A 57,245-nucleotide genomic window follows, 5' to 3' on the forward strand; every position below is an offset into this window, starting at 1 on the left:
AAGTAGTCAACGACCTCCTCAACGGAAAAATCGAGGCCGGCGGCGGTAATCCCCCCACCACCAAAACCTAAATCCACCAGTAGTAGTGAACGACCCATGTTCGTCTACCGTGAGCCGCGTTATGGCAGTGACGTGTTCTCGTCGGGCACAGTCATAGTTCCCGGCGTTGCCAGCGACAGGGTTCTACACCCAGCAGCGGGACCGATCAAAATCACCCGCACGGGGAACGACCCTGCTGGTGGTTTCGATTTTGATGAAAGCGAGGAGACATAGCCCCTCGCCAACTCCCCGTAGCTGGCGAACAGTAGCTCCTGGCGCTGGCGCTCGTTGGTGAGTTTGCGTGCCACATCGAAAGCCTTATCGACTTCCCGGTCCAAGTTGTTGTGAGCCTTGAGCAGAATTGGGTCCATCGATAACGGGTTGTAGTGCTCCGCGAGTGACCGCTGGGGGTGCCGCTCGCGTGCCCGCAGCACCAACTGTCCAGCGTCGATGATTCGCTGCTGCGCCTTCTCATCTAGTTCACACAGAGCTGGTCCGCAGTTGTAGCTCCCGATGTACTCCGAAAAACGGAAAAAATAAATAGTGGGGATACATCAACCTTCCACTTTCCATTCTTCCGGCTCAGAGTATTGAGGGGTCTGGGACCGGGTCCGTAAACCCTTTATGTTTTTCGCGCACAGCGGTTTTTAGCGACGCACCCTATAGGTTTTCCGCAGAACTTATATGTGTTTCTGTGCACCCCATATGTTGTCTGTTTTAGCGGTATTTCGTTGTTAATTCCGCACGCGCGCATCAAATGGTTATTTATCGACGACACTCCGTCGAGTTCAAGTTCAACGTGTAACGCGAGGCGTTAATGACGTTTCGCGTTATTGGGGGTAGGTTGAAGAGCGCTGTCTCTAACTCGGGTTTTCGTTCGGCCTCGGTCCATTCCGCTACCTCGTGTGAAGAATCTGCAAGCGGTATCGAACCGTTGAACTATTAGGTTCCCCCACAGTTCCCGTGCCTGCACGCATCGAGAAGGACCAGGTGGTGAACTCGAATGACTCGCCTGGTCCAACGTGTGTGCGCTCGGCGCGTGGTTTAACCCTTATAAGACTTGCCGGTCACAGCCTCAGCGTTTCGCTCGTGCAGCCCGCAGGCCGTTCAAGATCACGATGACTTCGGCGACTTCGTGTACCAACACGACGGCGGCCAAGCCCAGTACACCGCTGATCGCCAGTGGCATCAACACGATGATGATGGCCAGAGACAGCACGATGTTTTGGTTGATGATCCTGCTGCCTCGGCGGGCGTGCTGCAGCGCCTGCGGGATCAGCCGGAGGTCGTGGCCAGTGAAGGCGACGTCAGCGGACTCGATCGCGGCGTCAGAGCCGGTTGCTCCCATCGCAATGCCCACCGTTGCGCCCGCCAGTGCCGGCGCGTCGTTGATGCCGTCGCCGATCATCGCCGTCGGCGTCTTGGAGGAGAGTTCGGCGACGATGCTTGCCTTGTCCTCCGGTCGCAGCTCGGCGCGCACGTCGTCGATTCCGGCGATTTCAGCCAGCGCCCGGGCGGTGCGAGTGTTATCGCCGGTGAGCATGCTCACTTCCACGTCGTTGTCGTGCAGGGACTGCACGGCATCGGGCACCTCGGGCCGCAACTCGTCGCGCACCCCGATCGCCCCGGCGAGAGCGTCATCGACGGTGACTAGGACGCAGGTCTGGCCTTCGGACTCCATGCGCTCAACGTCCGCCTTCAGTGGCCCGGCGTCGATCCATCGGGGGCTGCCGACCAGCACCCGTCGGCCTTCGACGGTGCCGCCGATGCCATGACCGGCTTCCTCGCTGATATCCAAGGCGGTGGGCGCTTCGGGCTCCGCTGCCACGATCGCCGCGGCGAGGGGGTGCGTCGATTGCTGCTCAACCGCCGCCGCGAAGGAAAGCACCTGCGCCCGATCGAATCCGTCTGCCGGGACCACTCCGGTAACCTCGGGCTGGTTGCGGGTAAGGGTTCCGGTCTTGTCTACCGCTAGGTGACGGATGCCGCCGAGTCGCTCGAACGCCGCGCCGGACTTGATGACTACTCCGAACTGGCTGGCCGCGCCGATCGCGGCCACGACCGTCAGCGGCACGGAGATTGCCAGCGCGCACGGCGACGCTGCGACCAGGACCACCAGCGCACGGGTGATCCAAGTCTCGGGGTCGCCCAACAGCGAGCCGATCACGCCGACCAGCACCGCCAGGATCATCACCCCGGGCACTAGGGGTTGGGCAATTCGGTCGGCGATCCGGGCGCGGTCACCCTTCTCCGCCTGCGCCTGCTCGACGAGGTCGACGAGTGTGGTCAGCGAGTTGTCCGTTCCAGCTGCGGTCGTCTCGACCTCCAGCACACCGGCGGAGTTGATCGCTCCCGCGGGTACCTCGTCGCCGGGCGCAACCTCCTCCGGAATGGATTCTCCGGTGATCGCTGAGGTGTCAAGGCTGGAGCGTCCGGACCGAATGATGCCGTCCGTGGCGATCCGCTCCCCGGGGCGTACGACCATTAGCTCGCCAACCTCAAGGTCCTTCGCAGCGACCTCGGCCGTCGTACCGTCGCGCAGCACGGTCGCGGTTTGCGGTACCAGCTTCAACAGTGCCCGCAGTCCGCCTTGGGCCCGGTCCATCGCCTTGTCTTCAAGCGCCTCGGCGATCGAGTACAGGAACGCCAGCGCCGCGGCCTCTCCGACGAAACCAAGGATCACCGCGCCGACCGCGCTGATCGTCATAAGCAAGCCAATGCCGAGCTTGCGCTTCGTGACAAGGTTCCGGATCGCTCCAGGTGCGAACGTGTAAGCGCCCAACAGCAGGCCAAGCCAATACAGTACCGTTGCGGGCGTCTCCAAGTCGGACCAGTCCAGCGCCAGTCCTGTAATGAGGGCTACGCCGGAGAAGATCGGTAGCAGTAGCTCGGGGTCCTTCCACCATGGCCGATCGAGCTCTTCGATCTCCGTGGCGGGTTCGTGTTCGCATCCACATGCTGAACTCATGCGTCCGTTCCTTTCTCGCCGCAGCCGGGCACCGAGCACTCGGTGTCGATGCAGGGGGCATTCTCGTCGACGGCCAGCGTCGCGTTGACCAGCGCTTCGAGCGCCGCCGCGAGGTGCGGATCGGCAATTTCGTAGCGGGTCTTACGGCCCTCCGGCTCAGCGACGACGATGCCACAATCGCGTAGGCAGGACAGGTGGTTCGAGACGTTCGAGCGGGTCAGATCCAAGCTTTGCGAAATCTCGGCCGGGTAGCCCGGACCGTCGAGTAGGGTCATCAGGATTCGGGAACGCGTCGGATCAGCCATGGCCCGGCCGAGCCGGTTCATGACGTCGAGGCGCGAAGCAATAGTCAGCATGTGCTGAACAATACAACGTGTGTTGAACTATTCAAAATGCACTGAACTGACGGTTCCGCGAAGGTCCTGCGACCTGCAGGAATTAGTCGATGGGATAGCAGATGACTGATCCTTTGTGGTTCGGCTGCCACCCAACGCGGGAGCGACGTGATCGGCGGGGTCAGTTCAGCATTCGAATCAACGACCAGTGGCGGATCTGTTTTCGGTGGTCCGCCGCGGGGCCAGAGGAGGTTGAGATCGTTGACTACCACTGACAAGCTCCCTCCGGTTCACCCCGGTGAGATCCTCATGGAGGACTTTCTCAAGGAAATGGGGATCACCCAGCACAAGCTCGCCGTCTCCATTGGCGTTCCGCCCCGCCGGATCAACGAGATTGTCCACGGAAAGCGGGCTGTAACCGCGGACACTGCTCTTCGCTTGGCTAAGTTCTTCGGAATGAGCCCCCAGTTCTGGCTCGGGTTACAGGCTCAATATGACTTGGACGTGGCGGAAGACAAGATCCTCTCGGAAATCGAGCGGATTCAACCGGTCCAAGCTGTCTCAGCGTAGCGGTTACCCGAACCAGGTCCGTCAGCGTGAGGATATGCACGCGGATGGTTCGAACTAGGAAATTTGGGGCTGCCGTCGCGTGGACTTGAGTTCCGAGCGCCGCTTTTTCGCTTCGAGACGGCGTCGCACCGAGCTCTGCGTCGGCTTGGTCCTGCGCCGCGGGGGAGGAAGCGGAGCGAGCGCCTCACGCAAGAGGGCGGCCATGCGCTCTCGCGCCTCGGTGCGGTTACGGACCTGCGAGCGCTGCGTCGACGCGCTCACGGTGAGCACTGTGCCGTCCAGGCGGTGTTCGAGGTTGTGAAGGACGCGGCGACGCTGGGCGTCGGAAAGCGATGAGCACGTAGCGATATCGACGGAAAGCTGCACTTTGCTGTCCGTAGTATTGACGCCTTGGCCACCTGGTCCCGACGACTTCGCGAACCGCTCCGTCAGGTCGGCGGCGACGATGACCAGACCCCCGGGGATCCCTGGGCCAGGCGCGATGGTCAGGTCGTTCATACCGCCCAGCTTAGTTAGAGTTGCTTCCGGATCAGACCCGCCGTGCGAGATCAGGGTAGTGTACGACCACTCCGTCACCGTCGACCTCCAACTCGACGTCGACTCCCCGTGTTCCGCTTTCGTATCGGACAGTTTCAGAATCGATGGAGCTGTAGTACTGGTCTGATGCGATCACCTGGAGGGACGGTATATCAATCCAAGCCATGATCAGCTGCGTTTTCGGAACCTGAGTCTCAAGCAGCGTCAAGCGACGAATAGGCATTGTGTTGGTGAGAGGGCACAGACCGAGATCGCAATCGAGTGCGGCTTTCAGATCGGCTGACTGGACGATACCGGGGGAGGGCAGATCTCCAGGCTGGGCGCCCTCTTCATTGGTTTCCGCCGACCACACGCCTTGCTCGGACCTAAACAGCTCGAGGCTTCGCCCCCATCCGTCGCCTTCAACGTTCACCGACACACGTTCAGTCACCCAGTTCTCCGTGGCGCGCCGCTCCCACGTGGCCTCGTATCCATCGCCGTATTGCACTCCGGAAGCGGTCAAACCGGCTCTTAAAAAATGAACTGCGGCCTAGTTCCGGATGAGGGGAATCTCGACATGCTCCCACTTATACGTGCGCTTCATGGTGAGGATTTTCCCACGCTTGATGGTGCGAAAAGGCAGGTAGCTTTCGATTTGGACCACGTACCGAGGACGAGGCATACCGGCAGAATGGTGTATTCAGTAAGTCCGCGACGCAGAAGAATCCCATGAATGAGAGCACGGCCCACACGGCCGTTGCCATCTGCAAATGGGTGAATCGTTTCGAATTGAGCGTGAGCAATCGCGGCCTGGATGAGAGCACCGCGCGAAGCGCCATCGAGGTAAAGACATAAGTCGTCTACGAGGTCATGGACTAGACGTGGGGGCGCTGGGATGAACTCGGCCCCAAAGAGTGTGTGGTTACTTCCACCAATCCAGTTTTGAATAGTGCGGAGACCAGTGGGGATAGAGCCCTTCTCCCCCATCAACTCTCTTTGGAGCTTTTCAAGAAGGCCGATGGAGATGTTGGTTCGGTGGCAAAGCTCTTCTCAATGGAACACAGAACGGTGAGGTTACGCGCAACCTCTTCCGCGCTTTCCTTAAAGCCGCGGACTTCCTCCTTTTGGGCGAGTTCCGCGAGGACAACCTTGTCGACGTTGGGCGCAATACCTTCAATGCGTGAGGAAGAAATCGCCTCAGAACGCATGAGTAAGCGGGCCACAGATTCCAACTGGCCAGAAGCAGCATGACGGTTGAGATCCAAGATCTCTCGCTCGATACGTGCTGCCCGGCTGGTGAGCTCTGGGGAAAACTCCATGCCTTACTTACAAGATGGTCAGGGACATAGACCTAAAAAGGGCCTCCGGCCTTATCGCGCCGGGGAATGCCGGAGCCTGATTCGGGGATCCAGCTCTCGGTAACGTAGTGAGGCTTGTAGAGGCTATCCATTCGTCAGACAGCAAATGAGTGGTTGGATAACTCTTATCCAACCACTCATTGCGGTTTATGCGCTAGATAAAGCTTAAACATACGGGGTTTCAGGGCCATAATTTGGCCTCAATGAGAATGTCAATGACACCTCAATGGGAAGATCAATGAGAACTCTTGTCATTGAAGAGGAATGAAGTTAGCATTGAGCCGTCATTGTTAATATTGAGGGCGGGTATTCATCGTGAACAATTGGTCCGAGAATCAGCTGAGAGAGCTATTGGCTGAGCTTGAGTTGCGCGGCGGTGATTCAACAACAGTCGAGGTCAAAACCGCTCAAGGGGGCATTCCGGACTCTCTACCGCAGACATTGTGCGCGTTCGCAAACATGCCGAGTGGCGGCCTTATCATTCTCGGTGTCAATGAGAAGGAAGGATTCATTGTCACTGGCATTGAGAATCCTTCGGAGATGGAGGCTGCTCTGGCCTCGCAGGCGCGTCATGCCATCACCCCTCCAGTCACAGTGCATACCGACAGTGTGGCAATAGATGGCACGCATGTCGTGATTGCGGAGGTTACGGGTCTTCCGATTATTGATAAGCCTGCTATCTACAGGGGAGAAGCGTATCTTCGAATGGCTGATGGGGACTACCGTATGAGTGCCTCGGAGCTGCGCATGATGGACGTGGCAAAGCTGCATGCCGAAGAGGCAGTGTCCTATGACACGACGATTGTGGAAGGTACGAGCCTTGCAGACCTAGATAGCGACGTGGTGCAAGATTTCTTGGTTCAGGCGCGGAAAAAGAATCGGCGACTATCGGGACTTACTCAAGATGAGGACGTCTTACGGGCGCTAGCGGTGACGACCGCGACTGGAGAGCTGACGCTTGCTGGCCTGTATGCGCTGGGTTTCTATCCCCAAGGGCATTTTCCCTCCTTAGCAGTAACGGTGGCGCAAAGGCTACCAAATGGTTCGAAGCACGGGCGAGTGTTGGGGTTGGAGACCTTTGAGGGGCCCGTTCCGGTGCTGTTGAACTCGGTAATGGGATGGGTAAGGCAACGTTTAGCCGCCGTACGGCGATATCGAGAGGACGGATCAATGGTGGAAGTTCCTGAACTTCCCCTTCCGGCCATTCGAGAGGCCGTGGCTAATGCATTGGTGCACCGTGATCTTGGGCCAAATACGTTGGGTGCGGGTAAATCGATTGATGTCCGCCTATTACCGGACAAGATGGTTATCTCCAGTCCAGGAGGCCTACGGGATCTGACGGTTGAACAGCTCAAGTCGAGAGATCTGGCGCGCCAGGAGATTAACCAGCGGCTCTATAGACTGTGCCGATATCTCAAAGCAGACGATGGCTCTTTTGTTATTGAGGGCGAAGGCGGCGGCGTGCAGCTCATGCTGGATGCCGCGCGAGAGCAAGGACTACCGGAGCCTGACCTGATAGATTCTGGCGTGCAATTTACGGTGAAAATGTGGCGGCCGGACACTCGTGGAGAGGCCCGTATCTGGGAGCCACTACGCAAGGAGGAATCAGGCACCGGCCCGGAACGACGAGTGGATGCACCAGTGACCTTGGAACGCCTGGGTGTTAACGCCCCGCGCGTAGCGGAGGCGCTGCGTACGGCGGCACAACCGCTGTCTATCGGCGAAATAGAAACAGCCACAAACCTTACTCGAGCGCAGGTCCGATATGCGCTGAAGTCACTGGTGAAGGCACGATTCGTGCGTATGGATGGCACGCGCGGTTCACAAGCGACAACCTATGAATGGCTAGCTAACCGCGGGGCTGCAGACGCTTAACCAGCTGATCGTGGTGAACGGGGGCGAGGCAGCCGGCGTCGACGACGCGCCGGGCTAGGTCCTTGTCCCCCATCTTGGCGGCGAAGGCCATGCCCATGGTGATGCCATGGTCGGGGCGGCTGATGAGGGTGATCTCATCGCCGGGATTGATGCGGCCCGGCTCGATGATGCGCAGGTAAGAGCCGCAATCGCCGCGCTCTGTGAAGGACTTGAGCCAGCCGGGCTCGTCCATCCAGCCGGAGAAGGTAGCGCAAGGCTGGCGCGGGATAGAGACCTCGAGCACGCACTCCCCCACCTGAATGCGCTGGTTGATGAGCATATTCGGCCAGGAAATACCCTCGGTGGTGAGGTTCTCCCCAAAGTAGCCGTCACGCAGAACGCGGTTGAGCGTGCCCTCCCAGTAGTCAAGCTCCTCGCGGGCATAGGCGTAGACGGCTTTCTCGGCGCCGCCGTGGTGGGCGTGGTCACCGATGGAATCCCCCACCACGCCGGAGCCGTCACCGTAGGCGGGCCCGGGGACCTCCAAGTCCAGGAAGGGGCGCGGCTGCTTATCGATGCCCGTGTACTCGTGTCGCCCGTGCGGCTCGGGGCGGCGGACAGCGACGTTCGTGGAGATAACCTTCATGCTCACTCATTGTGGCACACCTCACGCGCTTACACGTCGCGATCGCGGAAGAGAGCTTCAGCGGTCACGAGGTCGTAGAAGAAGAGGCGGGGGGCGAGAGGGAGGACGTCGGCAAGCATGGGCATGTCCTCCTTGAGAAGGGGGCTTTCCATGATGATGTCGTTCGCCGCGGCGCGAGACGCCAGGGCGAAGGCATAGGAGATGTAAGGCATCCACGCAGCGGCATTGAGCTCATCAGCCGTGTTTCCGCTGGCAAAGGCGCCCAGCGCGATGAGGGTATGGCTGACGGACATGTCAACGCCCGCGTTTTGCACCAGGGATGCGAGTGCCGTGGCGTCCTTGCGCAGGTGCTCGATGGTGCCCAGCGCATCGAGGGCGCCGTTGTTGGCAAAGCACTCGCGCAGCGCGGCGACGCGGCCGGCCTCCCCCATCAGATCATCGACGGGCGGTGTGGGACTGTGAATGGTCGCGGCATTGAGCAGCATCGGGCGGGTCAGGCCATCTGCGCCGGACTCGCGCACGGCGGTGAGCTCTGGGTTCTCGCTGGCTGAAGGATCGAGGAGAAGATCCAGGTAGCTATCGGCGCTGGACTCGGCGGTGGGCTCCAGCGGCGAGTGGAACAAGCGCGTGCGCGCGAGCGAGCGGGCTTGTTGGTTCACGCTGACGCCGGTCCGCGCCAGGGCGTGGACTGCGGCCTCCGGTTGGGCGCGCAGGCGATCGATGGTGCTGTCGAACATCGCCTGCAGTTTGGGGTTGGGGCTGCGCTGGGAGAGCACGTGGAGCGCGCGGAAGGTGTCCCAGAGCTGCTCCGGGGTCCAGTCCTTTGATGCGAGTGCCGCCGGTGAGCCTTCTGGCGTGATCACGATGGAGGCGCTGGAGGGGCGTGCAGGGGCGGCGAGGTTGGAGGAGGCGCGGAGCTCGCGGACATCGACAAGCAGCGAGCCCTGCTCAGCAAGGTCGGCGGGCAGCTCAAACCCCTCTTCGGTGGGCGTGAGTTGGGTAGGCGCCACCGTGGGCTCGGCCAATGGCCAGACCCAGCCCACCAAATCTGCCTGCGGTTCTGCGTTCTGTTCAATGATGATTTCATCGCCATTGAGCAGACCACGGCTGACGAACGGGGACTTGCGGACGGTGGCCAGCGCCGCATAGATCAGGCTGGTGGATGCGGATGCTTCGTACTCGACAATGCGCCGCTCCAAGCTGCGGGCCTGGTGAGCCTCGCGCTCCCCCGCCGGGAGGGAGTCCAGGTAATCCTCGTAGGACAGCGTGGACCACATCAGGAAAAGCTCGGCCGTTGGCTGTTTGCGCACGGCGTTGGCCAGCGCGGCGTTGGGGACGGCGAGGCTGGTGACCGCCTGCGTGGTCTTCGAGGTGCGCGCCAGCTCCTTGATTTTCTGGCGGCCGTCGATGGTGACGAACTTCGCCAGCGGCAACGGGCGCGGCGAGTGGACGGTGAACATATCGTCCTGATCGAGCTGGCCAGCGAAAATTACTGGCTTATCGGAGTGCTCAGTGGGCTCTAGGCCGATGCGCTTGACGCGGCTGAACAAAGCCTCGGGCCAAACATCGAAATCCAGCTCATAGCCGGCTTCACTGGCCACGACCTCGCGGCGCGAGACCTCGGTGTCCTCGAAGGTGCGCAGGCCTTTTTCCAGTGCGATGGGCTTCTTTGGCGGGGAGGCCAGCGTGTAGCTGAAGGCTGAGTGCGCACCGAGGGCGTCGATGATGCGGAAATCCATGCCGCGCGGGCCGTCGTTGATGGCGCGCATGTGGAGGCCCTCGGCGAGGGAGATGAAGCGGACGTCGACAAGCTGCTCGTCGTGCCACAGCGACACCTTGTAGCGGCCCACCCACGGGTCTTCGTAGAGGTCACCCGGGAAAGGCTCGGCGATGCCTGCGTCGAAGGTCTGCTCCGAAATCTCCTCCTGCTCGCCGCCGAGAGGCGCGTAAGTGAGATCGATGCGCCACTCCCCTTCCGCAATGAGGTGCACGCGCGGCGACTTGGTGAACACGGGCTCGTTGTCGAGGCCCCGGGCGTTGGGCAGGGTGGCGACGTCGAAGTCCCACTCGAAATCGCCGTGCTTGGCGACGTCCACCGGTTCCCTCTGCGGTACCCTCACCTGATCCGGTAGCGGTCCCACTTCCCAGCCGGCCCAGATGCCGAGTGGCTCAGCGTTCTCGAGCGTGCCCTGCGGCGCGATGAGGGTGGTGCGGTCATAGACGATGAACGGCGCCTCATCGGTGATGCCGGTGAAGGTGACGGTCTCGATGAGGTCCTCATCGCCATCGCGCAGGGTTACCTCGATGCGGGTAAAAGGCCCAGGGATGCCGACTTCCAGCGGTTCTTCGGTGGCGAATTCGCGCACCGAATGGGGGCGATCGATGAAATGGGACTTGACCACCCACCGAGGATCAGACAGATCTGCCTCAGGATAGGTAGCCGGCAGCTCCAGCATGAGAATGTTGCTCCCCCGGCGCAGTGAAATCCGGGGACCCTGTTCGGTGAGGTCAGTGGTGACCAACGGCGTTGTGGGAAGTGAATAAATCTCCGCGCTCATTTGCTTCATCATAGGACACGGCGGGGTGGTGTTGCCATGTCGCTGGTAGGCGGCCTGACTGTCCTATCCGTAGGACAGGTGTCCTATTGATAGGACAGTTGGCTATAGTAGGGCCATGGACCCAGTACAACTCCTCAAGAAAAGCCCGCTGAGCCTGAGCGAAATCTCGCGGCGCTCGGGAGTGTCGCGAAATACGCTCAATCTGTGGTTGCGTGGGACAGCTCAACCGAGCTTGACCGGGTTGGCCAAGGTAATGCGCGTGCTCGGATACGAGGTTTCCGTACAGGTAGACCGCATGAGTGATGCCGCGGCCGCGACAGCCGCCAGAGTGCTTCTTGGGGATCTCGCAAGTGAGGAGCCAGACGTTAAAGTCTGGATTGACCGCTTCGTGCAGTGGGGTGACGCTGCGGCCGTCGGTGGCAGCTACCAGGCTCTCATGGAACGGGCCGCGTGGGCCTCCAACCCATATGGCCGCCACGGGGCTCTCCACTTCTTACCGTCAAATCCCATAACGCTTGCCTCAGCGGTTGATGCGAGCGGGCAACCGTGGGCGATGTCGGGTGCTTTTGCAGCTCAACGCAGCTCGGCGCATAGTGCCAGTGGAGGAGAAAAACCTCGATCAACATTGATTTGGTGCACAAATCCAGCAGACATCGTGCCCTCGTTGCCCACTCGGATTCGTGCGAGTGCTGAGCCCGTATCCGGAGGAATCACCCTCGTGCCTGTCGCTGGTGAAGAGCTCACCGGCGCAACTAATGAAGCCGGAATACACTACGTATCACCGCATCAGCTTGCCATTGATGTGTGCGCAGAAAACTACATCGGAGGGGCATAGGTGATGAGAAGAGCAACGAGCCGAGTGAGCTGGGAGCACCATGAGCGGCCGCACGTTTCGGAGTTGGGGACCGACCGTGCGTTATTTCGATTAGCCAAGCAACTTCCTGACTTGGTGTGGAACGCTGCCGCGCTGGAAGGAAACACGTTTACCCTCCCAGAAGTCCGTACGTTGCTCGATGGCGTCACTGTGGGTGGGAAAGCACTTGCTGAACAGCAACAGATCTTGGACTTGTCGGAGGCTTTCAACTTGCTCCATGAGCTGGTTAGCCAACAAGAATTCGCGGTGGACAAAGGCATCAGTGATGCACTCCATGCCGTGCTTGCAAGGAACGAGGCCCTGGACGCTGGTCTTTTCCGTGGTGAAGGGCACGTGGAGGGAGATGGCGGTGGAGTGCGGCTCATGGATGGCGGGTTCATCCCTTTCGACCCTGCTGATGAATTGGGTGAAGCCCATGCCGATTTGCTGGTGTCCCTCCAAGGGCTTGAAAACCCAGTCGAGCAAGCGTTGGCCTATTTCTGCTCTGCCACGCGTAGCCAGTTTTACTTCGATGGAAACAAGCGAACCGCACGGCTTGTGGCGTCAGGCCTCTTGATGAGCAATGGCTACGCAGCACTTAATACCCCTAATGCGAGAAGGCTGGAATTCAACCTTGCCCTCGATGAACTGTTCCGATCCGATGACGCTACGACCTTGATGGACTTCCTGTATGACTGCCTAGAGGAGTCCTCCCAGTAAGCGCAGTCGGCCCTCCGCTTCCGAAGCGGAGGGCCGACGTGGGGGGCTGAATGCTCAGCGCATCCTTTAGTGCATAGTGCTGTAGTGCTTAGCGGAACATCTTCTGCAGAGCGGAGAAGTCAGCCTTGACCACGCCGACAGACTGCAGGAATGCGGCGATGGCGCCGAGCAGGGCAGCCACAACGCCTGCGCCCAAGAAGCCGGCGCCGACGGGGTGGCGTGGCTAAAAGGAACAGAGTTGACGACACCAGCGGACTTGTTGTGGTCAATTGCCTGCTCGGAGAATTCTTCAGGGAGTGGCCGTATGGGGACTTGCCCAGAACACTGTTGACGTCGGCAAGCACTGCGTGGACACCATAAAACGACAAACGGTGAACCCCAGGAGGTGGGATTCACCGTGGTGAGTGAATGGGCAGATTATGCCATCTGCAGCGTGGTCACGCAGGTACCGCCTTCGTCAGAGGTATCCAGGGGAACCTCGCCGGTCTTGCCGTCCTGCTCGATGGTGATGGTGCCCTTCTTGTCGGCCGGCAGCCAGTAGCCAATGAAGCCGTTGTCGAACGTCGTGGTGTCTTCGTTGACTAGCTCATTTCCTTCGTCATCCGTGATGGTGACGTGGATGTCTTCCTGGCTGAGCTCACCGGTGCAGGTGGTCAGGGAGTGGTTGAAGCAGTCGTGCGTACGGGAGAGGTACGGCGCAATAGAGAGGTAGAACTTGTCCTCCGGCAGCGGCAGGGAGGCCTGACCCTGTTCAGTAGCGAGGATGAGCTCGTTCGGGCGCACGGATGCGAGGAGATCGCTATTGCGCTCGTCCTTGGACTGGCGGTCCAGCTTGTCCACGATTTCCTGGCCATCCAACCCTTCGAGATCGAACTCGGCGAGGATCTCCTCGGCAGGCACCTGTTGGATGTCGGTGCTGGAAGCGGCGCTTTTCGAGGCTTCACTCGGTACGGGGCTGTCAGTAGAGCAAGAGGACAGGGTGATGGCTGCGGCGCAGGCGGCAGCAAGAGAAATGAGGCGTTTCATAAGTCTTCCGAATAGGTCCGATTGTGTTGACCCAAGCCTATACCCCACCGGGGTATCAATCAAAGGAATGAGAGAAGGATCATCTTTTTGCGGCACGCGGGATAGACTGTTCCTTATGACTGATACTGCAGGCACAACGCTGCTGCCCTGACCATCGTGGACTCGGTGGGCAACGCGCTTGCCGACGGCGACACGGTCACCATCACCAAAACCCTCAAGGTCAAGGGCGCGCAGCAGCCGCTAAAGGCCGGCACGAAGGTGTGCGGCATCCGTCCCACCGCGGCCTCATCGCCAGCATGTCGGACTCAGCAGTTACGCTGAATTACATGATTACCGGCGCACTCAAAAATAATGTCGACCGCATCTGGGACACTTTCTGGTCCGGCGGCATTTCCAACCCTGTTTCCGTCATCGAGCAGTTCACCTACCTGCTCTTTATCAAGGACCTCGACGAGCGTCAGGTCCAGATTGACAAGCGCCGAGCGCTAGGAGATCCCACCGCGACGGAAGACATCTTTGACGCCAGCCAACAGGATCTGCGGTGGCGCAACCTCATTGAGGACCGTGACATCGCCCGCCGCAAGGCCACCATCATCAACAAAGTCTTCCCCTTCATCAAAGAGATGGGCGGCACGGGCTTCCAAGAACACATGGCCAACGCCTCCTTTGAGATCGAATCTGAGGCCACGCTCTCGCGTGTTATGGAGCTCATTGACCAGCTGCACTTCTCCAACAAGGACATGAAGGGCGACTTGTATGAGTACATGCTGGACAAGCTGTCCACCTCGGGTACGAACGGCCAGTTCCGCACGACCAGCCACATTATCGAGCTCCTCGTCGCGCTCATGGAACCCACACCACAGCAGCGCATCATCGACCCAGCGTGTGGCACTGCCGGGTTCCTGGTGGCTGCCAATGATTGGATTGCCCACCATCATCGCGCAGACCTGTTTAACAAGGACACGCGCACAACGTTTACCAATGAGGGCCTGACAGGCTTCGACTTTGACAAAACCATGGTGCGCATCGCGGCGATGAACATGTTCATGCACGGCTTTGAAGAACCCAACATTTCTTACCGCGATTCGCTGCAACAACTGCCCACAACGTTCGATGAGGCCTTTGACCTTGTCCTGGCCAACCCGCCTTTTGCGGGCAGCCTGGATAAGGATGCCGTCGATCCCAAGCTCAAGTCGGTGACGACGGCCAAGAAGACGGAGATTCTTTTTGTCCACCGCTTCCTGCAGCTACTCAAGCCGGGCGGTCGCGCTGCGGTGATTGTCCCTGAAGGTGTCCTCTTCGGCTCTACCAAGGCGCACAAAGCCCTTCGCAAAACCTTGGTTGAGGATCAGCGCCTTGATGCGGTCATCAAACTGCCCTCCGGCGCATTCAAGCCCTACTCGGGCGTGTCCACCGCCGTCCTGTGCTTTACCCGCACGGACTCTGGCGGTACCGACGAGGTGTGGTTCTATGACGTCACCGCGGATGGCTACTCCCTGGATGACAAGCGCACCCCGCTTCTCGAGCGCCCCTTGCTCGGCCCCTCCCCTGCCTCCCACATCCAGGACTTAAGTGATCCCGCGCTTGCCGACGACCCCACGCCCGTCACTCTCACCGACGAGCAGCTGAAGCTCAACAACCTTCCGGACGTGGTTGCCCGCTGGCATTCCCGTACCACCGACGAGCGTGAGCGCGCTCGCACGGACTACTCCTTCACCGTGCCCAAGGAGGAGATCGCCCAAACCGATTACGACCTCTCCATGAACCGCTACAAGGAGATCGTCCTCGAGGTAGAAGAAACCCGCGACCCCATGGACATCATCGCCGAAATCGAAGAACTCGACCGCGACATCACACAAGGCCTTGCCAACCTTAAGGCCATGCTCAGCGGGAGGAAATAACATGGCTAGCACTGCAAAGCATGATTGGCCGATGGTGCGGTTGGGGGATGTGTGTGAGGTCGTTTCAGGCGGCACGCCGAAGACGAGTGTTGAGGAGTATTGGGGCGGTGAGATCCCATGGGTGACTCCTGCCGATCTGAGCAAGCTCAAGGGACTCGAAATATCTTCTGGGGAACGAGCTATTACTCAAAGAGGTGTTGACAAAAGCTCTGCCGTGCTTCTTCCTGCAGGCAGTGTAGTGCTTTCGAGCCGTGCACCAATTGGTTATGTCGCAATCGCACAAGTACCCATGACTACGAATCAGGGTTGCAAGAGCTTCATTCCTTCCTCCGAAATAGATGCACGCTACCTAGCCCACTATTTGCTATCGCAGAAAGATGCCCTTCAGTCGCTGGGTACAGGTGCGACATTCAAGGAACTCTCAAAAACAAGGGCCGCGGACATCCGAATCCCCTTCCCTCCCCTCGACGAGCAGCGCCGCATCGCGGCGGTTTTGGACGAGGTTGGCCGGCTATCCTCAATACAGATAAAGAAAGTCGAAGGCCTTGAAGCTCTAAAGCGGGTTGTCGTTGAAGAGTTTCTAAAGGCAAGGGGGGATCAAGAAGTTGAGCTTGGTACCATCTCCGAAATTCAATCTGGAATTACAAAGGGTAGAAAGGTCTCGAAAAAGAGTACAACCTCGATAGTGCCGTATCTTTCGGTTTCCAATGTTAAGGATGGATTCCTTCAACTGCATCCGATTAAGGAAATCAACGCGACAAATGACGAAATATCGCGATATCAGTTGCAACGGGGCGACATCGTTCTAACAGAAGGCGGGGATCCCGACAAGCTGGGGAGAGGAACAGTGTGGAATAACGAGATCCCGGTTTGCATCCATCAAAACCACATTTTTCGCGTCCGCATTCTGCAAGACTCGACTGTAATGACGCCTGAAGTGCTGGCTGCGATACTTAGTAGTTCGAGGCCTAAGAAGCATTTCTTGAGGTCAGCGAAACAAACAACTGGAATTGCTTCAATAAATAAGTCGCAGCTTTCTCGAACACCGATCCCAAATTTGACGCGAGATGACGTAAGAGCCTTATCGCTTCAAATTGAGTTATTGAAGTTAGAACAAGAAAGAGCTGAAACTCAGCGTTCCTCTTTTGAGGAGCTTCGACAGTCCCTATCCACTCGCGCATTTCAAGGAGAGCTCTAGTGGCTATCGAAAGATGGGAAGCCTACATGATTTCGGTGTTGGAGGCTCTTAACGCAAATGGTGCTGAGCTCCGGCGTAGGGAGCTCATCGAGATAACTGCGTCTTATGCGGGCATTACTGACGAAGAGAGGCTTGAGACCATTGCGTCGGGGCAGTCGCGCTTTGAAAACCGTGTTGGGTGGGCGTTGACATTCCTTAAGAAGGCGAATGCCATTACTTCACCGGCGCGGGCGCGTTTTCAAATTACAGATTTTGGCCGTGACCTGTTGGCGCGCTACCCCGAAGGAATGACGGAGAAGCAGCTGTTGGGAGAGATTGCGGGCACGGAAGCGGCACTTACGTGGCGGGGCAGGAATCCTGGGCATAAGGCTGGGGACGAGGTGGGCGTCGATAAGCAAGATGTCCTTCCAGAGGCCGAGAGCGAGCTCGATCCGGTAGAGCAGGTGGAAACCGGTGTGTCTCGTAACAACGAATTCGTGGCTGGTGAGCTGTTGACTCGGTTGCACGACAATGAGCCGGCGTTCTTTGAACAGGCAGTGCTGGACTTGCTCATGGCTATGGGATATGGCGGAACGCAGGGCAAGGCCACGCGTACGCAGTTATCCAATGATGGTGGAATCGACGGGATTATTGACCAGGATGCGCTGGGCTTGTCGCGGATTTACGTGCAGGCTAAGCGGTATGCGTTGGATAAGAGCATCGGCCGACCGGCTATTCAGGGATTCGTGGGTGCGCTGCAGGGTGCGCAGGCGGATCGAGGGGTGTTCCTGACTACAGCGACGTTTTCGGATAAGGCGCAGGAGTATGCGGATGCGGTGTCGTCACGCGTCGTCTTAATCGACGGGGACAGGTTGGCGGAACTGATGATCCGCTACGGCGTGGGCGTGCAGGTCAAGCGGACTGTGGCACTGGTTGAGGTGGACGAGGATTACTTCGAGTAGATAGAGGCGGATTCTTGCGTTTGCGGGAGCGAGTACAGCCTTTCGCTGCGTTTAAAAAAGGACAGGCGCCCAGCTCAACGAAATGGAGCTGGGCGCCTGTCATTAGTCGGGTCAGGGAAACTATTTCCGCCCTTTTGTCTTAAAAGAGTTAATGGCGATGACCTAAGAAGCCAATCTCTAGAAAGGGAGCTTGAACCCTAGTTGCGGCAGGAAGGCCACAACACCAATACCTGCGGCGGCAAGAATTGCCAAGACGATGGCGATGATTCCGCCAGTTGAGGAACCGCTGTCATTGGTCTTGTTGGGCTTCGGTGCTGGAGTGGTTGTGGTCGGCTTTGCGGGCGCGGTGGATGTAGGCGCAGAGGTGGACTTGGTCGTGGTCGGCTTGGGCTTGGTAGTAGTTGGCTTTGCCGTGGTCGGCTTCGCGGGTGCGGTAGGAGTAGCTGCCGGGGTGGTCTTAGCCGGACGGGTTGTGGTTGGTTTCGTCGAAGAAGGAGGCACAACGGAAGTGGTCGGTGCCGTGGTTGTGCTAGTGGACGGAACTGGTTCAGAGGTCGGCGGCGTAGTAGAGGCCTCAGCTTCGGATTGTTCCTTCGCGAGGTAGGCGTTTTCGCAAGCACCAGCAAGGGTGACAGTGGAGCTGAAGGGCAAGGTAAAGCCCATGACTTCGAGGCCTGCTACGGCTTCGAATTCATCCTCGAGAGGTTGCAGACGAAGCTCCCCCGGCTTCATGAGATTGGTCAGCTTTTGAGAAGTAGTGGGGAAACCAGCCTGTAGACCTGTGGAGTACGAGGGCACCTGTGCCCGAAGATCCATGGCAGAATCCTCGACTTCACCGTTCTGTGAGTTCACTACGGGGAGATCGCCGTAGGGATACTCAGCGAGTTCGCTGGGAGTCCAATTGCGCGCCACTTCCCAATTGAAGGGATATCCGTTGGCCGCCCACTCCTTGTATTCGGCCTCAGTGTCAGAATTGGTGAATACGAGGTAGGAAGCGTCCAAGCGGTCGTAGCCCTGAGCCACAAGCTCAGCCTCAGTGGGGAGCGCAAAGCGGCTGAGAGACCAGAAACTTAGCATGTTGTGGGTCTGAGGGGCGGAGTCTAGGCGGGCAAAGCTGTCCGCATACTGTGGGAAGTCCTGGCGCATGCGGTTCTGCAGTTTGGTTTGTTCCTCGAGTTTCGCAGCGAAGTACTTCTTAGAGATTTCCTTTTCCGCGGAGTCGAGGGAGACCACACAAATCTCTTTGCCGTTGCGAGTGTCCAGCTGAGCATCGAGAGCAGTAGCGGAAGGGACAGAAACCAAGGAGAGCGAAACAGCTATGGAGACTCCAAGACCGAGCCGAGAGTATGTCATGAGAGAGTTCAACTTTCAGAGAAGAGAAATAGTGACCTTGTAGTTATAGCCCAAGATTGTGTCTGAAGTCTTGGTTATTAGTAATCAAAATTATTTTTATGGATCTGCTTGTTTGTTGGCTTGCTGCCTTGAAGAAACGATGCATGCCGCAGCATGAAATTGAGTAGGCATTCATCGGGCACGAGGAGCTGCGTTCGCTCTTTCGAATTTTTCGAATTGCCCTATGATGGCCTTATGGATGAGGCACGGAATCACCGCCCCCACACGACGCTTCCGCCGCAGGACCTGAAAGCCATGCTTGACGTGAGCAGGTTCTTAGAGCAGCAGTCGGGACCTACTGCGCTAGTGGGGCCCGACGGGCAGGCGGTAGATCTGCCCGAGGAGGCATTGAGCGTGTTGTTAGACGCAGTTCACGCGATGCAGCAAGGAAAGGCCGTGACTGTTGCGCCCGTAGACCAGTTGCTCACAACGCAGCAAGCGGCAGATTTCCTGGGCATTAGTAGGCCGACTCTGGTGAAGAAGCTTGAGGATGGATCGATAGCATTTGAGCGCACTACCGGTGGAAGACATAGGAGAGTGCGGCTCCTTGATCTATTGCGGTACCGAGATGGGTTGCGGTGTGAACGCCGCAAAGCACTGCGAGAGCTGGCGTCCGAGGCCCAGCGTGTTGGTGCCTATGACGTAGATACTCTAGATAAAACTGACGGCTCTGTTGACATTACGCAGATCTTTAAGAACGTCCGCAAGGAAGCGGCGCAGAAGGCTCGGCGTGGATAGTCTGTCAGCGCATCTGGATGGGGTCATGCAACGAGCCATCCACATAAGCCATCACAAGCGGTCGTCACGGTCCAGTAGCGAAATAACGTCGGTTTCCAGGACGCAGATTGTCTGTGTGCCTTGGCTGCGGGGCTGTGGCGGCTGGCTGTGAATAAGGCTCTGGAGCGTGGCTCAAAATTCCGGCAGCCACTAACTGCTTCACGGGGCTATCTGGGGATGAGATGGGGACAATTCGAACGATGGCTTGATCGCGGTCAGTGATGACCACGTTGTGACCCGTAGCGGCCACTGCACGCACTATGTGGTCAGAACGCTGGGTGAGTTCGCGCAAAGAAATACTGGTCATCGTTTTAGCTGCCTTGTCTGAACATCCGGTGGACGGGTGTTTTGTCCTTCTCTATTGGTGTCCTTGTTTTGATTGGTGGACCTTGGAACAGCCAACTGTAGAACTGCAGGACAACGGTGATTTTAGTGGCGTATTTAGGCAAGGACAAGGGGCGAATGCAGTGATTAACCAGGGAGGACGGCGATAGGTCAGGGAAGAGAGAGGCTGAAGAGATTGACCCGGGAACGGAGTAATTCTGGTAGCTAGGTATCGGGTGGTGACTTAGAATTACTGGAATCAAGCTGTATTCGATATGACACCACGTCCCTGGTGATGTGAAAACTTGTCCCTGGAGAACTCTATGGTGACCACTACTCCCCCGACTGCCGGACGCAACGGTGTGCCAGGTGGGCCTGCACGCAGCAACTTCGGCTTTGTACGTTACGTCTGGCCCACGGCGTATGAGGAGTGCCTGAAGGTAGAGCGGTTCGTGGATGCGGACCCGGTGATTTCCTGCTTCTATGCGCGCAAGGTGCTGGAGCGAGTGGTCAGCCACATCTGGGTGCTCCGAAATTTGGGTGACACTCAGTACCGTAGCTTGGCGGAGATGACCCGAGACCGCGCCTTCACTAAGTGTGTGGACAATAAGACCATGCTGCGCAAGATGACTCTCGTGCGCAAGAGCGGCAACGACGCCGCGCACGCAGACGACATGGAAGGCAAGCAAGCGCCGACCTCCCCGCAGAGGGCGCGGAAGGCGGCGGCGCACCTCTATGACCTCATGGCCTGGGCGGTGCGGTACCACTCGGCCAACCCTCAGGCCGCACCGGGTCCGCAGGCGGCTTTTGATACTAACCTGCTGGGCCAAGCCACAGCTGACTCTTCAGGCATTCACGTTGCTGGGCGCTCCCAAGCGCAGACCGCCGCGTACCTCAAGAAGCTAGCGCAGCAGGATGAGGAGCTAAAGAAGAACCGGCTGCTGCTCGATGAGGCCAAGGAAGCCGCGCGTGAAGCGGAGGAGAAGCGCCTTCGTGAGGCCGCCCAGTTCGAGCTCAAGCGGCGGAGCACGGAGATTAAGGCGAAGGCGGAGATCGCTGATGCCCAGGAGCAAGCCGAAGCAGAGCGCGAAGCTGCACGGCAGGTGAAAGACGAACTTGCTGCCAAGATTGAGGCCCTCCAGGAGCAGTTGGCTGAGCAGCAAGCAGCCGCGGCAGAGCGCGCTGGGGTGGCAGCACCGTCGGCTGCGCCTTTGGCAATCAGCGAGGCCGAGACGCGCCGACAGCTCATTGATCCGATGCTCGAAGCAGCAGGGTTTAGTGATGATTCAATCACTCGAGAGCTCGAGCTGCGCGGCATGCCCAATCCCTCCGGCGTTGGCTACGCAGATTATGTCTTGTGGGATGATGACCGCACACCGCTGGCCGTCATCGAAGCGAAGAAATCGATGGAGTCTATGAGCGTGGGCGCTCAACAGGTGAAGCTGTACGCGGACTGCATCGAGCGCGAATACGGCACACGGCCGGTCATGTTGTGTACCAACGGCTATCACATTGACCTGATCGATGATGCCGCTAACCTTCCTGGCTCCGGTGTGGGCTATCCCGCCCGAGAGGTCGAAGGTTTCCCCACCGCGCAGCAATTGCGACGCATGATCGGGCGGCGCACCATGCGTGCCCTATTGAGTGAGACGGCGGTCGATACGGAGATTGCTGGCGGCGGCGCCCGCACGTATCAGCTCGAGGCCATCCGTGCGGTGACGGAGACGTTGGAGAGGCGGAGGCGTCGCCAAGCATTGCTGGTCATGGCGACGGGAACTGGTAAGACGCGTGTGGCCGTGGCCACCGCCAAGCTGTTGCGCCAGGCCGGCTGGGTGGGCAAGGTGCTGTTCCTGGCGGACCGCACTGCCTTGGTCAATCAGGCGCACAAGGCCTTTGTGAGCATGTACGCGGAGTCCACGCCCGTGAACCTCATCAAAAATCCTGAGCAGGTAGGTGATGTGTACGTCACTACCTACAACACCATGATGAACCTGATTGGGGATGACGGAGACAAGCCGGCCAAGTTTGGGCCGTTCGACTTTGACCTCATCATCGTGGATGAGGCCCATCGCTCCGTGTACAACCGCTTCAAGCGCATCTTGGAGTACTTCGATGCCTACGTGGTGGGGCTGACGGCGACGCCGAAGAGCGAAATCGACCATGACACATATGCGCTCTTTGAGATGGAGGATAAAACCCCGTCCTTCGAGTACGGCCTCGATGAAGCTGTGGCAGACGGAAACCTCGTTCCCTTCAAGACGGCTCGGCAGGACTCACTCTTCCTGCGCCGGGGTATGTCCTATGACGAGCTTTCCCCCGAGGAGCAGCTGGCGTGGGACACGTCCGATTGGGGTACCGACGAGGACGGTGGGCGCCTAGATCCGCCCGGACAGATTTCTTCAGCGGAGATCAACCGCTACCTGTTCAACAAGGACACCATACGCAAGGTGTTGAAAACCGTAGTGGAGAACGGGATTCGCGTGGGCGGCGACCAATTGGGAAAGACCATCATCTTCGCCCGGACCCAACGCCACGCGGAACTTATCAAGGAAGTCTTTGACGCGACGTTCCCGGAGTATTCGCGCACTGGTGCCTCCGTGATCACCACGCACACAAAGTATGCGCAGTCGGCCTTAGACGAGTTTGCAAATCCGGACGGGGACGTCAACATCGCGATTTCCGTGGACATGCTGGACACTGGCGTCGACGTACCCGAGGTGGTTAACCTCGTCTTCTTCAAACCCATCTACTCCCCCACCAAGTTCTGGCAGATGGTGGGCCGAGGGACGCGATTGCGCCCGGACCTCTTCGGGCCGGGGATGGACAAGACGCACTTCCTCATCTTCGACTTCTGCGGCAACGTGGATGAGTTCTACAAGGGTGAAGCCCGTGATTCGGCCACGGGACGCCCGCGATCGCTGTCGGAAAAGCTTTTTGATGCCCGCGTGGGATTGCTCGCGCAGCTGGACAAGCACTCCGATGCCCCAGAACTGCGCGCCGAGCTTGCCGACTCCCTCCACGCCTCAACGGCGTCTGTGCCGCTAGGCCACATCATGGTCCGGCCCGGCGACAAAGAAACCCTGATGCGCTACCGCGAGCGCTCCGCCTGGGACGACGTGAATGAGGAAAAGGCTGAGCAGCTGCGCCGCCATCTCGCACACCTGCCGCTGAACACAATGAAGGAACCAGAGACAGCTAAGCGCTTTGATCTGGTGATTCTGAAGCTCCAAGTGGGGTTGCTCGACCACAGCCCCGAGTTTGCGGCATTGCGCCAACGCGTGGAGGGTATGGCGAATGATCTCATGGCCGTGAGCTCCACCATCCCCATGGTGGCCGAGCGGCGGTCCTTCCTCGAGCGCGCGCTGGATCCGGAGTGGTGGAAGAACGTTACGGTCGAGGACCTCGAGACCATCCGCATCGGCATGCGTTCGCTCATCCAGTTCGTGCCCAAGGGAAAGCGCAACGCCGTGACCCTCGACATCCAAGATGAGATGGGTGAACTCACGATCGATGATGAGATGCCTGGGCGGCTGCCCGGAACAGGCTCTTACCCCTCTCAGGCCGAACAACAGCTGCGTGATGTGCTGCAGGAACACGACAACGATCTCGCGATGATCAAGTTGCGTAGTGCACGTGCGCTTAACGCAGAGGATGTTGCCGCGTTGGAAGCCATGGTGGCTCAGGCTGGCGGGGGAAGCGTGGGCTTCGAGGAAAGCATTGACAAGCTGCGGGAACGCATGGGTGGAGACAGTATTCCTGCCTTCATTCGCCGCTTGGTAGGTCTTGATGAAGCTGCAGTCCAGGAGCAATTTGCGGACCTTCTCAGCAACACTTCGTTCAGCGCCGCCCAAATCCGCTTCATCAAGATGCTGGTGGACGTGCTGGTTCACAACGGTGGCGTGGCCTACGAGGAAATTTTCCAGCCGCCCTTTGATGAAGAGGGCTCTGTCGTCGATATCTTCTACAACAAGACCGATGTCATCGTGGATTTGCGCAAGCGCCTTGAACGGATTGAAGCAACGGCACAGGCTAACTAAGTGCCGCCGCTCTGCGGGAAAGGACGCGGTCTAGCTGGGTCTAACTGGGGTGATGTCCGTACGGTGACTACACTGTCTAACCATGACTAACCCGAGCGATAACACCACCCACCGCTACACGCCGGAGCTCGCCGCGCAGATTGAAAAGGCCTGGCAGCAGTACTGGAAGGACAACGGCACGTTCAACGCGCCGAACCCAGTCGGTCCGCTCGCGGAGGAGGGTAAGGAACTTCCCGCGGAGAAGCTGAACATCCAGGACATGTTCCCCTACCCTTCGGGCGCAGGCCTTCACGTGGGCCACCCGCTGGGCTATATCGCTACGGATACCTATGCGCGTTATCAACGCATGCTGGGCAAGAACGTCCTGCACACGTTGGGTTATGACGCCTTCGGCCTGCCGGCGGAGCAGTACGCCATCCAGACGGGTACGCACCCGCGCACCACGACGGAGGCGAATATCAAGAACATGCGCCGCCAGCTGGGCATTCTGGGCTTAGGCCACGATCCGCGCCGCTCCGTGGAGTCCACCGACCCCTCCTTCTTCAAGTGGACGCAGTGGATCTTCCTGCAGATTTATAACTCCTGGTTTGATGAAGAGCAGCAGAAGGCGCGCCCGATCTCTGAGCTCATCAAGGAGCTTGAGGTGGGCAAGCGCACCACCAAGGACGGCCGCTACTACGCGGATCTCACCAAGGAAGAGCAGCGCCACGCGCTCGACGAATTCCGTCTTGTTTACCTGTCCAACTCCACCGTGAACTGGTGCCCGGGCCTGGGCACGGTGCTGGCTAATGAGGAGGTCACCGCGGAGGGCAAGTCCGAGCGCGGAAACTTCCCGGTCTTCCGCAAAAACCTGCGTCAGTGGATGATGCGCATTACCGCCTACTCCGACCGCCTGCTCGATGACCTGGAGCTTCTGGATTGGCCGGAGAAGGTCAAGTCCATGCAGCGCAACTGGATTGGCCGCTCCCGCGGCGCGGAGGTCACCTTCCACGCTGAGGGCTACAACATCGACGTCTTCACCACCCGCCCGGATACTCTCTTCGGCGCGGAGTACGTGGTGCTGGCCCCGGAGCACGAGCTTGTCGACGCCCTCCTCTCCCCCATCCCCTACGAGGATGACGTCGATGAGCGCTGGACCTTCGGCCACGATGACCCGAAGGAGGCCGTGGAGGCCTACCGTGCTTCCATCGCCGCGAAGTCCGACCTGGAGCGCCAGGAGAACAAGGAAAAGACCGGTGTCTTCCTGGGTACCTATGCCACCAACCCGGTCAACGGCAAGCAGGTGCCGATCTTCATCGCAGACTACGTCCTGACCGGCTACGGCACCGGCGCCATCATGGCGGTCCCGGCGCACGATACGCGTGACTATGAGTTCGCCACGGTCTTTGGGCTGCCGATTACTGAAGTGGTTGCTGGCGGCGACATCACCAAGGAGGCGTACACGGAGTCCGGCAAGGCCGTAAACTCCGCCAACGATTCCCTGGACATCAACGGTATGTCCAAGGATGAGGCCATCGCCGCCATCATTCCGTGGCTGGAGGAACAAGGAGTAGGCCGCGAGAAGATCCAGTACAAGCTGCGTGACTGGCTGTTTGCCCGCCAGCGCTACTGGGGCGAGCCCTTCCCCATCGTCTACGACGAGGCCGGCCAGGCCTACCCGCTGCCGGAGTCGATGTTGCCCATCGAGCTGCCTGAGGTGGAAGATTACAAGCCGGTGGCCTTCGATCCGGATGATGCCGATTCCTCCCCGCAGCCGCCGCTGGCCAAGGCCCGCGAGTGGGTTGAGGTGGAGCTGGACCTGGGTCTTGGGGATGGCCCCAAGACGTACTACCGCGACACCAACGTCATGCCGCAGTGGGCAGGTTCGTCCTGGTACCAGCTGCGCTACATCGATCCGACGAACGATGAAGTCTTCTGCGATCTGGAGAATGAGCGCTACTGGACGGGCCCGCGTACAGAAGAGCACGGCGCCAACGATCCGGGCGGCGTTGACCTCTACGTCGGTGGCGTTGAGCACGCTGTGCTGCACCTGCTCTACTCGCGCTTCTGGCACAAGGTGCTCTTTGACCTGGGCTTTGTAAGCTCCAAGGAGCCCTACCGCCGCCTGTACAACCAGGGCTACATCCAGGCCTACGCGTACACGGATTCCCGCGGTGTCTACGTCCCGGCCGCCGAGGTAGTAGAACGCGATGGCGCGTTCTACTACGGGGATGAGAAGGTCAACCAGGAGTACGGCAAGATGGGCAAGTCCCTGAAGAATGCCGTGGCCCCGGATGACATCTGCAACGACTATGGTGCCGATACCCTGCGCGTGTACGAGATGTCCATGGGCCCGCTGGATACCTCCCGCCCGTGGGCGACCAAGGACGTGGTGGGCGCGCAGCGCTTCCTGCAGCGCCTGTGGCGCTTGGCTATCGATGAGAACTCCGGCGAGCTGTCCACGACGGACGCCGCGCTTTCCGACGATGACCTGAAGCAGCTCAACCGCACCATCGCCGGCGTGCGTGACGACTATGAGAACCTGCGCCTCAACACCGTCGTGGCCAAGCTCATCGAGTACGTCAACTACCTGACCAAGACCTACCCGAAGGGAGCGCCGCGCGCGGCCGTTGAGCCGGTAGCGCAGCTGGTCTCCCCTGTTGCCCCGCACATTGCGGAGGAGCTGTGGAAGCGCTTCGGTCACGAGGAGACCATTACTTACGAGTCCTTCCCGGAGTTCGATGAGAAGTACCTCGTCGACGATGAGATTGAGGTTCCGGTACAGATCAACGGCAAGGTCAAGGCCCGCGTCATGGTGCCCGCCGATGCCGACCAAGCCACCGTCGTGGGCGTGGCAAAGAGCGATGAGCGCATCGCCGAGCTGACCGCCGGCAAGAACGTGGTCAAGGAGATTTACGTCCCGGGCCGCATGGTCAACCTGGTGGTGAAGTAAAACCAACGTGGCTCCGTTAGATGGCGGCCGCAACTGCCCTAGTTGACGAAACCAGCGCCCTTCCAGCGAAGGATCGTGGGGAAAATTGTCAGTTAGGGCAGTTTTGCGCCTAGGCGTGTACCTTCGTCACTCCCCTCGCAGCGCGCAACGTCTGCGTGCCTCCATTGACATGCAGGAGGCAACTGACAAAAGGCGTCTTACAAAAGGCATCAGTCAAATGGCGTTTTCGCGACCAAAAACGCCATTTACTCAGTGCAGATGGCGTTTTTAGACCCAAAGATGCCTTTTACCAGATGCCTTTTGCAGGACGCCTTCCTGACCTAGGCGGATTTAGTGCGCAACAATCCCACCTCACCGCCGAACAACACCAGGGAGCAGTGTTATGAGTGTCGTCTACATGGTCGCGGCTTGGAGCTAATCCAGCTCTTGGTTCAGCTCCTCGCGCACCTTGGTGATGATCGCGCCGAGGAAGCCCTCGCAGCCATCGGTAATCATGGGAAACGTGGAATCATCCTCAAGGACGCCCAGCGTGAACAGCAGGTCGCGGGTGATGGCGTGCGTGTAGTCGTATTCCGGGTTGAACTCCCACTCGCCGCGGAATAAATGGACTAGTTCGAAGGACAGTTGAGGAATGCCCTCCGGTTCGGCGTAGGCATAGGGGATGTTGTTCAGGACGACCTGCGTTGCCCAGAGCGGATCGCTCATGGCCTTGCGGCCATATTTGGTGAGCTTGATATCCGTCGTCGTGGTCTTGATCCAATCCAAGTCCGTCAAGAAACCCCGCAAGTTCAGCAACGGCTGGTGGTAGTCCTCGCGCTTGACCTCATCAAAATCATTGGGGCTATTCAGTCCCTCCTTGAGGCGCGCGACGGCCGCCTGCTTGAGGTAGCCGGCCCCGGTGAGACGCGGAAATTCCTCGATGACCTCGAGGTATTCGCGTATGCGCTGGCCTACGTGGGCGGCGGTGGCGTCGTCAAGCGCCGGCAGCTCATAGTCGGGGCGCAGCTCCGGGTAGGCCTCGTGGATGTCCGCGCGCCATTGCTCCAGCAGCTCCGGGGAGGGCACGGGGATGTCTTCGAAGGGGGTGGAGCGGAAGGGATCGAGCGGGAGATCCCCAGGCAGCGCGGGCTTGGTGCCGCCCTCGAGGTTGGCGGCCTCCGTGCCCATGGTGGCCAGGCGCTGCGCCACTGCTGGCGGGAAGAACGTGGTGAGGCGTTGGTGGATTTGGTCCAGTGTGTAGTTGGGGAAGAGCGCGAAGATGCGCTCCATACTATCCGTGGGCACGGCCATGTAGGCCATGGTGGCCTGGACGTCGAGGACCACCTTGAACATCGCCTCGGCACTTCCGAGCTCACTCATGAGATCGGGACCCTCACCGGCGATAAGCGCGGGAAGGCCCATGACGACGCGCGAGCTATCGGCCACGCTGATGCTGATATTCCATGCGCCGTCCGAGGGGTGGTAGTGCGCTACCTCCCGGAAAGTCTCGAAAAAGTCCTGGTCAATGATGCTGAGGACGTCGATTGGCGTATCGTCCCCACCGACGAGGATTCCCGGATGAGAGGGCTCGAGGCCGAGTGCGGCGTGGACGATGATCATCATCTCGCCCACGGTGAGTTCCGCGGGGGCGGCGACGAAGCGGGACGTGGTGAAGAAGGGATTCTCCACGTCGATGCGGACGTTCCTAGCGAGGTTCATAGTGACCGACAGTATTAGAAAACCGTGCTAGCCGCGCGCCAACGCTTCGCCCACGCGCTTGCCCGAGTGGATGCATCCGCCGAGGAAGGTGCCTTCCAGCGCATTCTTGCCGTGCATGCCGCCACCGCCGAAACCGGAGGCCTCACCGCAGGCGTAAAGGCCGGGGAGTACCGTGCCGTCGGGGTTGAGGCACTGGCCATCGAGGTTGGTCTCCAGGCCACCCAGCGTCTTTCGGGTCAGGAATTTCAAACGCACCGCGATGAGCGGGCCCTTGGATTCATCGAGGATGCGGTGCGGGGGAGCCACGCGGATGAGCTTGTCACCCAAGAAGCCGCGGGCCACGCGCAGGTAGTTGACTTGGGTGTCCTTGCTGAAGGGATTATCAAGCTGAGAATCGCGGTCTTCCAGGACTTTTCGAAGTTGGGCCACATCAATGGTGGGGGAGCCCTCCGGAGAGATGTCGTTCATTCCGGCGACGAGATCCTCCAGGTTGTCTTTTACGACCCAGTCGATACCGTTGTCCATGAAGGCCTTGACGGCCACGTGCGTGCCGGGGCCCAGCTTGCCGGCGAGCTTCTTGAATTCCTTATCCGTCAGATCCGGGTTCTGCTCCGAGCCGGAGAAGATGAATTCCTTGTCCACGATGGCCTTGTTGAGCACGAACCAGGAATAGCCGTGGCCGGTCTGGCCAATGTGGGCGAGTGCGGCCAGGTTATCGGTGCCGGGGAAGAGGGTGGTGGGCAGGCGGTTGCCTTCGGCGTCGATCCACAGCGCCGAGGGCCCAGGGATGATGCGGATGCCGTGGCCGGGCCAAATGGAGTTCCAGTTGGTCATGCCCTCGGTGTAGGCCCACATGCGGTCGGTGTTGACCACGGAGGCGCCGGCCTGCTGGGCGATGTCGATGCCGCGGCCGTCGACATGCGCGGGAACACCCGTGACCAGCTCCTTCGGGCATTCGCCCCAGCGCTCAGTGGGCCACATCTTGCGTACCTTCTCCAGATTGCCGCCGATGCCGCCGGTGGCAATCACCACGGCGGAGCCGCGCAGTTCAAAGTGCTTGACGACGTCCCTCGGGCTGGCCTCGCCACGTACCTGATTGGTGGGGGAGAGGACGCTGCCGCGCACGCCCACCACACGCGGACGACCCGCCTCGTCGTTCTCGACGACGAGCTCATCCACGCGGTGGCGGAAATGGAACTCTACCTGGCCTTTTTCTTCTGCATTAAGGAGCGGCTCACGGAAGACGCGCACGACCTCTGGGCCCGTGCCCCAGGTGAGGTGGAAGCGCGGCACGGAGTTGCCGTGGCCGGAGGCATCCCCGGAGCCGCGCTCTGCCCATCCGATGGTGGGCAGGACGTTGAGGCCTAGGCCTTTGAGATAGGAGCGCTTTTCATTGGCGGCGAAGCGCACGTATTCGCGTCCCCATTTCTCACCCCAATAGTCGTGACGGTCCTCCTCGGTCACTGGGTCATAATCGGCTGAGTTGGTCCAGTCCCGCCACGCCAACTCTTCGGAGTCCTTGACCCGCATCATGGATTGTTCGGGAGAATTGACATAGAACAGCCCGCCGAGTGACCAAAAAGCCTGCCCGCCGAGGTTATTGCGGTTTTCTTGTTCAAGGAAGATGACGTGCTTGCCACCTTTGAGGGCCTCGTAGCCGGCGACCATGCCGGCGAGGCCGGTGCCCACGATGATGACGGAGGTTTCGTTCATGGAAAGAAACTTTACGCGATGAAAGAACAGTTAGGGGGAGTATTCAGGAAGATGTACAGAAACAATGGAGTTTCGGCATTTGTTAGTTGGGGGTAAATGGGGGCGTAAAGAGGACGTAAAGATTCGAGGCTGAAGGTGTAAAGATGCCGCAAAGAAAAGGTAAGTACAGCGGGGTGTGCTCCTAACGTCACTAGATGTCAGATGCCGATTAGGAGGCACTGATGCTCGGTGACAACCTTCACTGAGCACGGACTAGTGCAGAACATTGCACGCGCACAAGGGGGTCTCTCCCACATGTTGGACATTCTGGTCATAGTGATCGTGGTCCTTGCGTTCAGCGGTCCTTCCTCCATCAACGAGTTTATGGACGGAGACGCGTAGAACATGAACACCATCACAGCAGTCATCGGGCTCATCATTGTTGTCGCGCTCGTGGCTTATCTCATCATTTCCCTTATTGACCCGGAGCGTTTCGCATGATCGCTAGCATTGCGGCGGTGGCGCCGCAGTATCTTGCCCTCCTTGCACTTCTAGCAGCGGCCTACGTGCCGCTGGGCAATTGGATGGCCCGCACATATACCTCTGAAAAAGACTGGGCCGTGGAGCGCCTTGTGTACAGAATTTTGCGTATTGACCCTAACCGGGGCCATAACGCTAAGAACTACGCTCGCGCTCTGCTGGGCTTCAGCCTGGCTTCAGTCCTCGTCCTTTACGCAGTGCAGCGGCTCCAAGCGGTGTTGCCAAGTTTTGGAAACCCCCGCGAGGAAGCCGTGGAGCCGTGGATGGCCTTCAACACCGCGGCTTCCTTTACCTCCAACACCAACTGGCAGTCCTATTCCGGTGAAGACACTCTGACGAACGCTTCGCAGATGCTGGGCCTGACCGTGCAAAACTTCGCCTCAGCCGCAGTGGGCATGTGTGTTGCTGTCGCCTTGATCCGCGGCATCGGTCACTTGGGGTACAGCCGCGATACGTTGGCAACCGAGAATGGTCAGCACCTCATCGGCAACTTCTGGGTGGACCTCACCCGCGGCCTCGTCCGCATCCTGCTTCCCCTGTCGCTATTCATCTCCACCGTGCTCGTCCTCGGCGGAACCATGCAAACCTTTGGCTCGAACCTGGTTACGGAGTCCGGTGTAGATATTTCCCGTGCTCCCGTGGCCAGCCAGGAAGCCATTAAGCTCCTGGGTACCAACGGCGGTGGCATCTTCGGTGCCAACTCTGCGCACCCGTTTGAGAACCCGACCGGCTTTACCAACTTGGTGGAGATCTTCTCCCTGCTTGTCATCTCTTTCTGCATGATTCGCACGTATGGTGTGATGCTCAAGTCGCAGAAGCACGCGTGGACGCTGCTCAGCGTGGCTGGTGGTTTGTGGACCGTGATGGTTGTTCTGGTGACTTGGGCACAGCACACCCTTGTCGGCGGCGCGTCTCAGTTGGCAGGCACCAACATGGAAGGTATCGAACAGCGGCTAGGCATTGATGCCTCAGCACTGTTCGCCGTGTCTACCACGGGTACCTCGACGGGTGCGGTGGATTCGATGCACGATAGCTATTCGCCACTGGGCGGTGGTCTGCTCATCCTCAACATGCTGCTGGGTGAAATCGCGCCGGGTGGTGTGGGTACTGGCCTCTATGGCCTGTTGGTTGTGGCCATCCTCGCGGTGTTCATCGGTGGCCTCCTAGTGGGCCGCACACCGGAATTTATGGGCAACAAGATTGGCCGCAAGGAAATTTCAGCGGTTAGCTTGTACATCCTCACCATGCCGGTTCTGGTCCTCGTGGGCGTCGGCGCTTCCGTGGCGCAGCGCAAACTCGTGGAAGCTTCAGCGACCAACTTCGGTGCGCCGGGCACGGCTGATAATGCCCACAGCCTGTCGGAAGTTCTCTACGCCTTTACCTCGGCGGCGAATAACAACGGTTCTGCTTTTGCCGGACTGACGGTGACTGAGCCCTGGTGGCAGATCACTTTGGGCTTGGCCATGCTGTTGGGCCGCTTCCTGCCCATCGTCTTCGCCCTTTACCTAGCCGGAAGCCTGGCAGGACAGAAGCGCCAGGCCACCACCGCAGGCAGCTTACCCACCTCCGGCATTACCTTCTCGCTGTTGACTATCGGAGTAATCCTGCTGGTTGCAGCGCTCACTTTCTTCCCTGTCCTCACCCTGGGTCCCATTTCGGAGGCACTATCATGACAACCCAAACCATCACCGCTGAGCCGGATAAGACTCCTCACCGCAACGCTCCGGAGAAGAGCAGTGGCCTCGCGGCTGCGGCGCTGAAAACGCTGCCGAGCAAAATGTCCCCGCTCGCCCAAGCACGCAACCCCGTGATGTTCGTGGTGTGGGTAGGCGCGGCACTGACCACTGTGTGGTCCATCCTCAACCCCAGCTTTTACGGATGGGTCGTGACGGTATGGTTGTGGTTCACCATTGCCTTTGCCGCCTTTGCCGAGGCATATGCCGAAGGCCGTGGCAAGGCCCAAGCAGACAGTCTGCGCTCTGTGCGCGATGATGCAACTGCCAATCTCATTACTGACTCTGGCATTGAAGTGGTCCCCGCGTCCGAGCTGACCAAGGGTGCCATCGTGCGTGTAGAAGCAGGGGAGACCATCCCGGGTGACGGTGACGTCATCGAAGGTGCTGCCACCGTGGATGAATCGGCTATTACTGGTGAGTCGGCTCCTGTGGTCCGCGAAGCTGGCGGTGACCGCTGTGCCGTGACCGGCGGCACCGTGGTGCTCTCTGATTCCATCAAGGTCAAAATCACCTCCGAACCGGGCTCCACCTTCGTTGACACCATGATCGCCTTGGTGGAGGGCGCGGAACGCCGCAAGACTCCGAACGAGATTGCGCTGAGCATCCTGCTCTCCACGCTGACCATCCTCTTCCTCGTCGCCGTCACTGCGCTTGCCCCGATGGGTCTATTCACCGGCGCGGAGCTTTCGCCACTATCCCTTATCGCTCTGTTGGTCTGCCTAATCCCTACCACCATTGCCGCCCTACTTTCGGCAGTTGGTATCGCCGGTATGAACCGCCTCGTTCGTCACAACGTTCTGGCCACCTCCGGCCGTGCGGTGGAGGCGGCTGGTGACGTCGCCACGCTCCTCATGGACAAGACGGGCACCATCACTTACGGAAACCGCCAGGCCACCGGCCTGATTGTGGCTTCGGGCGTTGATGAGCGCGAGGCTGCAGCGATTGCTCGCATTTCCTCCCTAGCGGATGAAACCCCAGAAGGCCGTTCCATTGTGGCCTGGCTGACTGAAAACTACTCTCTGTCCAGCGAAGGAGATGCAGAAGCGCGGAGTGCGGAGGTCGTTCCATTCAGCGCGTCGACGAGGATGTCCGGCCTTGACCTGGCTCACCGCAAGCTGCGCAAGGGCGCTGGCGATGCCGTACGCAAGTGGGTTACTGAAGCAGGTGGCACCTGGCCGCAAGAGATCGAGGATTCCGTAACCCGAATTGCACAAGACGGTGGCACCCCGCTGCCCGTCGCTGTGGAAGAATCCGATGGCAGCCGCACGGTTATTGCGGTGGTGCAACTGAGTGACGTCGTCAAACCTGGCATGGCCGAGCGCTTCGCTGAACTGCGTCAGATGGGTATCAAGACCATCATGGTGACCGGTGACAACCCGCTGACCGCAGCTGCCATTGCCAAGGAAGCCGGCGTCGATGATTACATCGCCGAAGCTACTCCGGAGGACAAGCTCGCCCGCATCCGTGAGGAGCAAGCACAAGGCCGCATGGTGGCCATGACCGGTGACGGTACTAACGACGCCCCAGCGCTGGCCCAGGCGGACGTGGGCGTGGCCATGAACACTGGTACCTCCGCGGCGAAGGAAGCTGCCAACATGGTGGACTTGGATTCTGACCCGACAAAGCTCATCGATGTCGTTCGAATTGGCAAGCAGCTGCTTATCACCCGCGGCGCGTTGACTACCTTCTCCTTGGCCAATGACCTGGCGAAGTACTTTGCCATCCTGCCGGCGCTCTTCTCCACGCAGTTGCCGCACTTGGAGCGCCTCAACGTCATGCACCTGCATTCCCCTGAGTCCGCCATTGTTTCCGCAGTTGTCTTCAACGCGCTCATCATCGTCGCGCTCATCCCCTTGGCGCTCAAGGGTGTGTCCTACAAGCCGGCCTCTGCGTCCTCACTGTTGCGTCGAAACCTCGGCATCTGGGGTCTCGGCGGTGTTATTACCCCCTTCATCGGCATCTGGGTTATCGACCATGTCGTCTCCCTCCTTCCAGGCCTATAAAGAAAACCTGCAAAGAAAAAGGAAGCAATAATGCGTGTTTATCTGCGTAATCTCATCGCCGGATTCGTCGCCGTGCTCTTATGCGTCGTCGCGCTGGGCATGATCTATCCGGCCGCGGTGTGGGGAATATCTCGCATCACCCCGAAATCTGCCGATGGAAACCTTATCTACCAGGGTGAATGCCTGGTCGGTTCCACTCAGATTCAGGATGGCTTGGAAGATGGCCCCTACTTCTTCGCCCGCGCGGAAGGTATGAGTAACTACGGCACATCAAGTACGGAGCTAGAGAAGGCCATCCGGGAACGCCGAGAGGAGATTGCTCAGCGCGAAGGCGTATCAGTGGAGCACGTGCCTGCCGATGCCGTTACCGGCTCCGGTTCCGGCGTGGATTCCGGCATCAGTCCTGAGTACGCGGAGCTGCAGGCTCCGCGTGTGGCCCGGGAACAGGGTATGCCTATCGAAGACGTGAAGAAGCTGATTGCAGACAATACTGAGCATGCCAGCCTGGGTTTCTTGGGCGAGGACACGGTAAATGTGACCACACTCAACATTGCATTGCCCACGCCAACCCCTTGCTCATAAAGATCAGCTCATAAGATGAAGCAATGTTGACCGAACCGACGACACCCCCGACGCGGGTCAAACGCGGCACCCTGAAGATTCTGTTGGGCGCCGCTCCCGGCGCGGGCAAAACCTGCGCCATGCTCAGCGAAGCGCACACGCTGGTCGACCAAGGCCGCGACGTTGTCGTTGGGGTAGTGGAAGACCACGGGCGCGCGTACACCAAGGCCCTGTGCGAGGGGCTGGAGATTGTTCCGAGGCGCACTGTCGAGGGCATTTCCGCGGGTGAAATGGACACCGCGGCGGTTATCCAGCGGCACCCGGAGATCGTTCTCGTCGATGAGTTCGCGCACTCTAATCCGCGCGGCGAGGTTCACGAGAAGCGGTGGGAAGACATTGAGCAGATCCTGGACGCCGGAATTGATGTCATGTCGACTCTCAATATCCAGCATCTGGAGAGTCTCAATGACGTTATCAAGCAGATCACGGGCATCGCGCCGCAGGAAACGGTGCCGGACGAGGTAGTACGTGCTGCCGATGAGATCGAGCTTGTTGACGTTTCCCCACAGCTGTTGCGCACCCGTCTGAGCGACGGCCACGTGTACCGCGAGGCGCGCATTGAGCCTGCACTCAACAACTACTTCCGCGTGGGAAATCTCACCGCGCTGCGCGAGTTGGCACTGCTGTGGCTAGCGGATCAGGTTGATGAGGCACTCATCACTTATCGCTCGGATCAGAAAATCACCGAAACGTGGGAAGCGCGTGAGCGGGTGGTTGTGGCCATCCAAAACGTTGCCCATGCTGAGACTCTTATCCGCCGCGGACGGCGCATCGCGACAAAATCCTCGGCGGAATTGCACGTGGTCCACGTTGTTTTCGGTGATTCCTTCACCTCTCGTTCCTCCTCGGTGGGGGGATCAGCGCAACAGCTCGCCCGGCTGCAGTCCTTAGCCCAGGATGTGGGCGCACGACTGCACCAGGTTACCGGGGACAGCGTCCCAGAAGCCCTGCTTAATTTTGCCCGGAGTGTCAACGCCACCCAGCTCGTAGTGGGGGTCTCGCCGCGGCGTCGTTTCGGCGTGCACTGGCACGGTACGGTAGCGGAAACGGTGCTGCGTGAATCCGGCTCAATTGACTGTCACATAGTCAACCTTCCCCCGGAAAAACCACTTCCGCTCACACGGATGCTGCATCCTTTCCGCCCTTTCCCGCAGCGCGCCATCGCGTGGCTTAGCTCAGCGTTGGCTTTCGTGGGGCTCACTGCGCTGTTGGTGCAAGCTGACGGCCAGGATTTGGGAACAGGTACTTGTTCCGCGTTCTACTTTGCGCTCATCCTGCTTGTCAGTTTGCTGGGAGGCCTGTGGCCGGCCGTAGTGGTGGCGGTGGCTTCCGGCCTAGCGGTCAACTGGTTCTTCACCGAGCCGATCCATACCTTCGATATTGCTGATCCCGCTAACGCCGTGATCGCCGTAGTCATGGTGGCTATTGCGCTGGCCGTCGGCATGCTCGTGCGCCGCGCCAAGATTGAGCGTGCGAACTCGGCTATTGCTGCGCGTGATGCTGAGCTACTCACGGTGTTTTCCCGCGCCGCCTTGAATCGCCGCGCGGATTCTTCTCCGAAGGATGCCGTGATGCGCAAGGTGGGGGAGGCTTTTAATTGTCGTAGAGCAGAGCTGCTGGATGAAAACGGTGACGTTCTTGCCACCTGGCGCGCAGCTACCCCCGAACGCACTTCGAAACACCTTCATATTCCCGAAAAAGTGCGCCATGAACAGGAAGTGGACACCGTTGTTGCGAGCGCAGATGGCACGGTTCAGCTGCGTCTCGAGGGCCCGACATTGTCTGCTCGTGACCGAGGTCTGGTCACCGTGGTAGCGGGCTATCTCGCAGGCATTGTTCGCCGCGAAAAGCTCTCTGCTGAGGCCGCGCGCGCAGATGCGATAGCCGCTGCTGACGAGTTGCGCCGAGCGCTGCTGTCTAGTGTGAGCCACGACCTGCGTACCCCGCTGGCCACGGCCAAGTTGGCGGTGTCCTCGTTGCGCAACGCTGACATTGAATTCACTCCCGAAGACCAGGACATGCTTTTGGCAGAAACTGCGGCGAGCATCGAGGAACTTACCGGATTGGTAACCAATTTGCTGGATTACTCCCGGCTCACAGCCGGCGCCATACCCGCCCGCCGAGACATCGTCGACGTAGCCGAAGTGGCTAATCGCGCCATTGCTTCCTGTGCCTTCGGGCATTCCCGAGAGCAAATTGGGCGCATTCACCTTGACCCTAGCGTGCGTGGAGTTACGTGCTGCGCGGATACGGCGCTCATGGAGCGCGTCTTGGCCAATCTCTTCGATAACTCCTTGCGCTATGCACCAACCGGCGACGTTACCTTGAGCGCCCAGACCACCACCGAACAGGTAGAACTGATCGTTGTCGATGAAGGCCCGGGCATCCCACCGGAGAAGCAGAAGGAACTGTTCCAAGCGTTTCAGCGTTTGGGTGATACCAGCAACGACAACGGTGTAGGCCTTGGCCTTTCTGTTGTCCAAGGCTTTGTAGAGGCCATGAGCGGTAGCATCGAGGTGGCTGCCACCCCGGGCGCAACCTTTATTTTGCGGTTTCCCGTCGCGGGAGGAGAACAAAAATGACGACGAAAAAGACCAGCATCGCCATTGTGGACGATGACCCCCGCCTACTTAATACGTTGAGTATTAACTTCAAGGCTCGTGGCTACGAGGTTCACCAGGCGCGTACAGGCGCAGAGGGACTACAGGTGGTGTCGCAGCAGCAGCCAGACGTTGTGATTTTGGACATGGGGCTGCCGGATATGGATGGCACCGTCGTGTTGGAAGGAATCCGCGGGTGGTCTGCGGTACCGGTCATCATCCTGACGGCGCGCTCCGATCCACTGTTTAGCGCCGCAGCTCTCGACCGTGGCGCGGACGACTACGTGACCAAGCCCTTCTCTATGGAGGAGCTTCTAGCCCGTGTGCGAGTGGCGTTGCGGCATGGTAGCCCACAGAGTCCGGTGAGGCGCACTGAGATCGCTGTGGTTCGCGCCGGGGATATCGTGATTGACGTTCCGCACCATTCCATCACCAAAGGTGGCGAGCCGCTGCATCTGACACCCACCGAGTGGGGCGTGCTCACCACGCTACTTCGCGCCCACGGTGGCTTGGTGCGCAAGGAGGACCTGCTCTCTGAGATCTGGGGTCCCGGCTTTGAGGGGCAGGGTCACTACCTCCGCATTTACACCTCCCAGTTGAGGCGCAAGTTGGAGGATGACCCCGCCCACCCACGGTACCTGCTCACAGAATCTGGGTTGGGTTATCGTTTCGTCATCCCAGAGACGGGATAGGAGAGCGACCTAACTTAAAGGTGGCGAAAAATGAGACACAATTCTCAAAAAAGGGTACCTATTGGTCGGCAGGTAGTATAAACTCCTCGCTAATACTCGTCCGCATGTGGATGCTGAAGGTTCCACTTTCAGGCTCATGCGGACGGGATGTGCTCTACAAGAAGGTGCTCTCATGTCCTCAACAACCACGACAAAAACTACGTCAACGCGCGATACGTTTAACACCCGCTTCGTCTTCCTTATGGCTGCTATTGGCTCCGCTGTGGGCCTGGGTAATATTTGGCGCTTCCCCTACGTTGCTTATGACAACGGTGGTGGCGCCTTCCTCATCCCGTACATGGTGGCGCTGCTGACCGCGGGTATTCCGATTCTCTGGTTTGACCTGGCCATTGGTCACCGCTTCCGTGGTTCAGCACCGCTGGCCTTCCGCCGCATTGGTAAAAGCTGGGAAGGCGTTGGCTGGTTCAAGGTCGGCGTGAACTTCTTCATTGCGATCTACTACGCCGCCATCATTGCCTGGGCGGCGTTGTACACCGTGAAGTCGGTAAAGCAGGCGTGGGGTGACGATCCTGCCACCTACTTCATGAGTGATTTCCTCCAAGCAGACCCAGAGACCACTTATTCCGGCGACGTGGTTCCCTCCATCCTCATCGTCATGATCCTCGTGTGGATCATCTGCATTGCGACGTTGGCCACGAGCATTAACGAGGGAATTGGCAAACTGACGTCGATCTTCTTGCCGGTTCTGGCGGTTATGTTCATCATCCTCGTGGTGCGCGCATTCTTCTTGGAAGGCGCCACGGTTGGCCTGAATGCCTTCTTTACTCCGGACTGGTCCGTACTGAGCAACCCCTCAGTGTGGATTGCGGCCTACGGCCAGATTTTCTTCTCGCTGTCCATCGGCTTCGGCATCATGATCACCTACGCGTCTTACCTCAAGCCGCGTACCAACCTTACGAACACCGGCCTGGTTACCGCCTTTGCGAACTCCTCCTTCGAGGTCCTCGCTGGAATTGGTGTCTTTGCCACCTTGGGCTACATGGCGGCGCAGCAGGGCGTGGCCGTGGATGAGGTGGCCTCCTCCGGTATCGGCTTGGCGTTCATCGCCTTCCCGACCATCATCAACCTTATGCCGTGGGGCGGATTCTTCGGTGTCCTCTTCTTTGGCTCACTGTTCTTGGCCGGTGTGACCTCGTTGATTTCCATCATGGAGGTCGTGGTTTCCGCAGTGGCCGATAAGTTCGATGTGTCCCGCCGGGTATCCGCGATTTTCGTCGGCAGCGTCATGGCGGTTCTGTCCTGCTTCCTCTTCTCCACGTCTTCCGGGCTGGTCACGCTGGACATCATGGATAAGTTCACCAATAACCTGGGTATCGTCTTTGGCTCTATCTGCGCGCTGATTGTGGTGGGCTGGATTACCGGCCGTCGCCGTGAAATCCAGCAGCACCTCAACGCCGTGTCCCAGTTCAAGGTTGGTGGCTTCTGGCAGATTCTCACCTTCGTGGCTACGCCGCTGCTTCTGGTGTACTTCCTTGTCAACGAGATTCTCACCATCGCGCGTGAAGGTTATGAGGGCTATGCCTCTATCCAGATTGGGCTCTTTGGTTGGGCAGCCCTCGGCCTCATCCTGTTGGGAAGTCTGCTTATGCCGCTCGTAGCTTTCCGCGGCAACAAGTACCTCGACGGGATAGAGACCTCGGATTACGGCGTCCCAGTCGGCGGGCGCCCCGCAGGTACTCCAAACCCGCTGGCTGCTGGCACTGTGTCAGAAGTGAGCACCGAGAGCGCAGCCGCGCCCGGACACAATGCCGTGCCCGTTTCAGGCCAGAAATAACAACTAGTAGGAAAGGAGAATGACCATGACTACCAGCGCAATCCTGCTCTTTATCCTCTTCGTCGTCGTCATCTGGGGTGGACTAGTGGTGTCCTCCATCTGGCTAGCCCGCACTGACGATGACACTACGGGCGAGCTGGGCTCCGCCCCCGGTACGGATGACGAAGCCCTGTCACATCGCGTTCATCAGCGCAGTTAAATTTCCACCACTGTGCGTCCGTGGCGGGTGCCGGCACGCAGTTCCTTGGCGGCCGCGGTGACGGCGTCGAGCGGCACGGTTTCCGTAATGGAGTGCAGCAGGTCGAGGTCCAGGTGATCGTCGAGAAGCTGCCAAGCAGCCTCACGCACCGCGCGCGGAGCATCGACGGAGTTGCCACCCGCCAGCACGATGCCACGCAGGATGAACGGCAGCACCGAAGCCGGCAAGTCTGGGCCGGCCGCCATGCCGGTGGCTGCGACAACACCACCCCAGCGCACCTGCGCCAGAACGTTAGCCAAAACAGTGGAGCCAGCGGTGTCGATGGCGCCGTCGTAAAGCGCCTTTTGCAGCGGACGCCCAGTTTCCGAGAGCGCAGCGCGGTCCAAAATGTGATCCGCACCCAGCCGAGTGAGGTACTCCGATTGGGAGTCCACGCGGCCAGTCACAGCGGTGACCTCGTAGCCGGCAGACTTGAGCAACTGCACGGCGATGGAGCCCACGCCGCCTGTCGCGCCGGTGACGAGGATGTGACCTTCCGTCGTGCCGTGCGTGCGCAGCTGGTTCACGCAGATAGCCGCGGTGTAGCCGGCGGTGCCGATGGCAGCAGCATCGTGGGCGCTGAAGCGCTCCGGAACGGGAATGGTGGCCTCACCGTTGACGCGCTGCTGGGTGGTGTAGCCGCCGTGACGGAACTCGCCCAGGCCGTCGCCGAAGGCTGCGACGAGCTGGCCCGGTTTCAAACGCTCATCCGTGGTTTCTTCCACGGTGCCGACGACGTCAATGCCGGGCACGAGTGGGTCGATGCGCATGACGCCCTTATCGCCCTCCAAAGCCATGGCGTCTTTGTAGTTAAGGGAGGAAAACTGAACATTGACCAGCGTGTCCCCTTCTGCCAGAACCTGCTCGTCCTGGAAAGCCTGGGAAACGCCGGACTCGGTGCGGGTGACAATGAGTGTGCTCATGCGCACTATCCTACCGACACTGTGAAGCAGCCTCTTGGCAGCAAATGCACTAGGAACTTGTCAGCTTTTCCTCTTACAGTGGCCACCATGAGCACCACAGAGCTACGCCACACTCGAAACCGGCTTGCGCCCGTGCCGGATCCGTACCGGCATGTGCTTCGCGACGCCCTCCTAGTCACCCTCCTCGCCCTTGTCACCGTGGGGCTAGCCACGCTGGGCAAGCCCTTCATGGAGATCCCGGGAGTCGTGGATGGCTCTGCGCATGCGGTACGCAAGGTGAACCTGCACCTCTTTGGCGGTTTTGAGACGGCCTCGGTGTGGTATGGAGCGTGGAGCGATCTCTTTGGCAACATCCTTCTTTTTATGCCCTTCGGTGCGGCCGTGTACGTGGTGGGGCGCTCTCTGCGCCGGATTCGCTGGGGTCTCGGTGGAGCACTACTGGCAGGTCTCATGGTGAGCCTGGGGATTGAAACTGCCCAGTACGTCTTCTGCCTAGGCTTTAGCGATATTGATGATGTCCTTTACAACACCGTGGGCAGTGTTCTGGGGGCACTTCTTATGGCGCGGCTGAGCCGTGAGGCACGAATGAAGATCCTGCAACGCCTTGGCTTTCTCCTAGCACTGGCATCAGTGGCGCTTATCGGAGCCATGCTGCTGAACTAGGCGTTTGCTAACTTATGCGTTCGGCGATGGTGGTCGCTACCTGTCGCGCATAAGGAGAAACACCGGTAATCGTGGCCGAACCAGGACCAGTCCACGAGCCGTAGCCCACGGGAAAGAAACCTTCCACCGTGGGCTTTCCGTTACGGAGCAGCCCGGTAAAAGGGCGCAGGGCGGGCCTAAAACCGGTAGCCCAGATGAGATCACTAAAGCCCTGCTCGGTGAGTTCATCGAGGGAATCGAACATCGGGGCAGCGCCTAACAGCCCGCTATCCCGGGCCTTGAGCACCGGCGGGACCATGACGATGTCACCCAGTTCCGACTCCGATCCGGGATCGGGCTCCCCCTTTGCCAAGGCGAGCATGCGCTGCCGGTTGCGGCTAAAGAGCACGCGGCCGTCCACGTCATCCGGCATCCACCGCGGCGGATGCGTGGTAAACCACGTGGTGTCCACGCCTTCCAGGGCAAGCTCGGCGGCGATTTGGGCACCTGAGTTGCCTGCGCCCACGACGGCGACACGCCCCGCATCGTGCTGTGCGTCGGGGAGAAACGGCGCGGGGCCGGGGTAATTCGCCGTGTGCCATTGGCGGCCCGCAAACGCGCCGGGGTAGAAGGGGATAAAGGGCGCGGACCACGTACCCGTGGCCGCCACAACGGTGCGGGCTAGGAACTCCCCGCGGTTCGTGGTGAGGCGGAAGAACGGAGCGTCGTACAGTACATCGGTGACATTTACCCCATGCCGAACGGGCAGGTCATAGCGCTCCTCGTAGCGCGTGAGGTAGTCGACCACATGGGTTGCCGGCGGAAACCCGGGGTAGTGCGGCATGGGCCAGCCGGGAAGAGTGGAGGACTCAGCATCGCTAAACAGCGTCAGCGAGTCCCACACGTGCTGCCAGGCACCGCCGGGGGAGGGGTTGGCGTCGAGGATGAGAAAGTCGAGCTTCTTTTTGCGCAAGTAGTAGCCGGTGGCGAGGCCGGATTGGCCACCACCGACGACGATGCAGTCATAGGTATGCATTGGCTTAAATGAGTTTGCGCTCGCGGGCAGCGGACACCGCAGCGGTACGGGTCTCCACTCCGAGCTTCTGGTAGACGTGGATCAGGTGGGTCTTGACCGTGGCCTCAGAGATGAACAGCTCCTGCGCAATCTGCTTATTGGACTGTCCCGTGGACAAGGCCTGAAGGATCTCCAATTCACGGGCAGAGAGTGCCGTCTCCGGCTGGGCTAGGCGCTCCGCCAGGAGGTTGGTGACCTCGGGGGCTAACGTGCGCTTTCCCGCAGCGGTGTCGAGGACCGCGTTATGCAGGGCTTCCTCAGGAGCGTCCTTGAGGAGGTAGCCCATTGCGCCAGCTTCGACCGCGGCGAGGATATCCGCCTGGGTGTCATAGGTGGTGAGGATCAACACCGGTGGGCCGTTGAGCTCACGCACGCGCCGGGTGGCGGCGATACCATCGACATCCGGCATCTGGATGTCGCAGACGACTACGTCGATCGGGGGGACGTCGTCAAGCAGCAGCTTCTCTACTGCCGAACCGTCAGAGCCTTCCAGAACCACATCAATGTCGTGGAACGTGTTGAGAATGGCGCGCAGCCCGGCGCGGACCACGGGGTGATCATCGATGAGCATCACGTTAACCATTGCGGCTGCTTCCTGTTGGGAGTCGCACCGCGAGCGCGGTGCCGGCCGGTGAGGATTCTACCTGGACGGAGCCACCGACGCTGCGAACACGCTGCTCCAAGCCGGTCAGGCCGAAGCCTTGTGGGCCGTCGATGCCGCGGCCATCGTCGACCACGTCCAAGGTGATTTCATCTGTGAAAGCGCCCAGCGTAACTACTGCACGGTTGGCGTCGGCATGCTTCATCACGTTGGTCAGGCCCTCGCGCGCGGAACGCAGAATGACGTGGTGGAGCTCGGTAGGCACCTCGCCGCGGCCGGTGAGTTTGAGGCTCAACTGCGTGCGCAGACCCAGACCGTGTGCCTGGGCCTGGAGCTCATCTACCAGTGCACGTAGACCTTCATCGATGGAGGAGGTTGGGGCGGCGAGTTCTTTGACGAAGCGACGAGCTTCGGCGAGGTTGTCCTTGGCCACCTTCTCAATGAGTTCGAGCTGCGCGGTGGTCTCCTCTGGGTCCGTGCTGTTTTTGGCAGCGCGGCTGAGCAGCACGATGGAGGATAGGCCCTGGGCCACGGTGTCATGAATCTCCCGGGAGAGCCGCTCGCGCTCCTCCAGACGGCCGGCTTGGTGCTCGGTGGCGGCGAGTTCCTCCTGTGTTTCACGCAGTTGCTTGGCGACGGCCGCGTGGTGCACCGCCTCCGCCTGAATCTTGCGGGCCGCGTGATAGACGGCCACGGCGAAACAGGTGCCGATGAAGGGACCGATGGCGGCAGCCGCTGTCCATGCCTGGGGATGTAGCCAGGCGGGGATAAAGGCGGCGATGGCCCACAGCACAACGCTGGCGAGGATGCCAGGCCAGAAGGGAAGAGCATGGACAAAGACGAAGACCAGGGGGAATTCCATCCACATGAAGTCTTGGGCATGCACCATGAGGCCGATCCACAGCAGGCAGAGCGCAGCGAGCCACAGCGTGGTGGGTACGGGCTTGGCGGGCTTGCGGGCAGCGTAGAGCACGAAGCCGGCGTAGACCACGGCGAGGGCAATCGAGAGCCCGAGGACTCGGGCATCGAGCCGGTTATCGGCCCAGGCGCGGAGTACGCCGAAGACCAGCAGGAATCCGAACATGACGTGGAGGCCAACGGTCCACAGGCTGTTTCGCATCATCACGCCGATCCAGCCTATCGCCTCAGCGGTTGAGGCCGAATCAACCAACTGGTTGAGTGAAGGTTCAACTAGGTACCCGATTACTTTCTCTTCGCGCGTGAGCAGTATGAATACTATGTTCCTTGCATTGAGAGAGATAGTCACCGCCCGTGGTCGTTTCTTCCTGATCGGCGGCGTCGTGGCTCTAATTACGTTGTTGCTCGTTATGCTGTCCGGCCTGACCCAAGGCCTGTCCAAGCAAAATACGTCCGCCCTGGAGGCGCTCGGTGAAAACACCCCGAACGTGACGTTTTCTACCGAGGACCCGTCCTTTACGGAATCAGAAATCTTCGCTGAAGACGTCACCGCTGGTGCTATCCCGCTGGGCGCTACCCAGACCAAGCTTGACGGACAGGGCGGCGTAGCTGTCTTCGGTCTGCCGGCTGGTACTGAGATCCCCGGTACGGACACCCTCATCCCGGATCGCGGCATGGTTCTGAGCGAATCTATCGACGAGGAGATGAACGCGCCTTCCCAGGCCACGCTCGGTGGCGTGGATCTGGACGTGCGCGGCGCGGTGCCGGATGAGTACTACTCCCACTCCCCGGTCGTATGGGTAGACACCGCCACCTGGCAGAAGGTCTCCCACGCCCGCGAGGACATGGTGGGTGTTGCCCTGTTGAGCGCGGAACCGACTGATAGCTCCGTCTCGATGGCTAAGGCCCTGTCTGGCCTGCCGGCTTATAGCTCGGAGCGCGGTTCCCTGCTCACCATGCAGGCATTCCTCTACGGCATTTCCGCCCTGGTGACCATTGCTTTCCTCAGCATCTGGACCATCCAGCGCACCCGTGACCTGTCCATCCTCCGCGCTCTTGGTGCCAGCGTGACGTACTTGCTCAAGGACGCTATTGCCCAGGCGGCCATCATCCTCGCCGCCGGTGTGGGCGCCGGCGCGCTCGTCGGCTGGCTGCTGGGCCTCGCCGCACAGGGCACCGTGCCCTTCGAGGTTTCTGTAATGACGGTCATCGTTCCCGCACTCGGCATCTGGCTGCTCGGCATCGCCGGTGCCTTCCTCGCCACCCGCCGCGTATCCAAGATCAATCCGCTCGACGCCCTAGGAGGCAACGCCTAATGACTACCACTGCTACTCCTGCTCTGTCCCTTCGCGACATCGTGGTGACCTACCCCGACGGCGAGTCCCGTGTTACCGCTCTGGATGGTGTGAGCCTAGACGTGAAGCCTGGCGAGCTCACCGCTGTCATTGGTGAGTCCGGCTCCGGCAAATCGACCTTGCTATCCGTAGCCGCCGGCCTCATCGAGCCTGATTCCGGAACCGTCGAGATGCACGGCACCCGCGGCCTCATCTTCCAGCAGGCCAACCTCATTGCATCTCTGACCGCGCGTGAGCAACTACTCATCATCGACCACTTGGAAGGCCGAAAGCCACGCCAGGATCGTGCCGATGAGCTCTTAAGCTTCGTGGGCCTTGAGGACTTTGGTAACCGCCGTATGAACCAGCTGTCTGGTGGTCAGCGCCAGCGCGTCAACATTGCCCGCGCTCTTATGGGCCAGCCGTCCGTGTTGCTGGCGGACGAGCCGACCTCTGCCTTGGACTCCAAGCTTTCGCGTGAGATTGCCAAGCTTCTGCGCGGTGTTACCGAAGACTTCGACACCGCAACCCTGTTCATTACCCACGACCGTAGCCTGCTTGATTACGCTGACCGTGTCCTCGAAGTCAAGGATGGCAAGGTTTCCGCTTACTCGGAGGTCGCGGCCTAGCCCTCGCTATTAATTCAAGGAACTAATTTTCCTCCTCGGTGCCCGAACCAGGCGAGTACGGAGTACATTAGTACTTCGATATGCTTCGACCTCGCCGCCTACGGGTAACCCCTACCGACTATGAGCGCATGCAACAATGGACCCCGCTGCATGCGCTCATGTTGACGATTACCATCGCTGCCTGCGGTGTCTTTATCGTCGGCGCTCGCCGCGTTAAAGGCACAAGCCGTGAAAAGTTCGTCCGCCAGATGGTCGGCTGGGTCCTTTTGGTCCTCGGCACCGCATGGACAGTTATTTCCCTGGACCCTTCCCAGTTCGATATCCGGGAGTCCCTCCCGCTGCACCTTTGTGACGTGCTGCGTCCCATCTTGGCGCTCGGCCTTATTACCGGCAACGAGCATGCGCTGACCCTGACGTATTTCTGGGGCATCATCCTTAACCCGCAGGCCATCATCACCCCGGATGTCATCTACTACTTTGCCCCGCGCTGGCTGCGTTTTAGCACCTACTGGTTCTTCCACATCGTGGCCCTCGCCGTGCCGTTGGGTCTGACCTTTGGCTTAGGCTATCGGCCGACGTGGAAAGGCTACCGCTTTGCCGTGAAGGTCACGCCCATCTGGATGGCCATCGCCATGGCGGTCAACGCCAAGACAGACGGCAACTACGGCTTCCTCAACCACGCGCCGGGCAGTCCCTCCATCATCAACCTGCTGGGTCCCTGGCCTGGCTACATCGCGGCAGAGACTCTTGCCGTCGCGGCAGCATGGGCCGGAATGACGTGGCCGTGGGAAAACACCTCGCTGCGTCGCGGAACCGTGCCGGTGGGCACTCGGGGACTGCTGCGCAAGTCCGTCGGTACTGCGTCCGGGATCCTGCGCCGGGCCACTGTACGTTTTCGTAAATAGTGGCCCGCAAATCGCGAAATTCTAGGGCTTCGTTGCGAAAACGTACCAAGACGGCGGCGGCCAGGTACGGATCGATCAAATAAGGCCCCAGATCTTCGGATTTTTGGGGTGCTATTTGATCGAAACGTACTTAGTAGCGGAGCTAGCGCTCCGCGTTGAGGAGCCGGGCAATGGCCTGTGGGATGGCTGCGGCGATCTGGGAGGACGAGCAGGGCGCGAAGCCGTCGGGGGTTTCGGCCGCGATGGCCGCCGCGTGCGCGTGGATGGCCCCGGCGTGGAGAACTTCGGCGATGACCTCAGTGGGGGATGCGGCGGGCGCGGTGGCGGAAAGCTGAGCCATGACCGCACCGAGGATGCCGGAGAGCACGTCGCCGGAGCCGGGAGTCGCGGCATAGGAATGGCCGGAATTGAAGGAGTACTGCGGCTGGCCGGGTGCGGTGACGCGGGTGAGGCGGCCTTTGAGCAGGATGATGCTGTTCAGTTCCTCGGCTAGCTCGCGGAGGGCGCGGCTCCAGCCGGTAGCCGCATCGGGCGAAGAGCCGAAGGTGGCCTCGTAGAGGCGGGTGAATTCGCCTTCGTGTGGGGTGAGGATGGTCAGCGGATGATCGGTGACTGTCCGGCGCAAGGAGGTGTTGCGCGCCAGAAGCGTGAGGGCGTCGGCATCGATGACGGTGGGCAGACCTTGTGCCAGTACCTTTCGCAGTTCGGAGGCCGCCGCCGAATCGGTGCCGCGGCCGGGACCCACGACCCACGCCTGGGCGCGCCCAGCGGAGACGACATCGGGGTGGCAGACCAGCTCGGGGAGAAGCGCGGTAATGGTGTTATCGCCGATGAAGCGCACCATCGACGGCGTGGCCCGCACCGCCGCGGTGGCGCACAGAATGCCCGCGCCCGGGTAAGCCTCACTGCCGGCAGCGAGGGCGACGACGCCACCGGAATACTTATCGGAACGCGCGGCGGGAGTGGGATCGGTCATGGGGCCGGTGCAACCGACGGGCCAGGGACGAGTGAGGCGCCCGCCAGGAAGATCGAGTTCGCCCGGGAGCCACTCCCAGGGCGTCGGAACGGTGGGTTCATGGGCGATGAATGCGGCAGGATTATCCAGCTCAGCGAGGGCCTCAGCGAAGGAAGGTGCGCCGGGTAAGAAGAGGTCGGAGACCACCACCTGTCCACATTCAGCGGCCAACGCGTGGCCCAGTCGCGGTGAGCCAAACGTGACGGTGACATTGGCCTCGACAGCATCCGCGGCGACAACGCCGGTATCGGCATCAACACCTGTGGGCATATCGACGGCGACAACGGGCACGCTGGTAGCAGTGGCCTCGCGGTAGAGCGACAGCGCGGCGCCGGTCAGGCCACGGGCGGAACCGAGGCCCGCGATAGCGTCGATAAGCAGTGCGGTGCCTGTCGGCAGCGCGGACATAGGAGGAAGGACCGTGGCACCCGCGGCGAGGAAGGCCTCCAGTGCTGCCTCGTGGTGCTTCTCGGGGACTAGGGCATGGACGGTGATACCACGCTCGGCCAAGAGCGCGCCGGCAAAGAGTCCATCGCCGCCATTGCCGCCCGGCCCAGCGAGAATGACAACCGCGCCGGGGTGAGCAGCCAGCATCGAGGTGGCAGCTTCCGCCACCGCTGCGGCGGCAAGTTTCATGAGCTGATCCGGCTCCGATTGCTGGGCTAGAAGCTGCTCTTCAGCAGCACGAACAGTGGCAACGGTATAAGCAGGGCGCATACCCTACGAGTCTAGCCCTGGCAGGTAGGGCACCAGAAGAGGTTGCGGCCCTGTATGACCTTCTCCTGTATCTCCGTGCCGCACACATGGCAGGGCTGCCCGGCGCGGCGGTAGACGTAGACCTCGCCACCGTGGTCGTCCTTGCGCGGCTCGCGGCCCATGGCCTCCGGGGTATGGGCTGGGCGGACGGTGTCGATGCGGCCGTGTTCCACGCCGTAATCCATGAGACCTACCAAGTCAGACCAGATTGCATCGAACTCGGCGCGGTCGAGCTGACTGCCGGGGATGAAGGGGGAGAGTGCTTGGCGGAAGAGCGCCTCGGCGCGGTAGATGTTGCCAACTCCGGCGAAGAGGCCTTGGTCCATGAGCATCGCGCCGATACTGCGGCGTGAGGCATGTACCCGGGCCCACAGGGCATCGGGGTCAGCATCCTCACGCAGCGGATCCTGGCCCACCTTCGCCACCTTGGCCTGGTACTCCTCCTCCGTAATGAGTGTGCAGAACTGCGGGCCGCGCAGGTTCGCGGCCATCGTTCCGTTATCGATGCGCAGCCGGATTTGCCCCCACACATCAGCGGAAGGCTCAAAGCGCAGGGACCCAATGAGCCCCAAATGGATGTAAATCACGTGGCGCGGGCTGTCCGCATCGAAGTGGAGGAAGAGGTGCTTGCCAAAGGCTTCGGCGAGGGAGAGGGGTGAGGCGTCGACAAGCGCGGCCTCCGCAGCAAACCTGCCCTGGGGGCTGCTCACAGCCAGCGGCGCGCCGCGAAAGTCCGCATTGAGTGTCCGAGCAAGGCGGTGAATAACGTGTCCCTCAGGCATGTCAGGAAGTCTACGCGGGGGCAGTGCTGCTGTAGACTTTCCGGGTACTACCCGTTGAACGGAAGGGCCTAAATACTATGGGGCGCGCAATCGGTTTTGACCGTGAAAAATACATTGAGCTGCAGTCGGAGCACATCAACGCTCGACGCAAAGAAATCGGTGGGAAGCTTTACCTGGAAATGGGTGGCAAGCTTTTCGATGACATGCATGCCTCCCGCGTGCTGCCCGGTTTTACCCCGGATAACAAGATTGCGATGCTCGAGCGCATCAAAGATGACGTAGAAATCCTCGTCTGCATCAACGCCAAGGACATCGAGCGCCAAAAGATGCGCGGTGACCTGGGGATCCTCTACGAAGACGATGTGCTGCGGCTTGTCGACGTCTTCCGGGGCCGCGGATTCCTTGTCAATAACATCGTCATGACGCAGCTCGAGGACGGCAACAGCCAGGCGGAGGCCTTCATCGAGCGCCTCGAGCGCCTGGGGCTGACGGTGGCACGCCACCGCGTTATCCCGGGCTACCCCGCCAATATCGACCTCATCGTCTCCGAGGAGGGGTTGGGCAAGAATGACTACGTGGAGACCACCCGTGACCTTGTGGTGGTCACCGCGCCGGGGCCGGGCTCCGGCAAGCTGGCTACCGCGCTGTCGCAGGTCTACCACGAGAACGTGCGCGGCGTGCAGGCGGGCTACGCCAAGTTTGAGACCTTCCCCATCTGGAACCTCCCGCTGGATCACCCGGTGAACCTGGCCTACGAGGCAGCCACGGTGGACCTCAACGACGCCAACGTCATCGACCACTTCCACCTCTCCGCGCACGGCGAGTCCACGGTGAACTACAACCGCGACGTCGAGGCCTTCCCGCTGCTGAAGTCCCTGCTTGAGCGCCTGACCGGCACCGTTCCCTACCAGTCCCCGACGGACATGGGCGTGAACATGGTGGGCTTCTGTATCACCGACGACGAGGTCTGCCGCGAGGCCTCCCGACAGGAAATCATCCGTCGCTACTTCAAGACTTTGGTGGAGGAGGCCCGCAACGGCCTCGACTCCACGCAGTCCGAGCGTGCCGCCGTGGTCATGGCGAAGGCCGGCATCAAGTCCACCGACCGCCCGGTGGTGCTCCCGGCGCGGCAGAAGGCGGAGGAGACCGACGGCCCGGCGTCCGCGCTGCAGCTTCACGACGGCATCATCATCACCGGCCGCACCTCCCCACTTCTGGGCTGCTCGGCGGCCACCTTGCTCAATGCGCTCAAGCACCTGGCGGGCATCGACGATGACCTGCACCTGCTCTCGCCGGAATCCATCGAGCCGATCCAGACGCTGAAGACCAAGCATCTGGGTTCGCAGAACCCGCGCCTGCACACCGACGAGGTGCTCATCGCACTCTCTGTCTCCGCGGCCAAGGACGAGAACGCCCGCCGCGCGCTCGACGCACTGAAGGAACTCGAGGGCTGCGATGTCCACACCACCACCATCTTGGGTTCCGTGGATGAGGGCATCTTCCGCAACCTAGGTGTCCTGGTGACCTCCGATCCGGTCTTTGCCCGCAAGAGCGCGCTGTACCAGAAGCGCTGAGACTCCACCGAAAAATTGGGGATCTTGCCATTAGCAGGCCTAGACTTGCGGGCGTGACTATTGGCAAGATTCTCCTCTACTACTGCTTTACTCCCATTGAGGACCCCACCGCGATCATGCTGTGGCAGCGTAACCTCTGCGAGAAGCTCGGGCTGAAGGGCCGCATCCTCATTTCGGAGCACGGCATCAACGGCACCGTGGGCGGGGACATGGAGGCCTGCAAGCGCTACGTGCGCGAAACCCGCGAGTACCCGGGCTTCAAGAAGATGGAGTTCAAGTGGTCCGAAGGCGGTGCGGAGGATTTCCCGCGCCTCTCGGTTAAGGTGCGCGATGAGATCGTGGCCTTCGGCGCGCCGGGTGAGCTCAAGGTGGATGAGAATGGCGTCATCGGCGGCGGCGTTCACCTCAAACCCGAAGAGGTCAACAAGCTAGTAGAAGAGCGCGGCGAGGAGGTCGTCTTCTTCGACGGACGCAATGCCATGGAGGCGGAAATCGGCAAGTTTAAGAATGCCGTGGTGCCGGACGTGCGCACGACGCATGACTTCATCGCCGAAATCGAGTCCGGAAAATATGACTGGATGAAGGACAAGCCCGTGGTCTCCTACTGCACGGGCGGCATCCGTTGCGAAATCCTCTCAGCGCTGATGAAGAACAGAGGCTTCAACGAGGTCTATCAAATCGACGGCGGCATTGTGCGCTACGGCGAAAAGTACGGCAACGATGGCCTGTGGGAAGGCTCGATGTACGTCTTTGATAAGCGCATGCACCACGAGTTTGGCCAGGGCCTAGAGGATCCGGGCTTCATTCAGCTGGGCCACTGCGTGCATTGCGGGGCGGGAACCAACACGTTCCATAACTGCATTAATGAGGACACGTGCCGTAAGCAGGTGCTCATCTGCGATGACTGCATCCAGCATGTGGAAACACAGCACTGCGGCCGGCCGGATTGCGCCGAGGTGGCAGCCGCCCAGGCGCAGGGCTAGTTTTCGATAACCGGGGCGAGCAGGATCTGGATATCGTTGATACACCAGATCATGAAGTTGCCGGCCATGACCCAGAAGATGGCCATCCAACCGCGCCAGCGCACATAGGCCTTGAGCTTGCGCACCATGATGACGGCGCAGCCGATCATGCCGATGAAGGGGATGATCAGCGTCGTCGTGGCGAACACGGTGCGCTGGGTCCTCGTGCAGAGCCAGGCGGCATACTCGGCGCGGAGGCAGTTGGTCGTGGTTCCGGCGACTTTAAAGATGCCCGCGAGGAGAAGCGCATAGAGCGCTGAGCCGATAAGGATGGCAATCATAAACCACAGAGCTTGGCGCGAGGAGCGGCGGTTGGCTTCGGCGACGGCGAGGGGGTCGGGTTCGTCGGCAAGCTCGTCAAATGTGCGGGGCTCGGGGCGAGGCAGGTTCGTATAGTCCGCGTCGGACGTGAGATCGTTTTCGGGGTGCTCAGCTGCCATGGTCTGCCAGTCTAACGCGCTTCGGCGGTGTAGGTGCTGGGGCAGACCAGCACGGGCACGCCTAGGTGCGGAAGCAGCTCGGTGGCGGTGCTGCCGATGAAGACGCGCTCGATGGGACCCATGGGGTCGGAGCCTAAGCAGAGGAGGTCGCCCTTCTTCCACTTCAGCGAGTCCACCGCGCCGGACCAGCCATGGCCGCTGCCGATGGCCGTCGTGACCGAAAGCTCGGGGTAGGCATCCGCGATGAAATCGTGGGCCCGGTCCAACAACGAAAGCGAGTGCTCGCGCCAATTGGGGGCATCGGAAGGAAAGGTGGGGGAGTATTCGAGGGGGACGTCGACAAGCCCCTTGGCTGAAAACGCCAGGATGCGCAGGGGGATACCGCCGCGCTGCGCAATGCAGGCCGCGTGCATGAGAGCGGGATCATCGGCGCTGCCAAGATCGGTGAAAGCAAAGTTAATGCGGGTGATGCCGTGCTTGGACAGCTTGATGCCGCGCGGAGTCAAGCCCACCGGAAGCGGCGCATAGTGCAAAAGCGCATCGGCGGTAGAGCCGGAGAAGAAACGGCCCTTGGGTGCGGATTGGTTTGCGCCGAGGAGGATGACGCTTGCGTTGAATTCCTTGGCCGCCTCCTCCAAGAGCTGCGGGCGCGAGGGCCCTGCGATGAGAACGGAGACGTTCTTATCGAGCTGGGACTTATCTACCCCTGCCGCGTTCAACGCCTGTTTGACGGCCCGCTCGCAGGCGGCGCGCTCCTTCTTGAACCACTTCTTATAGGAACCGGTGAGCTTGCTGAGCGACGTCACGGTGAGTGGTTGCGAAATAGTAGATACCACGCGGATCTGAACGGGCGTGGAACGCGCGATCCACGCGGCAAACTCGATAGCTTCCGTGCCGGTGGAGCTGGGGCTCCACGAAACAAGGACGCGGAGCGGAGGGACCGTGGCGTCTGGGGAGCACTGTCCTTCCGCGGGGTGTGAAGAATTCTTAGCCATTCATCAAAAGGTTCGGGGTCGTTTTATTCATTATCGGCCCTTCACGCCTTAAAATAAAAATCCGCTCTACCGGCGCTTTTTGGTCTATTTTCCTTCCATGATTGGCCGGTAGACATCGGCCAGTTTGGAGATCAGGTTAACCAGGGAGTTGGCATCCTTGATGTCGTCCGGATCGAGCCAACGCAGGATCTCCGCCAAAGCCGCCGCACGCTGGCGAGAGACGATGGTCAGCTCGGATTCGCCGAGCTGGGTAAGGGCGACGAGCACACCGCGGCGGTCCTTTTCGTCGCGGTGCCGTTCCACGAAACCTTGGCGTTCCAATTGGTACAGCGCATTGGAGGCGGTAGGCATCCGGATGAGCTCTGCCTGGGCGATGGTGCTCACGCGCGAAGGGCCGCGCATGCGCAGCTGGTTCATGATGGAGACCTGCGACGTGGTGAGGGACGTGCCCTCTGTCGTGCGCTGGAAAATGAGCATGAGTTTGTTGAGCGCGGGCTGGATCTGGCGGGCGACTTCCAGGGCATCCTCGTAAGGGATGGGGGATTCGATAGTTTCTTCACTCATGGAAAATAAGTGTAGCTAGTAATTTCGTGGAGCGGTAGTTAGCCGATTAAAAAATTTGGTTTCCCACCGCGAAGCACTATGAAAGGGCCTAGATTGTTGACGCCGCCGGCACTACACTGTCCGGCGTGAATTCTCCGTCAAAGGCAGAGTCTGCAAAGACAAGGTCCGCAGTGGCCTATCGCAACGAAGTCTCTTATGAATGGGAGCGTGCACAGCATCTGCGCGAGCTTCGCGCGGGAAAGGTGACGCGGGAAGAGCTATGTGATGCCGACTTTCTCCTTCGCGTGGCGGCGGAACACCATGGCGTCGACATGCGCAAGCCGTGCCCGGTGTGTGAATCAGACATGCGGCTGACCCGTTGGGTTTATGGAGATGCTTTAAAACGCCGGGCGGGAAGTGCGCGGAGCGCTGCGGAAATTGCGGACATGGCCGCAGAAGGGCTGGAATTTACCGTGCATTTTGTGGAAGTGTGTCCGTCGTGCCGCTGGAATCATCTGCTTCGAGCTGCCACGGTCTATGCTCTAGGGTAGTTTTGGCTTCCCAGTTCACGCCGGTAAGCTGCATGTATTTACAGTTTCTGTACAGGATTGATGAGGACACGGATCAGTGACCGAAAAGGAAACCTCCGGGCGAAAGTCAGGTAATCGCAGGAAGAGCACCTCACAGAGCGCTCAGCGTTCGTCCGGCCGCAAGCGCCGCTGGCCGTGGATCGTGCTGGCTGTTTTGTTTGTACTAGTGGGCATTCCCGCCCTGCTCTTCGGCTACGCGTATACGCAATACGACGTCCCCGGGCCCAAGGAGCTGCAGCCGAGCCAGATCTCCACCATCGTCGCCGGCGATGGTGAAACTCAGCTGGCCAAGCTCGTTCCGCCGGAAGGCAACCGCCGTCAGGTGACGTTGGAAGAGATCCCGGATTATGTGGAGGACTCGGTCCTCGCTGCCGAGGACCGTGAGTTCTGGACCAACTCGGGCTTCTCCTTCACTGGTCTGGGCCGCGCCGTCTTGGGCAAGCTCACGGGTGATAGCACTGCCGGTGGTGGTTCCACCATCACCCAGCAATACGTGAAGAACACTCTGGTGGGTGACGAATACTCCTACGTCCGCAAGATCCGTGAGCTCATCTATTCGGTGAAGATGACCAATGAGTGGGCCAAAGAGGACATCCTGAACGCCTACCTCAACACCGTCTATTTCGGCCGCAATGCCTACGGCATCGAGGCTGCCTCCAATGCCTACTTCAATAAGGACGCCAAGGACCTCACCGTGGAGGAAGGCGCCATGCTCGCCGGCCTCATCCAGTCCCCATCGGTCTTGGATCCGTGGGTGGATGAGGAACGCTCGCAGAACCGCTGGAACTACGTCATGGATGGCCTGGTTGAGATGGGCGATCTGGATGCGGCTGAGCGGTCCCAGATGGCTTTCCCGGAGACCCGTGATCCAAGCGAATACTCCGCCTACACCGAGGCACCCGGTGCTTATGGGCACATCAAGAACCAGGTCACTGATGAACTGGCGCGTGTGGGTATTACCGAGGATCAGCTGGCCACCGGTGGCCTCAAGGTGACCACCACTATTGACATGACCGTGCAAAACGCGTCAACCGACGCCGCCCACGAGCAGCTTGGAGTGCTGCAGGAGGACGCCCGCGCCGCCGCCGTGACCATTGACCCGGCTACGGGTGCCGTGCGCGGCTACTATGGCGGCGATGATTCTGGCGGCTGGGATTATGCCAATTCCCCGCTGCAGACAGGCTCAACCTTCAAGATTATGACCCTGGCCGCAGCACTCCAGCAGGGCATCGATCTCAATACTTATTACTCCTCGGCGCCCTACCAGCTGCCAGGATCGCAGATCGTGACCAACGACGTGGGTGGCGGCTGCGGTAGCTGCTCCATCGCTGAGGCAATGAAGAAGTCTTATAACACGTCCTTCCTGCGCCTCCAGGATGACTTGGAAAACAAGACGCAGGACACCGCGGACATGGCCCATGCATTGGGCGTTGCGCGCAGCCTGCCGGGGATTGAAAAGACCCTGACAGAGAACGGCGGTACGCCGTACGAAGGCATCGTGCTGGGCCAGTACCAGTCCCGCCCCCTCGACATGGCGACCGCTATGGCTACCTTGACCAACCAGGGTGTGTGGCACCAACCGCACTTCGTGCAGAAGGTTGAAAACGCCAACGGCGAGGTTCTTTATGAGAACCCGACCGACGGCGGTGAGCGCCGTGTCTCCGCCAACGTGGCTAATAACGTTATTTCTGCGATGCAGCCAATTGCCGCATGGTCGAATGGCGCGCTAGCTGGCGGGCGCCCGTCTGCGTCTAAGACTGGTACCACGCAGCTGGGTGACACCGGTCAGAACAAAGATGCGTGGATGGTCGGTTCCACGCCCCAGCTGGCCACCGCAGTGTGGGTAGGCACGGCCGACAACACCTCCGCGATTTTCAATCAGTGGGGCGGCATCATGTACGG

Annotated in this window: 50 protein-coding genes and 2 pseudogenes (1 of these 52 running past the window's edge); 29 read left to right on the forward strand and 23 right to left on the reverse strand. The window is 60.0% G+C overall.

All coding sequences use genetic code 11. The features are described 5' to 3' along the window. Positions 1–119: 119 nt before the first annotated feature. The 3 genes from HMPREF2604_RS14500 to HMPREF2604_RS05490 all read right to left on the reverse strand — a co-directional run bounded on the left by HMPREF2604_RS14500 (position 120) and on the right by HMPREF2604_RS05490 (position 3,363). The gene (locus HMPREF2604_RS14500) at positions 120–473 is read right to left on the reverse strand and encodes a type IIL restriction-modification enzyme MmeI (RefSeq protein WP_016423158.1); all 354 of its coding nucleotides are present in this window, start codon (positions 471–473) and stop codon (positions 120–122) included. Between the two features lie 641 nt (positions 474–1,114). After that, positions 1,115–3,007, reverse strand: coding sequence for a heavy metal translocating P-type ATPase (locus HMPREF2604_RS05485; protein WP_016423157.1), 1,893 nt, complete (start codon positions 3,005–3,007; stop codon positions 1,115–1,117). Beyond that, positions 3,004–3,363, reverse strand: coding sequence for a Cd(II)/Pb(II)-sensing metalloregulatory transcriptional regulator CmtR (locus HMPREF2604_RS05490; protein ID WP_005530797.1), 360 nt, complete (start codon positions 3,361–3,363; stop codon positions 3,004–3,006). The genes HMPREF2604_RS05485 and HMPREF2604_RS05490 overlap by 4 nt, the downstream gene beginning before the upstream one ends. Positions 3,364–3,512: 149 nt before the next feature. Here HMPREF2604_RS05490 and HMPREF2604_RS13575 point away from each other — a divergent pair. Next, positions 3,513–3,617, forward strand: a pseudogene (locus HMPREF2604_RS13575) (type II toxin-antitoxin system RelE/ParE family toxin); the annotation flags it as partial. Beyond that, the gene (locus HMPREF2604_RS05495; protein WP_083279048.1) at positions 3,604–3,912 is read left to right on the forward strand and encodes a HigA family addiction module antitoxin; all 309 of its coding nucleotides are present in this window, start codon (positions 3,604–3,606) and stop codon (positions 3,910–3,912) included. The pseudogene HMPREF2604_RS13575 and the gene HMPREF2604_RS05495, both read left to right, overlap by 14 nt. A 54-nt stretch (positions 3,913–3,966) precedes the next feature. On the opposite strand, the gene arfB is transcribed toward HMPREF2604_RS05495, so the two are convergent. From arfB to HMPREF2604_RS14310, 4 genes are all read right to left on the reverse strand, one after another. Continuing rightward, positions 3,967–4,410, reverse strand: a complete 444-nt coding sequence (gene arfB, locus HMPREF2604_RS05500) for an alternative ribosome rescue aminoacyl-tRNA hydrolase ArfB (RefSeq protein ID WP_070517628.1) — start codon at positions 4,408–4,410, stop codon at positions 3,967–3,969. Positions 4,411–4,441: 31 nt separating this feature from the next. Then, positions 4,442–4,951 (reverse strand): putative glycolipid-binding domain-containing protein, encoded by a 510-nt coding sequence (locus HMPREF2604_RS05505; RefSeq protein ID WP_246816465.1) that lies wholly within the window; start codon positions 4,949–4,951, stop codon positions 4,442–4,444. 77 nt (positions 4,952–5,028) lie between these two features. Further along, complete coding sequence (locus HMPREF2604_RS14305; protein WP_083299186.1) at positions 5,029–5,415, reverse strand: Fic family protein; 387 nt, start codon at positions 5,413–5,415, stop codon at positions 5,029–5,031. Beyond that, complete coding sequence (locus HMPREF2604_RS14310) at positions 5,415–5,747, reverse strand: Fic/DOC family N-terminal domain-containing protein (protein WP_005530810.1); 333 nt, start codon at positions 5,745–5,747, stop codon at positions 5,415–5,417. The genes HMPREF2604_RS14305 and HMPREF2604_RS14310 overlap by 1 nt, the downstream gene beginning before the upstream one ends. A 354-nt stretch (positions 5,748–6,101) precedes the next feature. Between HMPREF2604_RS14310 and HMPREF2604_RS05515 the strand changes: the two genes are divergently transcribed. Beyond that, a complete protein-coding gene (locus HMPREF2604_RS05515; protein ID WP_070533674.1) occupies positions 6,102–7,661 on the forward strand; it encodes an ATP-binding protein in 1,560 nt (519 codons plus the stop codon). On the opposite strand, the gene HMPREF2604_RS05520 is transcribed toward HMPREF2604_RS05515, so the two are convergent. Together HMPREF2604_RS05520 and HMPREF2604_RS05525 are read right to left on the reverse strand one after the other, a co-directional pair. Next, positions 7,636–8,286: an MOSC domain-containing protein gene (locus HMPREF2604_RS05520; protein WP_070533675.1), complete on the reverse strand. Its 651-nt coding sequence runs from the start codon at positions 8,284–8,286 to the stop codon at positions 7,636–7,638. The genes HMPREF2604_RS05515 and HMPREF2604_RS05520 overlap by 26 nt on opposite strands. 29 nt (positions 8,287–8,315) lie before the next feature. Next, the gene (locus tag HMPREF2604_RS05525; protein ID WP_246818379.1) at positions 8,316–10,844 is read right to left on the reverse strand and encodes a hypothetical protein; all 2,529 of its coding nucleotides are present in this window, start codon (positions 10,842–10,844) and stop codon (positions 8,316–8,318) included. A gap of 115 nt (positions 10,845–10,959) precedes the next feature. Between HMPREF2604_RS05525 and HMPREF2604_RS05530 the strand changes: the two genes are divergently transcribed. Beyond that, entirely contained in the window at positions 10,960–11,679 is a 720-nt protein-coding gene (locus HMPREF2604_RS05530; protein ID WP_070561881.1) for a helix-turn-helix domain-containing protein, read from the forward strand. 3 nt (positions 11,680–11,682) lie between these two features. After that, positions 11,683–12,417, forward strand: a complete 735-nt coding sequence (locus tag HMPREF2604_RS05535; protein ID WP_070561896.1) for a Fic family protein — start codon at positions 11,683–11,685, stop codon at positions 12,415–12,417. A gap of 417 nt (positions 12,418–12,834) precedes the next feature. Here HMPREF2604_RS05535 and HMPREF2604_RS05540 read toward each other — a convergent pair whose 3' ends face one another. After that, positions 12,835–13,443 carry a CueP family metal-binding protein gene (locus tag HMPREF2604_RS05540; RefSeq protein WP_070561879.1) on the reverse strand — a complete coding sequence of 203 codons (609 nt, stop codon included), beginning with the start codon at positions 13,441–13,443 and terminating at the stop codon, positions 12,835–12,837. Between the two features lie 153 nt (positions 13,444–13,596). Between HMPREF2604_RS05540 and HMPREF2604_RS14315 the strand changes: the two are divergent. The 4 genes and pseudogenes from HMPREF2604_RS14315 to HMPREF2604_RS05555 all read left to right on the forward strand — a co-directional run. Further along, a pseudogene (locus HMPREF2604_RS14315) lies at positions 13,597–13,737 on the forward strand (PhnA domain-containing protein); the annotation flags it as partial. A gap of 32 nt (positions 13,738–13,769) precedes the next feature. Next, complete coding sequence (locus HMPREF2604_RS05545; RefSeq protein WP_070561894.1) at positions 13,770–15,344, forward strand: type I restriction-modification system subunit M; 1,575 nt, start codon at positions 13,770–13,772, stop codon at positions 15,342–15,344. A 1-nt stretch (position 15,345) separates the two neighbouring features. Next, complete coding sequence (locus tag HMPREF2604_RS05550; protein WP_083299188.1) at positions 15,346–16,542, forward strand: restriction endonuclease subunit S; 1,197 nt, start codon at positions 15,346–15,348, stop codon at positions 16,540–16,542. Then, on the forward strand, positions 16,542–17,483 hold the full coding sequence (locus tag HMPREF2604_RS05555; RefSeq protein WP_070561877.1) for a restriction endonuclease: 942 nt from the start codon (positions 16,542–16,544) through the stop codon (positions 17,481–17,483). The genes HMPREF2604_RS05550 and HMPREF2604_RS05555 overlap by 1 nt, the downstream gene beginning before the upstream one ends. A 177-nt stretch (positions 17,484–17,660) precedes the next feature. Here the strand turns inward: HMPREF2604_RS05555 and HMPREF2604_RS05560 are convergent, their stop codons facing one another. Beyond that, positions 17,661–18,836, reverse strand: a complete 1,176-nt coding sequence (locus HMPREF2604_RS05560; protein ID WP_070683554.1) for a hypothetical protein — start codon at positions 18,834–18,836, stop codon at positions 17,661–17,663. 294 nt (positions 18,837–19,130) lie between these two features. Between HMPREF2604_RS05560 and HMPREF2604_RS05565 the strand changes: the two genes are divergently transcribed. After that, on the forward strand, positions 19,131–19,613 hold the full coding sequence (locus HMPREF2604_RS05565) for an excisionase family DNA-binding protein (protein WP_246818382.1): 483 nt from the start codon (positions 19,131–19,133) through the stop codon (positions 19,611–19,613). Between the two features lie 64 nt (positions 19,614–19,677). Here the strand turns inward: HMPREF2604_RS05565 and HMPREF2604_RS14505 are convergent, their stop codons facing one another. Further along, the gene (locus tag HMPREF2604_RS14505) at positions 19,678–19,959 is read right to left on the reverse strand and encodes a type II toxin-antitoxin system Phd/YefM family antitoxin (RefSeq protein ID WP_083299189.1); all 282 of its coding nucleotides are present in this window, start codon (positions 19,957–19,959) and stop codon (positions 19,678–19,680) included. Positions 19,960–20,299: 340 nt separating this feature from the next. Here HMPREF2604_RS14505 and HMPREF2604_RS05570 point away from each other — a divergent pair, with 340 nt between their 5' ends. Both HMPREF2604_RS05570 and leuS read left to right on the forward strand, forming a co-directional pair. Continuing rightward, on the forward strand, positions 20,300–24,013 hold the full coding sequence (locus tag HMPREF2604_RS05570) for a type I restriction endonuclease subunit R (protein ID WP_246818380.1): 3,714 nt from the start codon (positions 20,300–20,302) through the stop codon (positions 24,011–24,013). An 82-nt stretch (positions 24,014–24,095) separates the two neighbouring features. After that, the gene (gene leuS, locus HMPREF2604_RS05575) at positions 24,096–26,945 is read left to right on the forward strand and encodes a leucine--tRNA ligase (protein WP_070561869.1); all 2,850 of its coding nucleotides are present in this window, start codon (positions 24,096–24,098) and stop codon (positions 26,943–26,945) included. Positions 26,946–27,359: 414 nt separating this feature from the next. Here leuS and HMPREF2604_RS05580 read toward each other — a convergent pair whose 3' ends face one another. After that, positions 27,360–28,643, reverse strand: a complete 1,284-nt coding sequence (locus HMPREF2604_RS05580) for a hypothetical protein (protein WP_070561867.1) — start codon at positions 28,641–28,643, stop codon at positions 27,360–27,362. 27 nt (positions 28,644–28,670) lie between these two features. After that, positions 28,671–30,356: an FAD-binding dehydrogenase gene (locus tag HMPREF2604_RS05585; protein WP_070563929.1), complete on the reverse strand. Its 1,686-nt coding sequence runs from the start codon at positions 30,354–30,356 to the stop codon at positions 28,671–28,673. Between the two features lie 228 nt (positions 30,357–30,584). Here HMPREF2604_RS05585 and HMPREF2604_RS14090 point away from each other — a divergent pair, with 228 nt between their 5' ends. The 9 genes from HMPREF2604_RS14090 to metS all read left to right on the forward strand — a co-directional run bounded on the left by HMPREF2604_RS14090 (position 30,585) and on the right by metS (position 40,560). After that, positions 30,585–30,737 (forward strand): hypothetical protein, encoded by a 153-nt coding sequence (locus tag HMPREF2604_RS14090; RefSeq protein WP_158011604.1) that lies wholly within the window; start codon positions 30,585–30,587, stop codon positions 30,735–30,737. Between the two features lie 3 nt (positions 30,738–30,740). Then, positions 30,741–30,836 (forward strand): K(+)-transporting ATPase subunit F, encoded by a 96-nt coding sequence (kdpF, locus tag HMPREF2604_RS05590; protein ID WP_039672809.1) that lies wholly within the window; start codon positions 30,741–30,743, stop codon positions 30,834–30,836. Next, positions 30,836–32,548, forward strand: coding sequence for a potassium-transporting ATPase subunit KdpA (kdpA, locus tag HMPREF2604_RS05595; RefSeq protein ID WP_369822001.1), 1,713 nt, complete (start codon positions 30,836–30,838; stop codon positions 32,546–32,548). Before kdpF ends, kdpA begins: the two co-directional genes overlap by 1 nt. Further along, a complete protein-coding gene (kdpB, locus tag HMPREF2604_RS05600; protein WP_070533697.1) occupies positions 32,545–34,614 on the forward strand; it encodes a potassium-transporting ATPase subunit KdpB in 2,070 nt (689 codons plus the stop codon). The genes kdpA and kdpB overlap by 4 nt, the downstream gene beginning before the upstream one ends. Positions 34,615–34,644: 30 nt before the next feature. Beyond that, on the forward strand, positions 34,645–35,196 hold the full coding sequence (locus HMPREF2604_RS05605) for a potassium-transporting ATPase subunit C (protein ID WP_070533699.1): 552 nt from the start codon (positions 34,645–34,647) through the stop codon (positions 35,194–35,196). A gap of 23 nt (positions 35,197–35,219) precedes the next feature. Then, positions 35,220–37,817 (forward strand): ATP-binding protein, encoded by a 2,598-nt coding sequence (locus tag HMPREF2604_RS05610; RefSeq protein ID WP_070563931.1) that lies wholly within the window; start codon positions 35,220–35,222, stop codon positions 37,815–37,817. Beyond that, positions 37,814–38,527: a response regulator gene (locus HMPREF2604_RS05615; RefSeq protein ID WP_070533703.1), complete on the forward strand. Its 714-nt coding sequence runs from the start codon at positions 37,814–37,816 to the stop codon at positions 38,525–38,527. Before HMPREF2604_RS05610 ends, HMPREF2604_RS05615 begins: the two co-directional genes overlap by 4 nt. 172 nt (positions 38,528–38,699) lie before the next feature. Then, positions 38,700–40,361 carry a sodium-dependent transporter gene (locus tag HMPREF2604_RS05620; protein ID WP_070533704.1) on the forward strand — a complete coding sequence of 554 codons (1,662 nt, stop codon included), beginning with the start codon at positions 38,700–38,702 and terminating at the stop codon, positions 40,359–40,361. 25 nt (positions 40,362–40,386) lie between these two features. Beyond that, positions 40,387–40,560, forward strand: a complete 174-nt coding sequence (gene metS / locus HMPREF2604_RS05625; protein ID WP_070533705.1) for a methionine/alanine import NSS transporter subunit MetS — start codon at positions 40,387–40,389, stop codon at positions 40,558–40,560. Here the strand turns inward: metS and HMPREF2604_RS05630 are convergent. Then, a complete protein-coding gene (locus HMPREF2604_RS05630; protein WP_070563933.1) occupies positions 40,557–41,522 on the reverse strand; it encodes an acrylyl-CoA reductase family protein in 966 nt (321 codons plus the stop codon). The two genes, metS and HMPREF2604_RS05630, sit on opposite strands and share 4 nt — an antisense overlap. Positions 41,523–41,609: 87 nt before the next feature. On the opposite strand from HMPREF2604_RS05630, the gene HMPREF2604_RS05635 reads away from it, so the two are divergent. Further along, positions 41,610–42,185 carry a VanZ family protein gene (locus tag HMPREF2604_RS05635; protein ID WP_070533709.1) on the forward strand — a complete coding sequence of 192 codons (576 nt, stop codon included), beginning with the start codon at positions 41,610–41,612 and terminating at the stop codon, positions 42,183–42,185. Between the two features lie 7 nt (positions 42,186–42,192). On the opposite strand, the gene HMPREF2604_RS05640 is transcribed toward HMPREF2604_RS05635, so the two are convergent. Genes HMPREF2604_RS05640 through HMPREF2604_RS05650 form a run of 3 tightly spaced genes read right to left on the reverse strand, consistent with a single transcriptional unit; the run spans position 42,193 to position 44,963 of the window. Beyond that, entirely contained in the window at positions 42,193–43,200 is a 1,008-nt protein-coding gene (locus tag HMPREF2604_RS05640; protein ID WP_070563935.1) for an NAD(P)-binding domain-containing protein, read from the reverse strand. A 4-nt stretch (positions 43,201–43,204) separates the two neighbouring features. After that, complete coding sequence (locus HMPREF2604_RS05645) at positions 43,205–43,822, reverse strand: response regulator (RefSeq protein WP_070533713.1); 618 nt, start codon at positions 43,820–43,822, stop codon at positions 43,205–43,207. Then, positions 43,815–44,963 (reverse strand): sensor histidine kinase, encoded by a 1,149-nt coding sequence (locus HMPREF2604_RS05650; RefSeq protein WP_070533714.1) that lies wholly within the window; start codon positions 44,961–44,963, stop codon positions 43,815–43,817. Before HMPREF2604_RS05650 ends, HMPREF2604_RS05645 begins: the two co-directional genes overlap by 8 nt. A 115-nt stretch (positions 44,964–45,078) precedes the next feature. Here HMPREF2604_RS05650 and HMPREF2604_RS05655 point away from each other — a divergent pair, with 115 nt between their 5' ends. The 3 genes from HMPREF2604_RS05655 to HMPREF2604_RS05665 all read left to right on the forward strand — a co-directional run bounded on the left by HMPREF2604_RS05655 (position 45,079) and on the right by HMPREF2604_RS05665 (position 47,626). Then, a complete protein-coding gene (locus HMPREF2604_RS05655; protein WP_070533715.1) occupies positions 45,079–46,074 on the forward strand; it encodes an ABC transporter permease in 996 nt (331 codons plus the stop codon). Continuing rightward, complete coding sequence (locus HMPREF2604_RS05660) at positions 46,074–46,721, forward strand: ABC transporter ATP-binding protein (protein ID WP_070533717.1); 648 nt, start codon at positions 46,074–46,076, stop codon at positions 46,719–46,721. Before HMPREF2604_RS05655 ends, HMPREF2604_RS05660 begins: the two co-directional genes overlap by 1 nt. Positions 46,722–46,849: 128 nt before the next feature. Further along, positions 46,850–47,626: a YwaF family protein gene (locus HMPREF2604_RS05665; RefSeq protein WP_246818381.1), complete on the forward strand. Its 777-nt coding sequence runs from the start codon at positions 46,850–46,852 to the stop codon at positions 47,624–47,626. A 142-nt stretch (positions 47,627–47,768) separates the two neighbouring features. On the opposite strand, the gene HMPREF2604_RS05670 is transcribed toward HMPREF2604_RS05665, so the two are convergent. Together HMPREF2604_RS05670 and HMPREF2604_RS05675 are read right to left on the reverse strand one after the other, a co-directional pair. Next, positions 47,769–49,358, reverse strand: coding sequence for an NAD(P)H-hydrate epimerase (locus HMPREF2604_RS05670; protein ID WP_070533720.1), 1,590 nt, complete (start codon positions 49,356–49,358; stop codon positions 47,769–47,771). Between the two features lie 11 nt (positions 49,359–49,369). Further along, on the reverse strand, positions 49,370–50,179 hold the full coding sequence (locus HMPREF2604_RS05675; protein WP_070533721.1) for an Fpg/Nei family DNA glycosylase: 810 nt from the start codon (positions 50,177–50,179) through the stop codon (positions 49,370–49,372). A 77-nt stretch (positions 50,180–50,256) separates the two neighbouring features. Between HMPREF2604_RS05675 and HMPREF2604_RS05680 the strand changes: the two genes are divergently transcribed. Both HMPREF2604_RS05680 and HMPREF2604_RS05685 read left to right on the forward strand, forming a co-directional pair. Further along, positions 50,257–51,753, forward strand: coding sequence for a DUF1846 domain-containing protein (locus HMPREF2604_RS05680; protein WP_070563938.1), 1,497 nt, complete (start codon positions 50,257–50,259; stop codon positions 51,751–51,753). 53 nt (positions 51,754–51,806) lie between these two features. Then, a complete protein-coding gene (locus HMPREF2604_RS05685; RefSeq protein WP_070533722.1) occupies positions 51,807–52,736 on the forward strand; it encodes an oxygen-dependent tRNA uridine(34) hydroxylase TrhO in 930 nt (309 codons plus the stop codon). On the opposite strand, the gene HMPREF2604_RS05690 is transcribed toward HMPREF2604_RS05685, so the two are convergent. From HMPREF2604_RS05690 to HMPREF2604_RS05700, 3 genes are all read right to left on the reverse strand, one after another. Next, entirely contained in the window at positions 52,733–53,215 is a 483-nt protein-coding gene (locus HMPREF2604_RS05690) for a hypothetical protein (protein ID WP_070533724.1), read from the reverse strand. The two genes, HMPREF2604_RS05685 and HMPREF2604_RS05690, sit on opposite strands and share 4 nt — an antisense overlap. An 11-nt stretch (positions 53,216–53,226) precedes the next feature. Beyond that, a complete protein-coding gene (locus HMPREF2604_RS05695) occupies positions 53,227–54,210 on the reverse strand; it encodes a universal stress protein (protein WP_070524206.1) in 984 nt (327 codons plus the stop codon). 84 nt (positions 54,211–54,294) lie between these two features. Next, a complete protein-coding gene (locus tag HMPREF2604_RS05700; RefSeq protein ID WP_070524207.1) occupies positions 54,295–54,774 on the reverse strand; it encodes a MarR family winged helix-turn-helix transcriptional regulator in 480 nt (159 codons plus the stop codon). A gap of 170 nt (positions 54,775–54,944) precedes the next feature. On the opposite strand from HMPREF2604_RS05700, the gene HMPREF2604_RS13595 reads away from it, so the two are divergent. Next, positions 54,945–55,304, forward strand: a complete 360-nt coding sequence (locus HMPREF2604_RS13595; protein ID WP_083299190.1) for a DUF5318 family protein — start codon at positions 54,945–54,947, stop codon at positions 55,302–55,304. Positions 55,305–55,380: 76 nt separating this feature from the next. Continuing rightward, positions 55,381–57,245 carry the 5' portion of a transglycosylase domain-containing protein gene (locus HMPREF2604_RS05705; protein WP_070563941.1) on the forward strand. The gene runs 364 nt beyond the window's last position, so the window shows 1,865 of its 2,229 coding nt (coding positions 1–1,865); its start codon is at positions 55,381–55,383; its stop codon lies beyond the right edge, outside the window.

The organism is Corynebacterium sp. HMSC055A01 (assembly GCF_001809405.1).
Taxonomy (GTDB): Bacteria; Actinomycetota; Actinomycetes; order Mycobacteriales; family Mycobacteriaceae; genus Corynebacterium; species Corynebacterium hesseae.

Coding starts and splice junctions, on each gene's coding strand:
- HMPREF2604_RS05485 (WP_016423157.1), bottom strand. CDS start 3,007: ATGAGTTCAGCATGTGGATGCGAACACGAACCCGCCACGGAGATCGAA.
- HMPREF2604_RS05675 (WP_070533721.1), bottom strand. CDS start 50,179: ATGCCTGAGGGACACGTTATTCACCGCCTTGCTCGGACACTCAATGCG.
- HMPREF2604_RS05695 (WP_070524206.1), bottom strand. CDS start 54,210: ATGGCTAAGAATTCTTCACACCCCGCGGAAGGACAGTGCTCCCCAGAC.
- HMPREF2604_RS05550 (WP_083299188.1), top strand. CDS start 15,346: ATGGCTAGCACTGCAAAGCATGATTGGCCGATGGTGCGGTTGGGGGAT.
- HMPREF2604_RS05635 (WP_070533709.1), top strand. CDS start 41,610: ATGAGCACCACAGAGCTACGCCACACTCGAAACCGGCTTGCGCCCGTG.
- HMPREF2604_RS05565 (WP_246818382.1), top strand. CDS start 19,131: ATGCTTGACGTGAGCAGGTTCTTAGAGCAGCAGTCGGGACCTACTGCG.
- HMPREF2604_RS05645 (WP_070533713.1), bottom strand. CDS start 43,822: ATGGTTAACGTGATGCTCATCGATGATCACCCCGTGGTCCGCGCCGGG.
- HMPREF2604_RS05525 (WP_246818379.1), bottom strand. CDS start 10,844: ATGAGCGCGGAGATTTATTCACTTCCCACAACGCCGTTGGTCACCACT.
- leuS (WP_070561869.1), top strand. CDS start 24,096: ATGACTAACCCGAGCGATAACACCACCCACCGCTACACGCCGGAGCTC.
- HMPREF2604_RS05520 (WP_070533675.1), bottom strand. CDS start 8,286: ATGAAGGTTATCTCCACGAACGTCGCTGTCCGCCGCCCCGAGCCGCAC.
- kdpF (WP_039672809.1), top strand. CDS start 30,741: ATGAACACCATCACAGCAGTCATCGGGCTCATCATTGTTGTCGCGCTC.
- HMPREF2604_RS05665 (WP_246818381.1), top strand. CDS start 46,850: ATGCAACAATGGACCCCGCTGCATGCGCTCATGTTGACGATTACCATC.
- HMPREF2604_RS14305 (WP_083299186.1), bottom strand. CDS start 5,415: ATGGGGGAGAAGGGCTCTATCCCCACTGGTCTCCGCACTATTCAAAAC.
- HMPREF2604_RS05620 (WP_070533704.1), top strand. CDS start 38,700: ATGTCCTCAACAACCACGACAAAAACTACGTCAACGCGCGATACGTTT.
- HMPREF2604_RS05680 (WP_070563938.1), top strand. CDS start 50,257: ATGGGGCGCGCAATCGGTTTTGACCGTGAAAAATACATTGAGCTGCAG.
- HMPREF2604_RS05640 (WP_070563935.1), bottom strand. CDS start 43,200: ATGCATACCTATGACTGCATCGTCGTCGGTGGTGGCCAATCCGGCCTC.
- HMPREF2604_RS05700 (WP_070524207.1), bottom strand. CDS start 54,774: ATGAGTGAAGAAACTATCGAATCCCCCATCCCTTACGAGGATGCCCTG.
- HMPREF2604_RS05560 (WP_070683554.1), bottom strand. CDS start 18,836: ATGACATACTCTCGGCTCGGTCTTGGAGTCTCCATAGCTGTTTCGCTC.
- HMPREF2604_RS05490 (WP_005530797.1), bottom strand. CDS start 3,363: ATGCTGACTATTGCTTCGCGCCTCGACGTCATGAACCGGCTCGGCCGG.
- HMPREF2604_RS05605 (WP_070533699.1), top strand. CDS start 34,645: ATGCGTGTTTATCTGCGTAATCTCATCGCCGGATTCGTCGCCGTGCTC.
- HMPREF2604_RS05535 (WP_070561896.1), top strand. CDS start 11,683: ATGAGAAGAGCAACGAGCCGAGTGAGCTGGGAGCACCATGAGCGGCCG.
- HMPREF2604_RS05615 (WP_070533703.1), top strand. CDS start 37,814: ATGACGACGAAAAAGACCAGCATCGCCATTGTGGACGATGACCCCCGC.
- HMPREF2604_RS14310 (WP_005530810.1), bottom strand. CDS start 5,747: ATGGAGTTTTCCCCAGAGCTCACCAGCCGGGCAGCACGTATCGAGCGA.
- HMPREF2604_RS05630 (WP_070563933.1), bottom strand. CDS start 41,522: ATGAGCACACTCATTGTCACCCGCACCGAGTCCGGCGTTTCCCAGGCT.
- HMPREF2604_RS05570 (WP_246818380.1), top strand. CDS start 20,300: ATGGTGACCACTACTCCCCCGACTGCCGGACGCAACGGTGTGCCAGGT.
- arfB (WP_070517628.1), bottom strand. CDS start 4,410: ATGAACGACCTGACCATCGCGCCTGGCCCAGGGATCCCCGGGGGTCTG.
- HMPREF2604_RS05530 (WP_070561881.1), top strand. CDS start 10,960: ATGGACCCAGTACAACTCCTCAAGAAAAGCCCGCTGAGCCTGAGCGAA.
- HMPREF2604_RS14505 (WP_083299189.1), bottom strand. CDS start 19,959: ATGACCAGTATTTCTTTGCGCGAACTCACCCAGCGTTCTGACCACATA.
- HMPREF2604_RS05660 (WP_070533717.1), top strand. CDS start 46,074: ATGACTACCACTGCTACTCCTGCTCTGTCCCTTCGCGACATCGTGGTG.
- kdpB (WP_070533697.1), top strand. CDS start 32,545: ATGACAACCCAAACCATCACCGCTGAGCCGGATAAGACTCCTCACCGC.
- HMPREF2604_RS05610 (WP_070563931.1), top strand. CDS start 35,220: ATGTTGACCGAACCGACGACACCCCCGACGCGGGTCAAACGCGGCACC.
- HMPREF2604_RS05655 (WP_070533715.1), top strand. CDS start 45,079: ATGTTCCTTGCATTGAGAGAGATAGTCACCGCCCGTGGTCGTTTCTTC.
- HMPREF2604_RS05580 (WP_070561867.1), bottom strand. CDS start 28,643: ATGAACCTCGCTAGGAACGTCCGCATCGACGTGGAGAATCCCTTCTTC.
- HMPREF2604_RS05670 (WP_070533720.1), bottom strand. CDS start 49,358: ATGCGCCCTGCTTATACCGTTGCCACTGTTCGTGCTGCTGAAGAGCAG.
- HMPREF2604_RS05690 (WP_070533724.1), bottom strand. CDS start 53,215: ATGGCAGCTGAGCACCCCGAAAACGATCTCACGTCCGACGCGGACTAT.
- HMPREF2604_RS05585 (WP_070563929.1), bottom strand. CDS start 30,356: ATGAACGAAACCTCCGTCATCATCGTGGGCACCGGCCTCGCCGGCATG.
- HMPREF2604_RS05545 (WP_070561894.1), top strand. CDS start 13,770: ATGATTACCGGCGCACTCAAAAATAATGTCGACCGCATCTGGGACACT.
- metS (WP_070533705.1), top strand. CDS start 40,387: ATGACTACCAGCGCAATCCTGCTCTTTATCCTCTTCGTCGTCGTCATC.
- HMPREF2604_RS05540 (WP_070561879.1), bottom strand. CDS start 13,443: ATGAAACGCCTCATTTCTCTTGCTGCCGCCTGCGCCGCAGCCATCACC.
- HMPREF2604_RS05650 (WP_070533714.1), bottom strand. CDS start 44,963: ATGATGCGAAACAGCCTGTGGACCGTTGGCCTCCACGTCATGTTCGGA.